This window comes from Pseudoalteromonas sp. 20-92, assembly GCF_030847595.1.
Lineage (GTDB): Bacteria > Pseudomonadota > Gammaproteobacteria > Enterobacterales > Alteromonadaceae > Pseudoalteromonas > Pseudoalteromonas fuliginea.
Genome location: NZ_JANJGQ010000031.1, coordinates 1 through 45471, shown reverse-complemented (window position 1 = coordinate 45471; position 45471 = coordinate 1). Strand labels below are relative to the sequence as shown.

Sequence of the window (45471 nt, the reverse complement as noted above, 5' to 3'; positions counted from 1 at the left end):
GAGGAATCAGACCACACCAGCGTTAAACAACGACTAACATACGCAAAAGAAGGCAAACAACCAAAACAACTACTGCGTTTTGCAGGAATACCACGTCAGATAATGCCAAAAGGACTCCCGTTTGAGCTTAAATCGTACCTTGAACTTGTTGAATTAACAGGACGTTGTATACGAGAAGACAAACGCGGTTATATTGAAAGTACACACTTGCCTTTACTAGAAAGGGTGAATATATCTTTAGAAAACTGGTTAAAGCTTACAACCCAATTTACGCGCGTATTTCATGGCGCAGTAGGCAGGCCAGCCTCACAAGCAAGTTATTGTGAAACTTAAAGCGAAAGCGGCGAGCGAATATCAGTAACTGCGAAAAACTACTGGCATAAAATTTAAACTACTCAGTAAAACTATTCAGTAATAAATCACAACTGCATTATGCAGTTATTTTCATGCGCTTAATTTAGGTTTAAGCGTGATAATGAGTTATTTTATGGATGAAAAGTAAGTAACCGAGTAGTAAAAGATAAATTCTTAACCTAAAAAGTGAATCTAGCCTAGATTGACTTTATTTATTTGGAGTGGCTGTCTAGTTTCGCCGTTTTGTAGGCAGGCCAGCCTCACAAGCAAGTTATTGTGAAAACTTGAAGCGAAAGCGGCGAGCGAATATCAGTAACTGCGAAAAGCTACTTGCATAAAGCTTAAGCTACTCAGTAAAACTATTCAGTAATAAATCACAACTGCACCATGCAGCCATTTTTATGCGTGTGATTTAGGTTTAATAGAGTTAATGACTTATTTAATAGGTGAAATGAAAGTAATCCAGTAGGAAAGGTAAATTTTTAACCTAAAAGATAAATTTTATGACACAGTTTGGCTTGTATAATTAAAGTGGCTGTCTAGTTTCGCCGTTTTTCTCAAATATCGGTAACCCGTTTCAAAACACTAATTAAAACAACACCAAACGCCCACTTTATATTCTGCATAAAACACTGTAATCGATTGAACCAAAATAGGAACTCAGCTATGGTTAAACCATCAATAAAAATAAATTAAAAACGAGTTAATCTAAAGGCTCGTTAGTTGCCTCGGAGGGATTTGTGATTATTCGTGCGTTTGATAAGGCTGATTATCCTTCAGTGCAAAGCATATATAAGCAAGGTATTGATACCGGAAACGCCACCTTCCAGCAGGTAACTAAAAGTTGGGATGAGTGGAATAATTCAATGCTTAGTCACTCTCGGATTGTGGCAGTGGACAATAATAATATTCTAGGCTGGGCTGCACTTTCAGCCATATCAACTCGAGAAGTATATTTTGGCGTAGCAGAAGTTAGTGTGTATGTTGCATTGGATGCTCAAGGAAAAGGAATTGGGCAAAATTACTTTCAAATCTAATTTCAGATTCTGAGAGAAATAACATATGGATGCTTCAAGCTGCTATTTTTCCTGAAAATAAAGGTAGCCTCAAACTTCATAAAAATAATAACTTCCGCCAACTAGGTATTCGTGAAAAACTTGGTCAAATGAATAATGTTTGGCGTGACGTTGTACTAATTGAAAGGCGAAGTAAAGTTGTAGGTGTGTAACTTCGAACATTATGATTTATCTCTGCTAGTAATTGGAATAAAGCGACCAGCGTCGCTGCTTTCACTAACCATAATAAAACACGCTTACTAAGCGCTAATACCTTGTTTTAAAAAGTACTCCACTGCTTTATCAGTATGGGGCTTAAACGCCTTCCAACGCCCAATTGCTTTGCTATTTAATGGTTTGCGTACTTGTACTTTACTGGCGGTAGAGACCGGTGCGGTGTTTAAGTGAAAATCTATACATTTCTCTTGCCACTCTAAGTTACAAAAGCTGACTAACTCTTTAATTTGCTGCTCGGGCTGTGAGACTAATTCTTCGTATTTTACTAATTTTATATTGCTGTGTTGCATGCTGAAGTGCTGCATTAGGTTGTAAAAACGGCTGTAAAATTTAGCGGTATCGAGTAAGTCGAGCGAGTACGCGTAGTAGGGGTTATTAATGGTAAATAGCTGGCGATAGTTACCAATACAGGTGTCCATTGGATTGCGCAGCATACAAATAATTTTAGCGTTTGGCAGTGCTTTGGTTATTAAATCGATGTAAAAAAAGTTAAACGGGAGCTTATCAATAAAGTGCTTATGGCTGCCTGTTATTACGCGTGTTGCGTTTAAATAGGTTGACCCAAGCTGATTAAAATCAAGCTCGTAGGCTTTACTGAGTGTTTGAGTGTCGAGTACATGAGGTGTTTGCGTTTGGCTTAGCTTTTTAACACTTAGGCCAAAGTCTTGTAATTCACCGGCTGATTGCACGTCGCTGTGGCTTGATAAAATACGCTCAACTAGTGTGGTGCCAGAGCGGGGCATGCCCAATACAAAAATAGGTTCGGCCGTTGGGTTACCTTGTGTTGGCGCTTGTTTATGCTGCTCACTTAAGCGTTTAATATGTTCAAATAACTCAGTTGAGCTTTTATGATCAAACGGCTGCACAGCACGTTTTGCTACTTTACCTTGCTCTAACGCGTTAAAAGCCTCTGAAAATTCACCAATATCTTGATACTCTTTAGCTAAAGCATGGCCAATATGTAGTTTTGCATCGGGGTGTGTTACTTGCTCAAATACATTTTTTAAGCGCTCAATATGATTGTTTTGCTTACTTACTTTAGTTAAATCACTTAATGCAAAATGACTTTGATGATGCAGTGGGTTAAGCGCTATGGCGTTTTCAAAAGCGTGTTGGGCTTTATCGAATAATCCTAAAAACTTAGCGCTTACACCGTAGTTATAATAAAACGGGGGTTGAGCTTTGTTAGCCGCTTTAGCCAGTTTTATAGCGCATTCAAAGTAGTTAAGTGCTTGCTTGTGAATACCTGCTTGAGTAAGTGCAACGCCAAGTGTGTCGGCATCAAGCGCTTTAGTTATTTGTTTTAATGAAACCGATAGGGCAGTATTTTTTGCTTTTTGTAATTCGCCAGTAAGTGCGTAACATTTAGCAAGTTGCGCGGTGTATTCAATACTTTGGCCAAGTGTGAGGGCTTTTTCGATGAGCTTTATTGCTTTGTGTATTTGCCCAACAGTTAAATTAACCATTGCCAGCAAAAAATACCCATCAGCAAAGTCTGGTTTGAGTGTAACTAACTCCACTAGGGCTTTGTGTGCTTGCTCTATTTTACCTTGGTTTAGGGAGTGTATTGCGCTTTGATGAAGTTGCTTTAAATTTGGTTGCATGGTTTTTGGTAATTATTTTGTGAAAGAAAATAAAAAGGCTCAAATAAATTTGAGCCTTAAAACATTGTTTAAAAATTACTATAAATTATATTTCAAATTTGTAGTTAAATTTAACACCTACCGTAAGCGGGCGATTAATGTAATGGCCGTAGTTACGTTGTATGTCGGCGCCATTAGCGGATGTTATATCGGCATCTGAACGACGAACGGAGGTAACCGCGTATTTGTTGAATAGGTTATCAACATATAGCGTAGTTGACCATGCATCGGCTGTTAATTTAGCTGATATATTACTTAAGCTGTAACCTGGTAGTGTTTCGCCGTTATCACGAAGTCCTACTCTTGAAAGCACGTCGCTTTGCGCGGTTAAACCGTAGTTAATATCAAGCGTTTTGTCGTTAAACACGTCTGTTTGATAGTTTACACCCATCGAAAATTGGTTTTCAGGCGAACCTGGCAAACGGTCGCCGTCTTCTGCGCCACCGGTACCGTCGGCATTAAACAAAAATGGTGCATCTGATGTTAGCTCTGCTTTTGTATAAGCATAGGTTGCGTAAACCGAAAACGAGTCAGATAAAATAGCGCGGGTTGAAATTTCTACCCCTTTTGCATTAGCGCTACCTGCGTTTGAAATATATGTTAATTGGCCTATATCCGTAGCGCCCGTAATTTGTGCATCATCCCAATCTATATTAAATAACGCGGCATTAAAGTGTAGCTGGCTTCTAAACCATGTACTTTTAAAACCTAGCTCGTAGTTAGTTGTTGTGTCGGCTTCAAATAATAATTCGTCAGGTTGACCACAGCCTTTTTGTTGATCCTCCGAAATAGCTTCCTCACATGACACTAAACCGTTAGAACCGCCAATTCTAAAGCCTTCACTTACCGTTACATAACCCATTACTGAATCAGTAAACTGGTATTTAGCATTAAATTTAAATAAGTTACCGTTATCGCCAGCTTTATCTTTTTCGTATGCAACAGTGATTACATCAGGATCTACGCCACCATATAATGTATTTGCTAGTGGAAAGTCAAAAGCAGCTTGCGATTCTACATCGTATTCGTAAAAACGTGCACCAATGGTAATATCTAATTTTTCGGTAACTTGGTAGCCAACTTCACCAAATAGTGCAGACTCAGTGACGGTGCTTTTTGTAAGCTCTAAGTATTCTAATGAGTCAGGTCTTAGCTGCTCGCCACCAAAGTTATCAATAGCGAATTGGTCAAACCCAGGCGTAAACTCTCGGCTTGACGCTTCGGTTTCTGTTTTGTTGTAAAAGCCACCCACAATCCAGTTAAAGTCGCTATCGCCTTGCGATACTAAACGCAGCTCTTGGGTGAAGGTGTCTTCTTCTTCAATCTCGCGGGTAAAGGCTGAAAACGATGGAAATTCTTCATAGCCGTAATCTAGGCGAATAAGTAAGTCTGTTTGGTCGCGTTGACCGTCGGCATCAAAGCTCGAAATACCCGTTGCCGATACTAGCTCAGCAAAACCTAAATCGGCTTTTAGTTCAAGGCTTAGTAATTGATCTTTTTTCTCGCGCGGCTCTTCAAAGCGATAAGCCGATTCGTATTTACCTATTACGTCGCTTAAACCGTTGTTTGCATTAAGGCTGTTGTAATGAACAATCGAGCGGCCTTCGCTGTCTTGGTTTTGGTAAAAGTAGTTAAGCGTACCTTCAAACGATTCATTTGGTTTAAAGCGAACAGAAATACGACCAGTAGTGGTGGTTTCGCCGTTGGCGTCTTTCACATTTTTAAGGTTGTTATTAACTGCTGAGCTGTCGCTCCAATCTGGATCTGGCAACGATACGCCAGATTCACGTACTACGTAGCCGTAATCGATAAAACCCGGATCTTCATATACGTTTAAGCTGGCGCGTACTGCTAATTTATCTTCGATAATAGGAAGGTTAAATATAAAGCCGCCTTCGCCACCTAAAGAGTCACTTTCTTTTGTTTGAAATAGGTCGCCGTATACTTCAAGCGATGTAAAATCAAGCTCAGGTTGTTTAAGCATGTAGCGAATTGCGCCGCCTAATGTGCCTGCACCATAAAGCGTGCCTTGTGGCCCAATTAATACTTCAACACGCTCAATATCTACTAGGCGCATATCTACCGAAACCGGAATTTCGTTAATGTAAGTAGATACGGTGCCGCCATCTGATGATGGACCAGATGAATTAGTATTTAAACCACGAACAATAATAGGCGAGCCAGAGCGGCCACCTTGATCGGTAATTGTTAAACCAGGTACCCAGCGCGCTACATCCGCAAGCTCATTGATATTTTGATCTTTCATTATATCAGCGTCTAGGGCTGTAATATTTAACGGTGCATTTTGCACAGAGCCGCTGCGCCTTGTTGCTGTAACTTCGATTACTTCGAGTGATTTGTTTTTAGCTGCAACTTCTTCTTGAGCAAGTGCGGCATTAGGCAATAAAAATACGCTAGAAACAGCGCTCGAAATAGCCAAGGTTAACAAGCTTGGTTTAAACATAAAAAGTGATCCCCGGTTCAAATGTTTTACATTAGTAAATTAAGTTAAGCAGTTTATCAGGGAGTGAAGTAGCTTGGAATGTTTAAATTGAATTTTAATTCACTTTTATAGAATAAATATGGTTTATGTGTGGGGTTTTTATTTAGCTAATAGGCAATATAAGCAATAGCTTAGTGCTATTAGGTACAGTTAGGTTAAAAATCACACCCTTGTTTAAAGGTAAATAGTCATTCATATTTTAAAGATGGTGTTATGACGTGCTCGTTAAACAAATTATTACATTAAAATTAATATTTCATAATGTCATTACTTATACTTTTATTAGCACTATTAAAGTGTATTTTGATCCCCATTAAGAATGTTAAGTCGCCATTATTAGTGACAGTTTAAGTTATTGAGTGAGCGTGTTTGATTGCCGCTTCGTATTCTCTTTTTTGTTTTGTCCGCACTTTTTTGTGCGTGTTTTTAAGGATTAACAATGAGCCAACTATTTTCGCCTTTATCACTTGGGAAAGTAACGTTAGATAACCGTATTATTATTGCACCCATGTGCCAGTATTCAGCAAACAATGGCGCTGCTAGCGATTGGCATACTATTCATTTGGGCCAATTGAGTTTAAGTGGTGCAGGATTACTTATTTTAGAGGCAACAGCAGTAAACCCAGAAGGGCGTATTAGCTATGGCGATTTAGGGCTTTGGAATAACGAAACTCAACAAGCACTAGACAAAAGCCTAAAAGCAGTAAGGCAATACAGCCCTATGCCTATTGGTATTCAGCTGGCGCATGCTGGGCGTAAAGCATCAACTGAAAAACCATGGGACGGTGGTGATGCCATTGCACCTGATGAGGTAAATGGCTGGCAAACGCTCGCACCATCGGCAATTGCGTACGACGATAGCAGCCCAGTACCAAAAGCAATGAGCCAATCTGACATAGATTCATTAATTAATGATTTTGTGAGTGCAGCCAAACGCGCTGATGAACTCGGCCTTGATTTAATCGAGCTACATGGTGCGCACGGTTACCTGTTACACCAGTTTTTGTCGCCACTTTCAAACAAGCGCGATGACAACTACGGTGGCAGTCTAGAAAACAGAATGCGCTTATTGCTTGAGGTATTTAAAGCGGTACGCGCGGTATTCCCTAGTGATAAAGCGGTAGGTGTGCGTATTTCGGCAACTGATTGGGTTGAAGGTGGCTGGGATTTAGAGCAATCGATAGTGCTTAGTAAAGCGCTTGATGAACTCGGTTGTGACTTTATTCATGTAAGTACGGCGGGCCTAAGCCCAGAGCAACAAATACCAGTTAAACCTAATTTCCAGGTACCGTTTGCAACAGCCATAAAAGAAGCGGTTAAAATGCCTGTTATAGCGGTGGGTTTAATTACACAGGCGCAACAAGCAGAAGATATTATTAGTGAGCATCAAGCCGATGGTGTAGCGCTGGCGCGTGGCATTTTATATAACCCGCATTGGCCGTGGCATGCAGCTGCAGAGCTTGGCGCTACAGTAACTGCACCTAAACAGTATTTACGTTCAAGCCCACATGGGCAGCCATCACCAATAAAATAAAGTTTAGTTTTTTTGTAAAAACCCAACCCGCGCTTGCTGGTTGGGTTTTATTATTTTTATAAAGTAGAGACACACATGACCCAAACAGGCGTTTCAGCGCAACCATTTAGCAATACACTCGTTACTATTATTGCTTTGTGTTGCGGTCTTATTGTTGCCAATATTTACTACGCTCAACCTATTATTGAGTTACTTGCCCCAGAAGTTGGATTAAGTTCACGCAGTGCTAGCCTTATCGTATCGCTTACACAAATAGGCTATGCTTTGGGGTTATTTTTTTTAGTGCCATTAGCTGACTTAATTGAAAATAAAAAGCTCATGCTGGTCACTCTTACTGTGTCGTTTTTGAGTTTAGTGGGTACGGCACTTGCTGATTCACCCAATGTAATGCTTATTTTGTGTTTGATGATAGGTATAAGCTCGGTTTCTGTTCAGGTGCTTATTCCGCTTGCTGCGCATTTATCGTCTGACGAAAAACGCGGACAAGTTCTTGGCAATATTATGGCGGGTTTGTTGTTAGGTATTTTGCTAGCAAGACCGGTATCGAGCCTAATAGCCGATCACTTTGGTTGGCGCGCTGTATTTTACTTTGCAGCAGGGTGCATGGTGTTTATTGCAGGCGTAATTTATTTTGCTATTCCAAGCAGGCAGCCTACCCATAAAACAACGTATTTTAAGTTATTAAAATCGCTTAAACAGTTAATGATTAGCCAACCAGTGCTGCGCCAACGTTCACTTTTTCAAGCATTAATGTTTGCATCGTTCAGTTTATTTTGGACAAGCGTACCGGTTGTGCTTGCCCGTGAGTATGGTTTATCGCAATCAGAAATAGCATTGTTTGCACTAGTGGGTGCGGCAGGTGCTGTAGCTGCCCCCATTGTTGGCCGTTTGGCTGATAAGGGCTATACGCATCAGGTATCGTTACTTGCCAAAGTAATTGCAGCAGTGTGCTTTTTACCAAGCTTATTTGAGCTACCTTACGGCATTATAGTATTGGCATTAACCGGTGTGTTTATTGATTTTGCTGTGCAGGCCAATATGGTATTGGGTCAACGTGCAGTGTATGCACTAGAGCCACAAAGCCGTGCGCGTTTAAACGCTATTTACATGACGAGTATATTTGTAGGTGGCGCAGTAGGCTCGCTTATTGCCAGCCCATTATATGAAGCGGGCGGGTGGACAGGTATTGCACTGGTGGCTACCTGCATGCCGCTTATTTCGTTGATTGGCTATTTAGTTACAACTAAAAAGCAAAGTAAGGCTGTGAGTTAAAAATCACTGTAAAGAGCACAATAAAGTCACCATGTTGCGTGGTGACTTTATTTAGCTTGTTTAGGTTAGTTTGGTAGTTAATTAAGTAGTTTGTTTTTTTGCGTTTGAAAAAGAGCTACCAACAGATGCAATAATTACAAGTAAAATAGCGAGCCACTGCCATAAAGTAAGCAATTCACCCAGTATAATAAACCCTGCGAGCGAGGCAATTGCAGGCTCTAAACTCATCATTACGCTAAACCCTTGTGAAGGCATGTTACGCAGTGCAACCATTTCAAGTGTGTAAGGCAGTGCGCTTGATAAAATAGCGATACCAATACCCAGTGGGATAATTTCCCATGTAAACGCGGCGCTTTGCAGAATGCCGCCGTAAGGTACTAGCACTATAGCGGCAACGGTCATACCCAATGCGACAGTTGCTCCACCAGAGCTTTGTGTGCCCGTTTTTTTACCAAATAATATATAACCTGCCCAACATGCACCAGCACCAAGCGCAAGCGCTACACCTAACGGATCAAGGCTGTCTTGGCCGCTCATATCAGGAAGCAGAAGCAAAATACCGGCAATAGCACACGCAACCCAAAATAAATCACGTTTACGGCGAGAGGAAAACAAGGCAACAGCAAGCGGGCCTGTAAATTCAAGCGCTACACCTATGCCTAGTGGAATGCGTTCAATGGCGTAATAAAACAAAATGTTCATGCCGCCTAAACTTAAACCATACACAATTATAGGAATACGATTACCCGACGTGGGTAAGTGTTTCCAAGGTTTAAACACTAAGCAAAGTATAAAGGCAGAAAAACCAAGCCTAAGGGCGGTTGTACCTTCAGGGCCAACAATCGGAAAAAGCTGTTTTGCAAACGACGCGCCCGTTTGAATGGTCATCATGGCAAGCAGTACACACACGATAGCCAGTAAATAACTTTTTGAAGATGCTTGCATAATACTCCTTAATTATACCAATCTGCATAAATCTTTCATTTAGAACAACTAGATACAAAAATTTTTGCCTAGTTCTAGCGTGATTTTCTTATCGTCAAATAGATCCTATACAAGCAGATTGGTATTACAACCAGTTGAATGGCAGGCATAGTATCTTTTTTTATATTTATACGTAAGGTTTTATGTTCAAAAGTAAGGAGGGTTATTCTAAATTTAAGTGGTATTTTTATTACTAAATAGCAGAAAAAGCTAGCAATCAGGACGAGTGCTAGCTTTTCATTGTATTAATGAGCGCTTTTTACTAGGCCATCTAAAGAGTAGAGGCCTCGTTTTTCGCTATTTTTACGTTTCACTTCTTCTAAAGCGCGCGACTCAACGGCATCAAATAACGCGTTAATGAGTCGATTAAAATGTTGATGCATTGCTGCACGAGCAGCATTTGCATCATGTTGCTTTAATGCATTATAAATAGCAGTATGTTCGTTCATTACGCATTCGTTGTTATTAGCACATACGCTACTGTAATCAGTTACAATTTGTGCATTAGTTAAGCGTAAATCCCATAAATTAGCGACGGCAAATTCAAGCGCTTTGTTACGCGTTGCACGTGCTATTATTTCATGAAATTCTCTGTCTGCTTGCTCAACATATAAGCCTTCTTGCATGGCTTCAAGCGTCTTGTTTAGTTTTTCAAGTTCTTGTTCTGTAATACTTAACGCTGCTAAAGCTGCAATTTCACCTTCGATGAGTGCACGGGCTTGAGTTAGTTCAAAAGCACTGATTTCTTGGGATTTGATTGGTGCGTCGAGGCTTTCTACTACGTAAACACCGGAACCCGTTTTTACTTCAACACGACCGCGCACTTCTAATGCGATAATAGCTTCTCTAATTGTAGGGCGGCTAACGTCGAACATCTCTGCTAGTTCTCTTTCTGGCGGTAAACGCATGCCAGCAGAAAATTCACCTTGGTTTATTAAAGACTCAACCTTATCAACGATGCGCCAAAATAAGCGACGATTTCCCATATTTTACCTTTATATACCTTAAGGACTGTACGCGCTAGATCTTGTAAAACTTAAAGCGTAGACCAAATGTTAAGACCAAAGGTTACCGTAAAGTTAACCACTATGTCAAAATTGCAAAGTCATATTATAACTAAAATCATAGTACATTATTGGTAATTTTTACATGTATTACCAATTTAATTTAAAATAAATAATTGGTAATCTTGATTGGTAGGTTTTGCTGTGATAGTTTTGCATCGTACTTTTTTGAAACAAATAATTTACATATTCAAAGTGCATGTGCCATTAGCAGCAATTGTAAAAAGTAATTTAAGCCAAATTGATTGCCCATGGAAGGGGGTCGCTCTGGCTTAGGTAATATTGGTAGCTAAGTCATATTATAAAATAAATTACTGTGGGCGTTAATTGTCGTTGGTTAACGCCCACATTTATTTTTAGATCTTTAGGATACCGTGTCGTTTGGGTAAATAACCCCTAATTGTTTACGGGCCTCGTCAAGTACTGTCATCACATTACGTGCTAATTGATGTGTGTTAATGTCCGATTGTAACTTTTTTTGACTAACCATTTGCATAAAATGCTCAACTTCAAATTTCATAAAGTGCTCGTCAAATGCGATAGACACTAACTCACGCTCTCCATTGTTAGCAATAAACTCTATTTTTTTAAGTTGTGATACGGCTTCGATACGAATACGGCCAAGTTCGCCTTGTATTTCGGTTATGTTGTCGCCTTGCGATATTTTGGAGTAACTAATAACAGCTTGTTTATCTGCGTAATTTAGTAATACATCGCCCGCACCATCTACACCTGTATCAAGCAATACGCCACTGGCACTCACGCTTTTTGGTGCGCCCCAAAGTGCAATGAGTAAATAAAGCGGATAGATACCTAAGTCAACCAGTGCACCATTAGCAAACTCAGGTAAAAATGTATTTGGCCGTTCGCCATTTTTGTACTTATCGTAGCGAGATGAATATTGACTATATTGCCCAATGTATTTACGTGGTGTGCCAATTTTTACCATTGCCTGTTGCAGCCGTGCAAAGTTAGGCAAGTGAGTGGTCATCATGGCTTCCATGTAAAGGCGCTGATGCTTTTTTGCTGTAGCTATAATGCTTGCAAGCTCTTTAGAATTGGCTGCTGATGGTTTTTCGCCAAGGACATGCTTTCCCGCTTCTAGGCACATAACGGCATATTGTTTGTGTAAGCTGTTAGGGGCGGCTATGTAGACAGCATCGACATTGTGATCTTGGCAAACTTGCTCGATTGAGGTGAAAATTTTAGCTTGGGCATTTTGTGGGTGTTTGGCTAAAAACGCTTCGCCGCTTGATACTGCACGCGAGCACACTGCGTACAAATTAAAATCGTTTAACGTATTTGCAGCGGCTAACAATGTGTCGCTAATAAAATTGGTGCCAACAATAACAAAGTTCATACCCGCTCCTTAGAAAATATAAGAGCGTTTAGTCTATCACTTTTTTAGCCCTGTATGTACGAGGAGAACACCCAAACCAGCGTTTAACATTAGCACATAATGTTGCTTGCTCCTGATACCCTAAAAGCTCAGATATGGTTGATATTGTATATTGGTTCTGCGCTAAGTAATGAGCAGCTAAAGCGCGGCGAGTGGCATCTTTTAGTTTTACAAAGCTCGTATTATGTTTTGCAAGTTCTCGGTGTAGGGTGCGAGGGTGCATACCCAGCGCAGCAGAAATAGTTTGGTTACTGCATTGATAAATAGGCAACATTGGCCTTATTAACGCACTGACTTGGTTGGGTAATGATTGCGTGTGCTCTGCATTTTTGGCTAAAAAACTCAGCGCAGCTTGTACCTTATTTAGCTCTGATTGCTCAAGCTTAAGTGCCAAGTCGCTTTTCACTATTACAATGCCGGCGCTATTACGGTGTTCTATAACGTCACAGCCAAAATAAGCGTTATAAGCGCGAGCGTTAGCACTTAATCTTTGTGGCAAAAATACATTCATTGGTTTACAGCGGTTATTGCTCAGCTTTTTTATAATAGCGAGTGCTAAACCAATGGTAAGCTCAATCGCTTGGCTAATGTTAGGTAAGGGTTTTAGGCTAATTTCGAATGAGAGAAATAAGCTTTTTTCATCCTCTAAGGGGTGCGACGTTAAACTCAGTGCAGGGCTATGTAAATGCAAGTATTTAACAACCCAATTGAGCGCATCACCTAAGTTAGTGCCGCTTTTGGCTGCTATTGCAACGTGTCCTAAAATATCAAAATTTTGCCTGCTTGCAAGCTGAAGGCCAAAGCTGAGGCAATTAAATTTACAGGCGCAGTATTCTAATACCTCGGCGTAGGCACGATAAGGCAAATATTGGTTTTCCAGGCATTCAAAGTCAATATTAATATTATTACTTCGCATGATCATATACGGATCGCCGCCAAACTCTCTAATTAGGGTATCTATACCTTGTAGTGACGTAGCTCTAATTAGGCTGCTCATAGTTAACCTCAAATAAACGGTGTCTAAAAATATCAAGTTTTGCTGGGTTTTTCTATGCACTATTGCCATTAAAGCCGTTTAAATTTTAATTAAGGTACACCATGAACAACACCGCATTTGACTACATTGTTATTGGAGCTGGCAGTGGCGGTTGCGTTATTGCATCGCGCTTGTCAGAGGATAAAAATGTAAGCGTGTGCTTAATTGAAGCAGGAAAAAGTGATAACAGCGCATTTGTTCAAATGCCAGCGGGAATTGCGGCGAGTGTGCCTTATGGTATTAATAGTTGGCATTACAATACAGTAGTGCAAAAAGCGCTGAATAATCGTTGCGGGTTTGTACCTAGAGGCAAAGTATTGGGTGGGTCAAGCTCGACTAATGCAATGGTTTATATTCGAGGTAATAAATACGATTACGACCAATGGGCGGCTAATGGCAATACTGGTTGGGATTTTGAGAGTTTACTCCCATATTTTATTAAAGCTGAAAATAATAAAACGTTTATAAATAATGATCTTCACGGTACAAAAGGCCCACTGCATATACAAGAGCTAAATAACCCAAGCCATGTCAATCAGTACTTTTTAAATGCTTGTGCTGAGCAGGGCGTTAATTTAAGCGACGATATAAATGGTAAAGAGCAAAGCGGCGCACGTTTATCGCAGGTTACTCAGCATAATGGCGAGCGGTGTAGTGCAGCAAAAGCGTATTTAACCCCGTATTTAAACCGCCCAAATTTAACGGTATTAACCAATAGCCACGTTAATAAAATAAATATAAAAAATAAGACCGCAAAAGGCGTGCAAATAGAGCGCAATAATCAGGTTATTAATTTGCTCGCACATAAAGAAGTAATACTGAGTGCTGGAGCGATTAATTCACCGCAAATATTAATGCTTTCAGGCATTGGGCCAAAAAATCACTTAAAAGCGCATAATATTGACGTTGCTGTGCCGCTTGAGGGAGTCGGTAATAATTTACAAGATCATTTAACCGTGGTGCCATTATTTAAAGCTAAATACAATAAAGGCACGTTTGGGATGAGCCTGTTAGGTATAGGGCATATTTTAAAAGGTTGTGTAGATTGGTTTTGCAAACGACAAGGGCGTTTAACCAGTAATTTTGCAGAGTCGCATGCGTTTATTAAATTACTTGAAGACTCGCCAGCGCCAGATGTGCAATTAGAATTTGTTATTGGGCTGGTGGACGATCATAGTCGTAAATTACACACTGGGCATGGTTACAGTATTCACAGCAGTATTATGCGCCCTAAAAGCCGAGGCACGATTACGTTAGCTGATAACAATCCGCGTAGTGCACCGCTTATCGACCCTAATTACTTAAGCCATCCAGATGATTTAACTGTAATGCTTGCTGGTCTTAAAAAAACACTCGCTATTATGCAAAGCAAAGCCTTTGATAGCATACGCGGAAAAATGGTGTATCCGCTTGATATAAATAACGATGAGCAACTTATTGCATTCATTCGTCAAACAGCAGATACCGAATACCACCCAGTTGGTACATGTAAAATGGGACAAGACTCAATGGCTGTGGTAGATACAAGCTTAAGGGTTCATGGGATGAGTAATTTACGCGTGGTTGATGCGTCTATTATGCCTAGCATTATTACTGGTAATACTAATGCACCCGTTATTGCTATTGCAGAAAAAGCGGCTGATTTAATTAAATCATCACTTAGAGATTAACGAGCTATAAAAATCATTTAGCCATTGTTGCCAATCGCTTTCAAGGTGCAGCATTTGCTTATGTTTTTTAGCATTTATGTGCTTAGTTTCATCTTCATTTGCCATATAGGGGCCAACGCGACAAAGCGGGCAATGGTTTGGTGTTAAGTATGTAGGCTTTGTAAGACGTGAGCTTAATTCGCTAGTATGTTTATCGATACTTTTTGGGCTGAAAACGTAAGTTATACCGCTGGTGTCTTTAACGTGTTTATCGCGGTCAACATTACGAATTTTATAACCTTCAAAGCGGCTAATATCAAAAGGCATTTGCCCACAATACTCAATGTTTAGATGAGTATTTAAACTGCCTTCTATATTCCATTCGCGATAGGGTTTTACATCCTTTGAGGTGATGTAGCACAGCATTGGACCATTTTTATCAAGCGCGTATTCGTTAGCGTATTTAATAAACTGGTGCAGTAAAGCGCGGTTAAGTACATTCATGCTGCTTTGGCGCGTGTTGTTTTCAAACGCTTCACGGCCAACAAACGCAGGTATGAGTGGAAACTGAAAAATAACCACATCAAAGCTGTGCTTGCTTTCACTTAGAGCTTGCCAACACGCAGGGTTTGTTACGTCAAAACCATTGAGTACTTCAACGTTGTGCGCTTTTAAATTGCTAAGTGCATTGTGCTGGTACTTTTGCTCAATAGTGGTCTGGTCATCGAAAGTAGATGCAACTAAAGCTTTTGGCGATAGGTGAGTGTAAATAGCATTCGAAAACGATAAATCGCCATCGCCTACGGTGAGTATTCGCCATTGAGGATTTAAGTACATATTTTATTTAGCGTTTATGTTTGTAGCAGTATTATTTATATCGCTATTTGTTTGTGAGTCTTTTGCTAGTAAACGATGAAACGCAAGTCTGGTTTTTAACCCTTCGATTGCGATTTGTTTAATAATAAGATTAAAAGTAATTAAAACAGCAAAGGCAATATGAATAGGGCCATGAGTAAATCCTGCATCTGTATCGTAAAGTGTTAAACCGAATAGCAAAAATAAGACGACTAAAAATATTTCGAGTAATTGACTAGAATAAAAGCTCAAACGACCTTCGCTTTTATGATCTTTTTTAATGCGAATAGCGCAAAAAAAAGGGATCACTTTGATTTTAAATGCAGCGTTTTTCTCTACGTAGTTTTCGCCTAGTTCATCGAGTTGTTGGCGTAGTTGGTCAATCATAGTGTGTCCTCAAATAGCAGTGCGCGGATATTACCTTATTACCGAACAATATTTAAGTTTACAGCTGCTATTTAGGATAAATACTCATACCAATAGTAAGGATATGACAAACGAAGACGACTGAGGTAAGTACAACACGCATTTTTTGGTAATCCTTGTGGTAGGTTTGCCATTGCGCAGTCGCTTTTTCAAAAAGTAGCACAAGCCAAAAACTTATAGCTAACCAACCCAATGCCCACTCAACAGGTACAAAGGCTAAAAATGGCACAGGAATAACCGGTAGTACGGCTTTTACTGCATCGCTATAGCTTTGCTCACCCGCTCGCCATAGGTTACCTGTCATAAATGCTAATATAGCAATGCTATAAAAAGTGAAAAATTCTAAGTTAATACTGTTACTACCAAACACAAGCGGCCAACCCACGCAGCCTAAAAATGGTATTAAGCCTAAGTAGCCTAATTGAATGTGATTGATAAACTTTTCCATAACAGTATGCCCTGTGTTTATATAATTAAAAGCGCGGGTATTGTAACAGTATTCTGGTCCAAAAATTAGAGCCCGTTTACCTTTACGGAAAAAGACACAATCTAGTTCAATCTTAAAAATCGATTGGTTTAATCTAAACAATCAATTTTATTTAATTTCTCATTACCCTTATTGTATTAATCAAGCCAACGCAGAAGGTCGTTTTAAACGAAGCGTTGATTACTTTTTAAATACATTAAACCTAGTTGAGGAAATACCATGAGCACTTCATTAATAAATACTAAATTACAACCATTCAATGCAACCGCTTACCACAACGGTGACTTTGTAGAATTGTCTGAAAAAGATGTTCTAGGTAAATGGTCAATCTTCTTCTTTTACCCAGCTGATTTTACATTTGTATGTCCTACTGAACTTGGCGATGTGGCAGATCATTACGCACAACTTCAAGAAATGGGCGTAGAGGTTTATTCAGTATCTACTGACACTCATTTTACTCATAAAGCATGGCACGACACGTCAGACACAATTGGTAAAATTACTTACCCAATGATTGGCGACCCAACAGGACGTATTACACGCAGCTTTGGTGTAATGATTGAAGAAGAAGGCTTAGCACTTCGCGGTACATTTGTAATGAACCCAGAAGGCGAAATAAAAGTAATCGAAACTCACGATTTAGGTATTGGCCGTAGCGCTAAAGAACTTGTTCGTAAAGTACAAGCTGCACAATACATTGCAACTCACGACGGTGAAGTTTGCCCTGCATCTTGGCAGCCAGGTGAAGACACACTTGCACCTTCACTAGACCTAGTTGGTAAAATCTAAGTACCTGATTTTCCAATCAAGTAAGGGCAGGTTACTGCCCTTAAATCAACAAACGTACGCTTGTTGATGCCTCCTATATCAATATATCTGTTTAAGCACATGCATTATTTGGCATGGGAGGCTTGCTGTTTAAATTTTCCTAAAAGGGTTAAGCCATGTTAGATAACAACATAAAAAATCAATTAAAAAGCCATTTCGAATCGCTTACTCAACCTGTTGAGCTGCTTATTGCCTTGGATGACAGCAAAAAATCAGCAGAAGTAGAAAGCTTAGCAAACGATTTAGCCTCACTAAGCGATAAATTTACGGTAATAAACAATCCTGATACAAGCGCTCGTCGCCCATCAATGGTTGTACATTCGCCTATTAAAAACACTCATATTACGTTTGCAGGCGTACCTATGGGTCACGAATTCACAAGTTTAGTGTTAGCACTTTTGCATACTGGCGGACACGCAAGTAAAGCTAAAAGCGAAGACATTGAGCAAATACAATCGCTCACTCAAGAGCTAAACTTTGAAGTATACATAAGTCTAAGTTGCCAAACGTGCCCGCAAGTAGTGCAAGCACTTAACACTATGGCAGCGACAAACAGTAATATTAAAGCCACCATGATTGATGGCGCATTATTTCAAGATGAAGTAGAAGAGCGAAATATTTTAGCTGTACCGGCTGTATATTTAAATGGCGAACCATTTAGCCAAGGTGCACTAAGCCTTACTGACATACTCAATAAAGTAGATAGCAAAGGGGCTGCTAAACAAGCCGCAGCGCTAAGCGAAAAAGACGAGTTTGATGTACTTGTCATCGGTGGTGGGCCTGCGGGCGCATCGGCTGCGATTTACTCAGCGCGAAAAGGGTTAAATACAGGCATTGTTGCCGACCGATTTGGCGGACAAGTTGCAGATACATTAGCAATAGAAAACTTTATTTCGATTAAGGCGACTGAAGGGCCAAAATTAGTTGCTCAGCTTGAAGAGCACGTTAAAGAATACGATGTAGATGTAATGCACAATCAGCGTGCTGCGGCACTTGGTTATAACAATGGTTACGAAATTACACTAGAAAATGGCGCAATACTTAAAGCTAAATCGCTCGTACTTGCTACTGGCGCACGCTGGCGAGAAATGAACGTACCAGGTGAGCAAGAATATCGCGGCCACGGTGTGGCATATTGCCCGCATTGCGACGGCCCTTTGTTTAAAGGCAAACCTGTTGCTGTGATTGGCGGTGGTAATTCAGGTATAGAAGCGGCAATCGATTTAGCCAATATTGTGCAAAGCGTTACGGTACTTGAATTTGCAGACACATTACGAGCTGACGAAGTGCTTATTCGTAAAGCTAAAAGTATGGCAAATATTACTATTATCAAAAGTGCACAAACAACCGAAGTACTTGGTGATGGTAAAAAAGTAACTGGCTTAATGTACACAGATAGAGTGACAGGGGAGAGCAAAGAGCTTGAACTTGCTGGTATATTTGTACAAATAGGCTTAATACCAAATACCGAGTGGTTAAAAGACAGCGACCTTGAATTAAGTAAATTTGGTGAAATACTGATTGATGCTAAAGGCGCAACGTCATTACCAGGCATTTACGGCGCGGGGGATGCAACCAACACTCCGTTTAAACAAATTATTATTGCAATGGGCAGCGGTGCAACAGCAAGTTTAGGTGCATTTGATTATTTAATTCGCCACAGCGATGAAACCGAGCAAGATCAAAGCGCTGCTTAGTTAACCAGAAATCTCTCTTGATATAACAGCGTTCACCCTTAGCTGTTTGTTCACCCAAGCCGCCCTTCTCCAAAGGCGGCTTTTTTATACTTAAAAATTAACATGCGATTTAATCGCAGCGACCACCAGAATCAACACCGCCGCAATTGCTATCCGTATGAGACGTGCCACCGCCTACATAACTTGACGAGCCTGTAGTAGATTTAGCCTTTGTAACAAAAGTTGAGAGTAGTAAAATACGGCTCACCACAATGACAATAATTAATGGCGGCTATTGTTGAGTTGAAAAACCTTTGAATAGCACTACAGCTAATATAGCGAACAGTACGGTTCTAAATATATTTTTCATTGTTGAATTCCTTATACAATTATATTTTCTTCTTAATGTTTGAGTTTCAGCCGCTCAGCAGCCGATGCAATCGCAATTTCTAATGAGTGCATTTTAAATGGTTTTGAGATAAACATATCCATACCAGCTTGTTTGCATGCTAGCTTATCTTGCGCTGATGTATTAGCTGTTAAGGCAACAATATAAGTTGAGTCATGCCTGCAAATGTTTTTTGAACGCAGTTGTTTTGTTGCCTCAAAGCCATCGAGTATTGGCATAATACAATCCATAAAAATAAGATCGTAGTGTTTTTGCTGACACTTTAATATGGCGTCTTGCCCATCAACTGCAAAGTCGGGTCTCACACTAAACTTATTTAATGATGCATCAAGTACTAATCTATTTATATCGTTATCATCAACAACTAAAACAGAAAGCTTGCAAGCATAAAGATTAACTTGCGATATGTTACTTGAGTGATGTATTTGTTCTTTGCCCGGTTTAATTGGAATACTCAGTAAAAAATGTGTGCCTTTATTTATCTCACTCTCTACTTTTATTGTACCGCCCATATATTCTACAAGTTCTTTAACTATTGCTAAGCCAAGTCCTGTTCCACCTTTGCTGTTTTTGGCGTCGATTTCTTGAGTGAAAGGCGAAAATAATGACTTTAAAAACCCACTTGTCATGCCTCTGCCTGTGTCATGCACTTCAATATTTAAAGTGAATTGATTACTCGCTTTAGTTATTGATGTTTGCAATTTTACCGACCCTTTCTCGGTGAATTTTAAAGCATTACTTAATAGGTTAGAGACTATTTGACTTAATCTTGTATTGTCTGAATAAGCCCAGCAATGGTCGGGTATATTGTTGCTAACTTTTAAGTCCACATTAGTATTTGTAAACAATGGGGAGTACAAGGAAGTAAGATCAGTAAAAATTGTTTTAAGTAAGAAATCGGTTGGTTCGAGTTTCAATTCACCATGATTGATTTTAGAAAAATCGAGTACTTCATTGATTATGCTCAGAAGAATATCGGCACTGCGTAATGCAACTTTTATTTTTTCAGACCGTTTTTCTTCGTTTTGTTCATCTATTAATGTGGTTAGCATGCCTGTTATACCGTTGAGCGGTGTTCTTAGTTCATGACTTATTTTTGCAAGTAACATGCTTCTATCGTCAAGTAATCGTTCCGCTTCGGCCTTTTTATTTTTAAGTTCTTCTCTGAGGGTAACTGACTCTGTCACATCTTGAAATGTGCCAAAAAGTCTTACGCAAATACCGTCATCAAACTCAGCTTCGCCAAAAGTTGACACCCAAATATGTTGCTTTTTAGCTGTGATTATCTCCAGTTCTAAATGCCACTTTTCACCTGATTGTACGGCGAGTTCGACTGCTTTTGTTATACTATCTCTGCTTTGACCTTCCTTATAAAACTCAAGCGCAGAGTCTATTTTTGGTTGATAATTTTCGTCAACTTGATGGATGTGTTTAGTTTGTTGACTCCAATAAATATTATTATTAGTTAAGTCTACTTCCCACGTGCCTATATTAGCTACACTTTCTAGTTTCAATAAACTATTACTGTTTTTAGTCAGTTCTTCTCTTGTGATGCTGCGAGCAAATTCAGCCCCTAACCATTGTGCAAATAACTCAATGTAGTCGTAGGCGTCGTCTGAAAATACTGGTGATTCAGTTGCAGAAGAGAAGTTAACAGTACCGTATACATTGTTACCTACTTTTATAGGTGCACCAATGTACGATTCTAACTGAAAATTAATATAGCATGGGTGATCTGCAATTATGCTCTGTGATACTTTATGAAATGCAAGTGCGGAACCTGCCTCAAGTGTGTGTACGCAGTAGGTGCCATCCAGATCAAATTGAGTGCCTATTTTTAATTCGTTATTAGGGGTTATGGCATGTAACACTGAATAACAGTTATTTTCAACACGGCTAATAATTGCTAAATCGAGGTTAAAAACCTCGAGTCCGAACTCTAGAAGCTGGTGGGTTTTATCGTCAAAATTAAGGTCTTGATCCGATACTATATCGTGAAAACGTCTAAGAAAATTCAATAGAAAACATCCCTTAATTTTTTAGAATCTAATTAATATCTTGATATGGAACTAGCTAGTAAAGCAGCTTAACTAAAGATAGCGTTATTCAGCTTTTATTTGTAGTACTTGTTCAATATTTCTTACTGAATTTGAGCACAAAAGATTATTTATAAATCTTTTAATTATCAAATCATTATATTAATAAGTTGAATTGGGTGTGTACTCAGGGTTGATATCGCCGCCTACTTCTTCAGGATCAACATCGTTAATAAGCAATGTTTCGCGTACAGCTTCAATGTGATCAAGCACACTTTGGTAGCGCTCGCCATATTCATACTTTGTCACTTCAATCGCTTTAGGCATGTAAGTAAAGGCTATTTTAAGTGCGTGGAGTGCTTCTTCGTTTATTTTTTCGCTCATAATGTTCTCTTATGTGTAGGTTATAGCTAACCTGAGTTCTGGATAATAAATCTATCTCAAGCAGCTATTTTTAGCGCTAACTGCGTTGAGTTTCCTTGCAATAGACCAGCTATTAACGCGTAAATTCGCCTTGTTTTCACCAAAAATTTCTAGCTAGAGAGAAACAGACTTAAATATCGTTATTATTTATAGTGTTTTTAAATCTCTTAACCAGAATTCAGGTTAGTTAGTAAAATAACACCAAATACGATTCGGTAAAGACAAAACTAACAAAAGTGAAATTTTCTAGAAAGCGTATGAATAGTTTAATAGAAAAATAAGTGACTATAAAAGGCGTTAAAAAGGACTGTTACGCCATCTAATGTTTAAGCAACTCGTAGCCTGAGGGAGTAGCTAATATAGGTAAGCCAAGTGAAAACGAAAAAATCAAACTCGGCTTCACTGAAAAAGGGCATTACTGCGTACCTAAATTGCACTGCATAGCATAAAAGCTAATAAGAAAAACCAACCGTTTTTTTGTATAAAAGCGGCTTAATTTGTTTAATAAATTGCATTAAGTAATAGATGCACAATATAATGGCAATTGTTATCATTTACATATGCGGTTTTGTATATGTTTAGGCAAATTTAATGAGCGAAGAATGGATAATAAAAAAACGTTTACAGCCACACGGCGAAGACACTTAATTGCGTGTGTATTAGCACTAATTACTGCGGTAATAATAATTCCGGGTATGACAACCTACTTACCGTTTCAAATGAATGAACAAATATTACTGCCTATTTTACTTTTTCCTGTTATTTGGACTGCGTTGTTTATTTATGCGTATTTGGCGCAAAAGGTATGGCAACCTTTTGTTGTGATGATTGTACTGTGTGTATCACATGGTTTATTGAGTTTTTGGGCGTTAACGCAGGGGCAGGGATGAAGTCGATTACTTTAAAAAAGCTATTTTTATTACATAGCTGGGTAGGAATTATTACTGCGGTACTGCTATTTATTGTTGCATTTAGTGGGGCATTAGCAGTGCTGTCGCGACCTGAGTTAAAAATTTGGGCAAATCCAGAGCTACAATCTAGCCAACACGTTGCCAGCGCGCAAATTAATCGACTAGTAAACGAATACCATAAACAAGTACCTAGTGAATTTGGCGAAAACATTCATGTGTTTTTGCCAAGTGGACATAACTTTCATTTATTAACGTTGGTATTTGAATCTCACCATGGTGATGAAAATTACGACCAAGAGGTGGCCAGAGTATTTCAATTTCATCCCAATACATTGGCGCTGGAAAATACTTACTATGGGCCTAGTAAAGAATTTTACGCTAATAAAAAAACGGATGCGCCAACTTATATAGGCGAGTTTCATGCAGACTTGCATTTAGGGCGACCAATTGGGTTAATACTCACGGGGTTTTTAGGCCTAACGCTTTTAGTAAGTGCGGTTACAGGCTTGTTTATTCATCGTAAATTGATAAAAGAGCTTTTTACGTTTAGACGAAATAAAGGGTTAGATATTGCAGTCAGTGATGCTCACAAAGTTATAGGTATTTGGGGCAGCGTATTTAATATTGTGATTGGTTTTACAGGATCATTTTTAGGGCTCGCGACCATTATTTTACTACCAGCAGCTGCGTTTGTGAGCTTTGGTGGCGATCAAGATAAGTTAATAGAAACGTTTACCGCCATTCCTGAGCCGGTAGTTAGCTATATTAAGCAACCTACAAAAATAGACACTATTTTAGAGAATGCCCATAGCCGTTACCCTGAAGCAGTAATTAGGGATGTCACAATAATGGCGCATAACGATGCGAATGCGCAGGTGTATTTGCGTTTGTTAGGTGGCGAGGCTGTTGCTTCTCAGTTACTGCATTATCGTGGTAATGGTAATTTTGTGCAGTCGATGAGTAGTTTTGGTGATATTTCGGGTGTATCAATACAAGTAATTGAGTTGATGTTTCCGCTGCACTTTGGGAACTTTGCAGGGGTGTTTGTAAAATTACTTTGGGTATTGCTTGGCTTAAGTACCGCGCTTTTACCTATTTCAGGGATGATGATGTGGCTGGCAAAGCGTACACGTGGCAGTAGCCCGTCGCTGAGTATGCAGGCATATGCACGATGGAATCGTTTTATTATTGGCAGTTGTGGAGGTTTGGTATTAGCAAGCTTTGTGTTATTTCCTTTACAAGTTGTACTTAATTATACCGTCATTGGTGTGGCGCAAAATAGCTTTTTTGGACCCGTGTTTTTTTATACGTGGTTGGCATGGTTACTCTTAAGTGTATTGCCTGTAGGTTATAAAAACTATTTTAAGCTGACTCTTTTGCTATGCGGCGCTTCGCTTGCGTTGGTGCTACCGCTCAATATTATATTTGGCGTGAGCAATGTTATTAACCTTAATAGTACGTTTGTTGCGGTAGTAGATATAAGCTTTATGGTGGTGGGTATCGCGTGTATTTTTGCTGCCTTAAAAATAAAAAACACACAAAAATTACAAGCCGAGGTACAACCCGCATGAACGAGCTACTAATTACAATTGCAATGGTGAGTTTGCTACTAATGATGCTCAACATACGAAAAAATACACTAACAATAGTGACTAAAACATTTTTAAGTACGCTGTTATTTGGTTTAGCGCTGATATGTTTTATGAGTATTTACGGTATTTTAGGCGGTGCAATATGCACCGTTGTCGGGGCCATGTTAGCTGGTTTACTAACTGCAGTTATTGCGGGTAAAGCACCGCAATTATTAGGGTAAAAAATGCAGTTATTTAGCTAAAAAGGCCTTAGCAGCATCAATCCCCATGTTGTAACCACTATTAAGTATTTCAAACTTTTTAGTGGTACGCCCAACTTTAAAGTTAGCAGGTGGTGCAATAATATTGATTTTGCAGTCATTTGGTGGATTCATAATAAAATCGATAGACTTATTATAAAAATCAGATCTACCTAACGTAGTTTGAATTAATGCGGGGTAGTCTTTATACATTTTTTTAGTAAGCCAAGGTGCTTTACTTGGTTTTTTACGATAGCCCAAACATTGAGACAAAATAACGGTGATTTCACGTGCGCCCATTTCGTAAGCTTTTATTACCGGAATTGAATCAGCAACCCCGCCGTCGGTCATCGCTACGCCATTAATAATAGGGTAGTCACGATATGCAATGGGTATAGCGCATGATGCTTTTAATTGATGTACCATATCGGTGCTGGTGGCTTTTAAATAGTGTGCTTTGCCCGATTCGATTGCCGTAGATACAATATAAAACTCGTGTGGAGTTTGTTCAAATACTTCCGTATGAAGGCGTATTTCGCGAATTGTTTCTTGCCATAACCAATCTAAATCAAATAAATGACCACCTTTAATAAAGCGCGCTAAATTAATAAATTCAGGACGGCATGAATAGTCAGTAATCACTTTATAATTTCGCATTGGTTGCTTACATAAAAATGCGGCTATATTCGTTGCCCCGGCTGAAACACCAAAATAGCGTTCAAACGGTTGGTATTGTTGTTTTAAAAACTCATCAAGTACACCTGCGGCAAATATACCGCGCATTGCACCGCCTTCAACGACGAGTGTATTTTTATTATTGTTGTTCATGGTCAATCCTTTTATGAAATTTTATGTTATCAACTCAGTCTAAAAATTACTAATGGTGTTGATAAATTAAAGCTTGGTACACATCGCGAAATTCACTGTTTTCTGGTAAGGTTTAATATTACAAGGCTTTGTTAATAATAAAGAATAATTACTTATGTTTGATCCTAGCGTAACCATTTTTGAAAGCACACAGTATCAGCTTGCAGAAAGTCCACTTTGGCATCCTGTGCTGAATACTTTTTTTTGGGTCGACATAAATAAAAAATTACTTTTAAGCAAAAACATACACAGTGAAAGCCAACTAAAAACAGTTAATATGCCCGATACGCTCAGTGCTATTGCTTGGATTGATGAGCAGCACTTGCTGCTCTGCACAAGTACTGGCTTATATAAATATCATATTAATTCAACTACTCGACATCTTATTCTTAATATTGAAAATACACAGCTAAATAGGCGTTCAAACGACGGCCGTGCTGATCCATGGGGTGGCTTTTGGTTAAGTACAATGGATGTAAATGCTAAAAAAGGGGATGGTAAAATATACCGTTATTATAAACGCCAGCTTAAAGCCGTTGTAAGTGGTTTGAGTATCCCAAATGGGTTGTGCTTTGATAAGCCACGTTTACGCGGTTATTACTGCGACTCTTTAACGAGCTGTATTTATGTATTAGATTTGGATGAGCAAACTGGCGAACCTTGCGCTGATCCACGTGTTTTTTATCAATTTAATAATATGGATGTTGACCCCGATGGCTGCGTAACCGACAAATTAGGCAATTTGTGGCTAGCTGTGTGGGGAATGGGGTGTGTTATGTGTTTATCCCCAGACGGTGCGTTAATTAAAACGATAAAGCTTTGTGCAATAAAACCGACATGCGCTGCATTCGGTGGTAAAAATGCTGAGTTGTTACTTGTGACATCGGCGTTTGATGAGGCGGTTAATAATACTGTTAGTGAGCAAGGCGCTGTATTTCAAATCTCAGGCATAAAAAACGGGCAGTTTGAGCCGCCCGTTTTACTGTAATTTATTATACACAGTGCTTGTTTTAAAGTGATGATTAGCTTTTAGGGTTAACCCACATAACACCCACTTCTTTTTTGGTTACTAAGACCTCAGTACCAGCGCTAATTGGTTGCTCACTTTTGAGTTTCCAGCTAATACCTGAGTATTGATGTGTAGTTAAACCTTGTTCTGTTACATCGCTAGCAAGTACAAAAGTAAGTTCAGCAAAATCACTATTTACCTGTTTTTTATCTACGCGATTTTGCATTTGTTTTAATGGTTTCCAAAGTACAACCGCCAAGCCTGCGGTTACAACTGCGTTACTCCAAAGAGCTGTGGCTAATGAGTCAGGTAAAATACCAAAACTCATTAATAAGCCGGTAAGGAATAACGATAATCCAAAAAACAATAAAATAAATGTAGAAAGGCCAAGTACTGCTACTTCTATTATTAAAGCAACAATACCAAGTACCATAAGTGTTTGCGGTAAATTTTGCGTAATAAAATCCATACAAACCTCTTTATTTAGTTATTAACCCTGATGCTTTTTATTTAAGCTATTAATGATTGCCATACCTTGGGCAACCATTGAACTTGCATCTGTCGCGTTGTCTGGCAGTAATACAATTGATGACTCACGAGCAATGGCTTCTTTAGCAGCGATTGCTTTAGTTGCTAAGTCTAACTGAATTGCTTTTTGACCTTGCTCTGTATCTGCGGCTTCACCTATTTTAATAAGTGCATTTGCTTGTGCTTCTGCAACCGTAGTAATAGCTGTTGCTTCACCTTCAGCGCGTAAAATTTGCTCGGCTTTGTCGGCTTCAGCAGCAAGTACTTGTGCTTGTTTTTTACCTTCAGCAACGTTGATATTTGCTTGGCGATCACCTTCTGACTCTAAAATTTGAGCTCGTTTAACACGCTCAGCTTTCATTTGTGCTTCCATCGCTTCCATAATAGAGTTAGGCGGCACAATATCTTTAATTTCGTAGCGAAGTACTTGAATACCCCAAGGCTCAGATGCCTGATTTATAGCTGCAACAATGTTTGTATTAAGTAAATCACGCTCTTCAAATGTTTTATCAAGCTCCATTTTACCTAATTCTGAACGCATGGTTGTTTGCGAAAGTTGTACAACCGCAAATGTATAGTCGTCAACGCCATACGTTGCTTTGTACGGGTCTAGTACTCTAAAGTACAGTACGCCATCAACTATAAGTGAGATGTTATCTTTAGTGATAGCTGACTGCGATGGTACATCTTGAGCTTGTTCTTTTAAGCTACGATCAGCCGATATTCTATCAATAAATGGAATAATAAAGTTAAGGCCAGCTTCTTTAGTTGATTGGTACTTACCAAAACGTTCGATTAACCAAGCGCGATTTTGTGGTACAAATTTAACGCTACTTTTTAAAAGCACGATAACAAAAACAAGTAAAAAAGCCTCAACAGTAAAAACCATATCGAGAATTTGTGTGACTGGATCCATTTAAACATTCCTTATAATAATTAAACGCTGAGCAGTTGTATTGTTTATAATTTCAGCCTGTGCAGATTATCACTACTAAGGCGTTTTAACCACAAAAATAGGCACTAGAGAAGTGGGCTGATATAGCATTTTTTGAAAGTAATGGCATTTTAATTTTATTAATTTTTACTGCACGAACCGAAAAGTTTACTTTCACAAAAATATTCTATTCTCAGTTTTATATTGGATGTAACTCAATAGCTGTATATTAATTTACTTAAATACAGGGCTATTTAACAATGAGAAAACCACCCCATAACGAGACAAAATTATTATATCTATTTACTTAATTTTTTAGTGCGTTTAAGTGCGTAAAGTATTACAATTGATACTGTATATCATTACTCCTTCCAGTTGAGCCTTTTAATGGCTTACTTGCATTTTAAGTATAGGTAATTCAAGCACTTCATGACAGAGATCACTACACACCAAGCTTCACGCCGTAGGCTACTGATTGCCCTGGCTATCACGTGCTCATTTATGGTTATTCAAGTCATCGGGGCTTATTATTCAAATTCACTTGCGGTACTTGCTGATGCGGGTCATTTATTTGTCCATAATAGCTCACTTTTTATTGCTTTAATTGCGTCTAGCTTAGCGATTCATTTTGCTAAAACTTATAATGATGGACATCAACGGGCTGAGTTATTAGGTGGACTTGTAAATGGTGTTTTGTATTTAGCTATTAGCTTAATTATTTTGTATGAAGGCGGTGAACGGTTCATGCATCAAAGTGAGGGGCATGAACTTGCTATTAATAGTTATTTAATGTCGGTAATTGCGGGGATCGGGTTTTTGTTTCATGGTGCCGCTGCTTGGGTTTTATACAAAGGACGTAAAGCAAGTATTAATATCTATGCCGTATTCTTACACTCATTTTTTGATTTAATTTCTACTGTATCGACTTTTGTTGCTGGTGTGCTTATTTATTTTACTGGCTGGGATGTAATTGACATTCTATCGAGCATGTTGATTGCGTCGTTTGTTTTATTTACTGGTATTAAAGTAATTATTAGTTGTATTAAAGGTTTACGTTTAAATAAAGCGCAGTTACCAAAAGCAATTGATATTGAAAACGAAATTACGCATATGGAGCACGTGCATGATGTGCATAATGTCACTGTTACTCGTAAGTACAGAGGGATCGTAGTTGGTGCCCATGTTGTACTTAAACAGCACTGCACTATTGAAAAACACGACGAAGCGTGTCGCTTAAAAGTAGAGCAAGTGCTGTCAGACAAATTCAATGTTAAAAGTAGTGTGTTGCAAATAGAGAGCCATGCTGAGCATACGCATGTTCATTAATTTATGGACATGCTGGGCGTGATTTTATTCGCATGCGAATTAGTAAAATTAAATTAACCCCAAAATTTCTTCAAAACAACTATTTTTGCGTAACTCTTTGGCGCTCATTGGCTTTGCAAAGTAATACCCTTGTAGTACATGGCAACCTATATTTGCTAAAAATATCATTTGCTCTTGTGTTTCAACACCTTCAGCAATGCAATAAAGCTCTAAGTTTTCAGCTAACGAATATATCGTTTTAATAATAGATTCGTCGTCTTTATCAATGCCAATACTATTAACAAAACTTTGATCAATCTTAATTACATCTATAGGGAACTGACTTAAGTACGTTAATGACGAGTAACCCGTGCCGAAGTCATCTAGCAGTAATTTGAAACCAGCTGCTTTTAAGTTTTGTAATTGTTTAGCTGCTTTAAATTTGTCTTCAAGTAAAATACTTTCTGTAATTTCAAGTCTGATCTGCCTTGGTGATATTTGTGATTTTTCTAATATATAGAGTAGCCGCTCAGTTATATTCGCTTTTAAAATATGTTTAGGTGATAAATTTAAAGAAATATAAAACAATGGGTTATTGCTCAGAATTGGAGCAAGCTCAATAAGTGCTCGTTTCATTGCTTGCTCTGTAAGTTTTTCTATTAATCCTGTTTCTTCTGCGATAGGGATAAATAAAGCAGGTGACACTAATTGACCTTTATTATCCCAGCGCATCAGTAGCTCTACGCCATTAATAGTTTTTGTTTTTATATCAACTATAGGTTGGTAATGATTAAAAAACCGATTGTCTTTTACGGCATCTTTTAAATCATTTTCAAGAATAAGCTTTTGTTTTATTTCTTCATTCATTTCTTCACTAAAAAATTTAAATCCATTTCTGCCAGCTTGCTTTGCATGCATCATTGCAACATCAGCATTTCGGATCAGTAGATCTGCATTTATAGCATCGAATGGATAAAGGGCAACACCAATACTGGCAGATATATTGATAGAGAAATCCTCAATAATGACTTTGCTTGCCAATTCGCGGCTAATTTTTTTTACTGTCTCAGTAAGCGACTTTAGTGAATCTACATGCTTTATCAGTACTAAAAATTCATCACCACTTTGGCGGCCAAGTGTTGCTTTGTTACTCAGTATATTTGTTACGCGTTGTGTAATATCACAAAGTAGCTTATCGCCTACGGCATGCCCAAATGAGTCATTAACGGGTTTAAATTTATCAAGGTCGATAAATAGTAGTGCACATTGCTTATTACTTTTGTCTGCATGATTAATCGCTTTTTCTATTTTTTGATGCATTAAACTACGGTTTGGTAAGCGTGTTAGGGGATCAAAGTTTGCTAGATAGCGAAGCTCGTTTTCTGCGTTTTTCTGTTCGGTTAAATCAGAAATAACGACAACGTAGTAGCTTACGTCATTGGTGCCTTTTGCTACTGCTGTAACACTTATATGTATAGGATGTTCATTATTTATTGCTGTGTTGATATAGGCATCTGTACGCCAATTTTGTGTTGGCTTTAACGCCTTTAATATTGCTGAATATTCTTTACACTTGGCTTTACCTATCGCTTTAATGAAAAGTTTAGGGTTTAATTCGGCAATAGACTTTTTGTTTGAAAATGTATTAATAAAGCTATTATTGGCTGAAAAAGGCATAAGTTGATCATCAAGAATCAATAGCCAATCGGTTATTTGACTAAAAACCTGACCAAGAATAGCCGCTTGTTGTTCATTGGCTCGCTGCTCTGTAATGTTTGTATAAATACCTGAAATATACAAAGGCTCAGAGGATTGTGGTTTATACACAATTTGGCCAAGGTCTTGATACCATAACCAATGACCTGTTTTATGGCGTAATCTATATGTAGCTTGCCAATTATTTTGCAAGCTTAGCGTATCGTTTTGCTGAGCATATGAAAGTAATTGCCCCTCAATTCGTCGGCGATCATCTGGATGTATCAAGGCTAAAAAATCATCTAGTTGAATACGTTTAGGTAAGTCTAAATAACCTAGCTCTTTTCCGCGTTGTGTGTTTACAGAGTTATCCTTAAAGTAATAGTTCCATACACCGCTTTTATTATTTTTAAGCGCAAGCTCAGTTTGCTTTTGCGAATCGATCGTCGCTCTGTGAGCTTCTCCAATCACAATTTGGCGACTACGATACTGCCAAAAAAGTAAAGACAAAATGATGATAATACCGAATAAATAGGCCGTATAGGCAATAGGTGATTGCCAAGGGGCATACGCTACATTAAAGTTGAGTGTTTTTGGTATGCTTATATTAATTCCATCTCTGGTGTATGCCGACACAGTAAGAGAGTAATCGCCGGGTTGCAATTTAGTAAAAAAGACTTTATTTACTTTTAAATCATCATAGGTAAGTGAGGTTGGTCCTGATAAAGTGACTTTATAACGTACTTTGTCTTTGTTTTGATAATCAAAGTTAGAAAAGCTAATCATCAGGCCCATATCTTTATGGCTAAGCATCAATGGCTTGTTAGTGTATTCATTTGGATAATAATTTAAGCTTTTTGAAAATAGGTCTATATCAGTAATTTCAAGGCTACTCTTTGAGCTGGTAGTGATAAAATCAGATGGGTCAAATACCTGTAGCCCAGAGTTACTGCCAAATGCGAGCTGATTATCTTGCAGTCTAACGGCTGAAATTGGCTCAAATTCATTTGTACTTAAACCATCTTCTATTGTGTAAGTATTAGTATTAAGCGTATCTAAATTGAGCTGATATAAACCATTATTACTGCTAACCCATAAAAATCCGTTGTGATCATCTGCGAGCAACGAATAGATAGAATCAGTGCTCAGTGTGTTTTTTAAGCCTATATAATGTTTTCTTTGATACGTACTTGGGTTTACACCAATTAGCCCTTCTTGAGTGGTAGCTAGCCACAAAGTATCATGAGCTTCATCAAGGTAAATATTTTCTACTGTATGAAGAACATTATCTTTAGTGCTGTTCGATTGAAAAATAGTGGTGAGCTTTTGCGTTTTCTCATTATAGCGATATAGTCTTTTTGCAGTGCTCAATAGCAGCTCTTTAGGATGCGATTTCAACGGTTGGTGAAATGTATAAGCCTTTAGAGGGTTTACTTTGTCTTTCAATCCATTGATTACTCTGCTTTCTCCTGTTTTTCCACTATAGATATAAAAGTTTTCACTAGACATATAGGTAAAAACATCGGAGCTGAAAGGGGAAAACCCATATAAATTTTCACCATTCACGCCACTTTTTTTCTGGTTTCTTTTTTCGATAATTTTGCCGGTGCTTTTGTCAAATAGATCCAGTCCATTAAACCGCACTAACCAGAGGTACTTATCATCAAGCTGAGAAGGAAAAATGTCGTATACGGAATATTCACCATAAACCGCTTTAGAGTCAGTTGATTGCAAATATGTTTTACTGTCTTTTGTTGTTAAGTTGTAGCGAGTTAGACCATCGTTGGTGCCTAACCAAAGAATGTTATTTTTATCTTGATAAATTTTATTTATGGTATTGTTTTTAGGTAAGGTAATTTGCTTAAATCTACGAGTCTGAGTTGCCCATGTAAGTACGCCTTGTGTTCGAGACGCGAGCCAAAGTACACCAGATCTATCAAGCATTAAATTGTTTATTGTATTTTCGGTGATGTTAAATTTGCTTTTATCAAAGCTTAAAATGAATTCTAATTGGGTTGTGTCTCTGTGATATTGAAACAAGCCACTTTCAGTTGCAATAAACTCACCATATACAGTGTTCGCATAATCCCAAATATTATAATCAGCAATAAGAGTGGTAATCTGGGTAGGATCAATCTGTTTAGTGGTGTTAAATGCAATGCGATACATTCCTTCCACAGTGCCAATTAACAGCCCTAAGTCATCATCAATTGTTAAAAACTTGATGTCATTGTTGTCGACTGTTGTTTTTTTAGGTTGGTGAATTGTCAATGGCGCCAGACTTTGTGTTTTTAAATTATACGTAAAAAGTCCATTATCGGTACCTACATAGAGTATATTGTCGTAAATTTTAAGAGCTCTGATGTAATAATTTTTATTTTTTAGAGCTATTTTTAAATCTAATTTTTTTTGATCATTATTAAAGCTAAATATTTTTTCGTTTATCGCAAAATAAAATGTATTTTCTAATTGTGTGATACTAGATATAGGAGAGAAATCTGTTTGTTTTTTATCTAGTTGACCCGAATAAATTTTTTCTGTTTTTAGGGTCAGCGGGTTAATCATGTATGCGCCAGATACATCGGTAGAAACAATTATTTGACCGTCTTGGGTTTTAAACAGTTTATTAATGTAGTCTTGGTCTAGGTCGAAACCCCCATCAAAGGTTTTTATTTGATAACCATCATATCTGTTTAGTCCTTGTGCCGTGGCAATCCAGATGTAACCAATATCATCTTGAATCGATTGCAGTGCATAACTTTGTGATAAGCCTTCATCAGTTGAGATGCGTTGTAGCTGTTGAGCATAATTTTGCGAAGCTGATACACTTCCTATGCAAAGAAAACAAACAGTGATGGTGAGGAAAAAAAACTTACTCCAATACACTTATAAACTCGCCCCATAATAAGTAGGATAGTATTGTAATATAGCATAAATTTAAATTTTGACTCGTATGAAAGATACATGAGTCAAACATTTTTTGGTGATTGAATTAAGTTAACTTTTAAATACTGGTGTTATAAACCCATGAGGTAAATATGAGTAGGGTATTCAATATTGATGCTTCACAAAGTGTGCTTTTAGTGATTGATTTGCAAAGCAAGTTGGCACCTGCGATAGAGTGTTTTCCTACAATCTTGAGCTGTACTTTACAGCTGGCTCAAACGAGCCTTATATATGGTATACCCGTTTTAATTACAGAGCAGTATAAAAAAGGCTTAGGTGGCACACAAGATGAAATAAAAGCCCTTTTACCAAAAGCAACGTATTTCGATAAAACACATTTTAGTGCCTGTGCCGAACCTGGTTTTCTGGCTAGTATGAAGCAGTTTGCTCGGCCTCAGATAATTGTTGTTGGTACTGAAGCACATGTTTGTGTATTGCAAACTTGTTTAGATCTTTTACAAAGCGGGTTTGACGTAATTGTGATTGCAGACGCCATCGGTTCTAGAAATGAAAAGCATAAGCAAATTGCTATTGAGCAATTACAACAAGCGGGTGCTATAATTTCGTGTGCTGAAACTGTTATTTTTCAATGGGTAAAAAATTCAGCAACGACAACATTTAAAGAAATTTTGTCTATAATAAAATAATGAATAGACCCTGCTTTAAATTAAAAATAAAGCGGATAAATAAATTCACCAAATTTTCCTGATTCCAATGAACTTATTGGCGTTTAACTACGTATGAATCGGGCTTAACTGATAAATCAAAAGTAGTAAGGTTTTTATGTCTAATGTTTCTAGGTTATTTACAATTATATTTAGTCTGCTATTTATTGAATCAATAGTTTTAGGCTTATATTTTGATACGTTGATGCAAGCTTTTGTTGTAGGTTTGCCACTTTGTTTGTTACCTATTTGGTTACTCAACACAAATGTAAATAGTCAAATAACACCACATATTGTTGCAGCAGCAACTATGATGTTTTCTTTTTTGCATATACAACAAACGTTTGGTCTGATTGAAGTGCATTTTGAAATATTTATTTTAATGCCCATGCTAATCGTATTTGTACAATGGCATGTATTTATAACTGCAATTTTATTTGTCGCTGTCCATCACTTTTCTTTTTATTACTTACAAACTCAAAATACAGGTGTGTATGTATTCGACCCTGACAGACTTGCTTTTACAACGGTACTTATCCATGCCGGCTATGCAATAGTTGAAGTAATCGTAGCTGGGTATATCGCAATAACATTACGACGAGAGCGTAGAGCTGGTTTATCGCTAAGCTATGCAACAGAGCAAATAATGCAAGACCCTGCTCACATTAAGCTTTCTTTACGGGCTGACGCTACTGAAAGTGAAGCTGTTTTAGGTTTTAATACGTTGCTCGACTATTTATCTGATGTAATTAAAGAAGTGCAAACACAATCTGACTCTTTACAAGGTAACTCTCAAGAGTTGATTCAAGTACAGGCTCAATTAGCTGACGGGGCACAGCAACGAACACAACAAACTGATGATATTGCCAGCTCGGGTGCCCAAGTTGCGCATGGCTTTAAACTTGTAGAGCAAGAAAGTGAGATTTTAAAACATCAAGTAGATAACATTACCCAAGCAGCAAGTGATGCCTTGCATGAAGTGCTACAAACTGACAGTAAGAGTAGAGAACTACTAACTCTTTTAAATCATACTGAAGAGCAAATTAATCATTTAGTTGCCGCTGGGGATGTTATTTCAAGTCTTCTTAATGAAATATCAGGTATTGCTGAACAGACTAATTTATTAGCATTAAATGCGGCAATTGAGGCTGCGAGAGCGGGTGAGCACGGCCGTGGCTTTGCTGTGGTTGCTGATGAGGTTAGATCACTTGCGAATAACAGTAAAGCGACGACAGACAAAATTAGCCTTACATTAAAAGATTTAGTTAATAACAGTAAAACATCAACTCAGTCTATGAGCCAATGTGTTGATTTTGTTGTTGATTTAACGCATATAAGTACTGCAATGAAAGAGAACATTTCTGCAATGAGCGAGCAAATTGCTGCGGTATCTACAAGTACAAATTCGGTATCACAGGTTGTTGCAGAACAAGCAGTAAACACCTCGCAAATAGCTACGAGCACTGATCATATGCGAAAAAATCAATATGAAGACACTAAAATAGTTCAACAACTGACCTCTAAAGTACAATTAATACATGTCAGTATTGACGTGCTAGAGCAAAGTATTGCCAAATTTAAATAAGGTTAATTATTGGAATGCCATACTTATCATTGTGTGGTTTAGCGTTGTTATAACTGGGCTGGTGTATTTTCAATTAGGGCAGTTAAAAACCTTTGACAGCGCTAAAGTATTTATGCAAAAAAGTTGGTTTAATGACTTTAAACAACAGATCGTGTGGGACAATAAAGATACAGCGTCGTTGCTACTCGTTACTGAGGAAAGTTGTGGTTGTTTTACGCAGGCTAAGCCGCATATAAATTCACTCACTACTTTTGCTAAAAGCAAAGGACTTGGTGTTGTGCAGGTTCAACTAACACAGCAATTGAAGCGAGTTGTACCTGCTACGCCTGCTGCTGTCATTATAGATAAGCACGGGCAATTTGTTTATGCAGGGCCATTGTCTGAAGGATTGGCGTGTTCACAGGGGAGTGGCTTTGTTGAAACAGTCATTACTAATTTGGCTTCAGGGTTTAATTCTGAGTTATTAATTACTGACACAAAGGGCTGTTATTGCACAAATAACGAATCATAAACACGCCTCGTTAATTAATTACGTTATTGCAATTGAGATTTATTTTCATTATCATGCCCACACCGTATTTTTGCCTATTTAATTCTAATGAAATTTTCTCTTTTATCTCTTGCAATCACATCTATTATTTTTAGTTCTGCAAACGTAATCGCTAGTGAAGTAGAACAAACATCACCTAATTCAATAAACAAAGCTGAAAACGCTATTGAGACTATTGAAGTAACGGGTCGCGCTTTTTCATTATATCGACCAACAGAGTCAGCATTTGGCACACGCACCAATACTCCACTAGAAAAAATACCACAATCAATTCAAATATTGCCACAAGCTTTAATAAGTGACCAAGCTGCACGTCAAATTACCGATTTATACAGTAATATCGCAGGTGTAAATGGTTTTAGCTATTCGGGTGTTACTTTTTTAGAGGATTTCGCCAAGACGAAATTTTATATGATGGCGTAAAAGGTGATCCGTTTAATGGCTTTGCTGTTCCGCAGTTATTTAACATTGAGCAAGTTGCTGTGTTAAAAGGTCCCAGTGGGGCAGTTTATGGAAGCGGTAATCCTGGTGGGATTATTAACTATATGACTAAAAAGCCACAATATGACGCTAATACTGCCATTGAATTAGAAATCGGGAATGATGACTTTATAAGTGGCGCATTCGAATCAACGGGTAGCGTGAATGATGAGCAAACGCAAGCTTACAGAATTGGTATTTACAAAGATAGTCAAAACCCGTTTAGATATAACACGGCAGAAGATAATACCATTATAGATTTAGGCTATCGCTTTGATTTTAATGATGAGTCTAATCTTGTGCTGCAATATACTAATATAGATCAAGACTTAGGAGGAGCACGTTTACGTGGTGTGCCTGTTGACGAAAATGGTGATTTTATTGCAAGTAGAGATTGGAATCATAATGAAGCAACTGACTATCAAAAAATGTCTGCGGACGTATACCAAGCAACGTATAAAAACCAATTAAGTGATGTGTTTAGCTTAGATGTTACGACTCGTTATTTTACCAATGAAGAGCAACAAAACTATCATGAGCCACGTGGCTTGTCTGATACCGATAATGATGGTGTTGTTGATTGGAGTGAACGCGAATTTAGAGATCAAAAGCGCGAGAATGAAGGGCTAAGTATTACCGCTAATTTAATTGCTGAAACAACCATAGCCAATATGGAACATATATTTTTAGTGGGCTCTGATTGGTACTCATCAAAATTTGATGCCGTGTACCGCACTGCGACTCAACAAAGTAAAGGCGGCCCTGTACCTGGACTCTCGCTGATTGATCCACAATATGGTTTAACATCGGCGGCTAATTACGACTTAGAAAATATAACACCGCGAATTATAAGCACAGACTCAAAAAGGTTAGGTATTTATATACAAGACCAAGTAGATATCACTGAAAAATGGAATGTAACCGCAGGCTTGCGCTACGATCATTTTGAAGACACGGATAAAGTATCTAACGTTGAGTTCTCTGATAGCGATGTTACTTTTAGGGTAGGTACTAGCTACAATATTAGCGATACTTTTTTTCCTTATGCTTTATATGGCACCGGTTTTTTACCGCAAGATGCAGCAAGCCAGTCGCAAGAAGTTGGTGGACCATTTGAGCCTGAAAACAGCCATATTACAGAGCTAGGTTTACGTACTAAGTTACTTGATGACTCGTTAGCCATTAATATTGCGACGTATCAGATTATTCGTAAAAATATATTACAAACCAGCTTATTGCAAAACGACACGGGAATTGATCAACTTGAATCCCTAGGTGAAGTACAAAGTGATGGTTTTGAGCTTGAGATAGTGGGTGATATAACTGACAAGTGGGTTGTTACCGCAAGTTATGCGTATAACGACACGCGTATTAATGAGCAAAGTGAAGATTTTTCTGCGCAAGCAGAAGGCACTGATAAATTTGCAAATGCCCCACAAAATACAGCTGGCTTATGGACGCGCTACGATTTACCAAGCATCAACTCATCAATAGCTGCAGGGCTTGACTATGTTGACGAACAAGTAAGCCTTGATGGCGCACACGTTAAACCATATACAATTTATAACATGGCCTGGAAAACGCAAGTAGAAAACTGGACATGGCAAATATCAGTTAAAAACGTCTTTGATAAAGAATATGCATCGAGTGGCTTTATTGACCGTACTGGGCATTTTCCTGGTGAGCCAAGACGCGTATATTTATCTGCAAAATATCAGTTTTAATACCAAAGTACCTCTAAGATAAAAGTACGAAAGCTCAATAATATTGAGCTTTCGTTTTAAATTAAATGTAGTTAAGGTTGGAAATAGCTGCTTGAGGTAGGTTTATTCTCCGGAGTTTAGGTTAAATAGTAGCAAAACCATATAACCCTAGTAAAACAAATACACTGGCCGAAATTGCACGCACTGTATTTAATGGCACTTGGCTTAAAAGCGCATTACCTGCAAAAATAACAGGTACATTTGCTATTAACATGCCCAGTGTAGTGCCAAGAGTAACCCACCAAATTGATTGGTATTGCGCGCCTAATAGAATGGTTGCTATTTGTGTTTTATCACCAACTTCGGCAATAAAAAACAATATACACGCGACAAAAAAAGCACCATATTTATCGTGCTTATGGCTAATTTCTTCATCCTTATCAGGAATAAGCAGCCAAAGGCCAACGCCAATAAAACTAGCATTAACAATCCATGGCATGTACTGAGTTGCAAAGTTATTGCTCAGCCAATTTCCAAACCAAGCACTGAGGCCATGGTTAATAATAGTTGCGGCTAATACACCTAAAATAAGTGCTATTTTATTGTGAAAACGGACGGCAAGTACTAACGATAAAAGCTGTGTTTTATCGCCTATTTCAGCTAAGGCTACTGTGACGGTTGATGTGAAAAAAACTTCCATAAATATTACTTACAGGCGGGAATATTAAACCAAGGCAAACAACTATCTCCCGCCATGAGGATAGTGCCTACCTAGGTCTCGCCGATAATGCTGCTACAACATTACAAACTTACCATGCACGTGAGGTGCAATTATGTTGATAAGTTTACTCGTCTATCAATTAATTAAAATATAAGTGCTCTAGTTCACTAACTAGTTATTTATTGTAATTGACAGTACTGAGTGGGCTACTCCCCCAAGAGAAATTGCATTATTCCATAAATTTTTTATTCGGTAAATATTAAGAAGAGTATGGCGTTTGCTTTTATTTTAAAAAATGAATAAAAAGCAGACGCTATAAATAGCATCTGCTTTTACATATTTAAAATCAATTAGTTAAACCATAGTGAGCTTTAAAATTTACTTAAGCCTGAGGTTTAATTAAGTATTTTTCACCGGTTGCTTGTTTAGAGTAAGCTGCAATTGATTTTAAATGCAATACTTCAGCTAATGACACTTCATGTGTGTAGTGACTTGCAAATGTGGTAGTAATTTCATTTGCAACACGTTCGCGCATCGCCATTACTGTATTAGTTCCTAATTTACCTAATGCATTAAATAATAAAAATCCATTTACAGCCCAAGCAAAACCAAAGTTACGGTTTAGCGTAATTGGGCCTCGATCTAATGCACCATAAATATAAACTTGCTTGAATGTGTCAGAGCCATAAATAGTGTGCTCTTTCATATCACGAGCTGCAGCAACTTCCATACAATTAAGAATTTCACTTGTTAATTGACCACCGCCAATGGGGTCAAACGCAATCGTTGCGCCCGTTTCAATAATTGCTGCCGTTAAGTCCGAAAGAAAAGAGTCGCTACTTGAGTTAACAATATATTTTGCACCCATGTTACGTAATAGTGTTTCCTGTTCTGCTTTACGCACAATATTTATTAAATCAATACCATCGGCAATACAAATACGGTTTAACATTTGACCTAGGTTAGAAGCTGCTGCGGCATGTATAATGGCTTTATGACCCTCAGCGCGCATGGTTTCTACCATTGCTAGTGCGGTAAGCGGGTTAACAAAAGATGACGCACCTTCTTTAGCTGTAGTCCCTTCTTTTAATTCTAAACAGCTCTGCACATTGGCACATATAAATTGACGATAAGTTCCTCCACCAATTACAGCTACGGTTTTACCTATTAATGCTTGTGCTGCGGGCGATGAGCCAGCTGCAACAACAGTCCCAGCACCTTCATTTCCAACTGGCGTTGCTTTATCAACTCGCGTTTTAAGTGAGGGCATAAATTGAGCCGGAACATCAGCTGTAATAACAGGGTTTTGCACAGTACCTGATTGCACCGCTGTAGACATATCAGCTGCGCTGAATAAAACGCCTAAGTCTGAAGGGTTTAGTGGAGCAGCTTCAAGACGAACAACAACCTCATCGGGGCCAGGTTGCGGCATTTCGATGTTTTTTAAAGCAAGTGTTAGCTTACCATTTTTACTAATAGTTGAAGTAAGTTGAATATTTGTATCAGTCATTTGGGTCACTCCTGTCAATAATTAAGTTCGTTGAACCAATCGCTTTATCGTATTGGTTATTTTTTGATTACACTTAGCGTAAAATATTACTTTGGATTCACTGCTTGAATTTGAGTTTTAATCTTTTGCATAAACTCAGGTATATTTGCCTGTCGATCCGCTTCTACTTTTTGGGCAATAGCAGATTGACTCATCGAATCGTTCCACTCTTTCATTTTAGGTACTTGTGCAAGTACATCCCAGTCAAGTTGGCTAGAGCCAAAAGCACTGACAATGGTGTTAACGTAATAAACGTAAATATCAGCCATTGTAAATTGCTCACCCGCAATACAAGGAGAAAATTTACATAATCGACTTAAGGCAATAACGCCACGGCTTAATACTTGGCGTACTTCAACTTTTAGTGATTCAGGGGCTTCAGTGCCTGAAAATACATAAGGTATTAATCGTCTACTTGGCAATTCAAAATAAAGTTCAGCTACTTTCATTATTTGGCGAACAACAGCGCGTTCTCCGGCATTTTCTGGGTATAACGCATTTTCAGGATAAGTTTCTTCAATAAAGTCACAAATAACACTCGACTCTGAAATATTAAGTCCTTCAGATGTAGTAATAGCCGGGACTTTACCGACCGGACTGATGGCCAATAAGTCATCGTTACCACTATAAATTAGGTGTTCTTTAAATGAGAGTTCTTTATACAAAAGTACATGTTTTACTAAGTTGTAATAGTTACTCGCGGCGAAGCCGTGCAAAGTAATCATAAATCAGTTCCCATTATTAATGTGAAGGTACTTTTTAATTGCATCAAAAATGCAAATTAAAATCTCAGTCGTTAAGCTAAATACATTATTACTTGTTTTAATTTGGTTATATATAAGAGAAAATGCGAATCACTTTTGCCTTTAAGACAATAATAAAGGCATTCGTAAATTTACTTAATGGAGAGAAGAGTTGGATCAACTTCGGGCAATACGATATTTTAATAAAGTAGTAGAAACAGGAAGTTTTACTAAAGCTGCAAAAGTTTTTAATGTACCGTCATCTTCTTTATCAAGGCGAGTTGCAGATTTAGAAAAAAGTTTAGGTGCAACGCTTTTAAAGCGTTCGACCCGTATTGTAAAGCTGACTGAAGTAGGCCAGATTTATTATAACGACATGCAGCAAATACTAAATCAGTTAGAGCAAAGCAATGAAACTGTTCGTAGTTACCAAACTACCCCAATGGGACGTCTACGCATCAGTTCGATGGTGGGTTTTGGCGAAAAAATCCTACTTCCTTTACTTGATGAGTTCAGCCAGTTGTACCCAGAAATTATATTAGATGTTAGTTTAAGTGATGAGTTATCAACACTTGGACGTGATGATGTTGATATTGCTATTCGTGGCGGTTACGCCCCAAATGAGCGAGTACTTGCAATAAGGCTTATGGACAATGGATTCATTCCCGTCGCTTCACCCCGTTATTTAGAAAAATACGGTGTGCCGATGAACGCGATGGAGTTGCAGCATCATAAGGGTCTTTATTTTAAAGCTCCATTAGGGCCAACGCCTTGGTTGTGTAATATGAATGGTCAATGGCATGATGTTTCAGGGCCTGCTGTCGCTATTTCAAACAATGGACCTTGGCTTGCAAAAAAGGCGTGCAACGGTGAAGGTATTTTAATGTCTACCCGATGGGCGTTAGCTTCATATCTAGAGTCAGGAAAATTGCAAGAGCTTACGTTTGAACATGAACTTACCATAACGCAAAGCGCCGAAATGGCCGTGTACTTGTTATATCAAAAACATCGCTACTTAGTACCAAAGGTAAAAGCGGCTGTGGATTTTTTAGTGCAAAAAATAAAAGTAACAAATGAAAGTTAATAAAGTGAGTAATCTCAGGGCGCTATATTTACTCTTAGGCACTTAAACTGTGTAATTACCCTTTTTAGGAGAAAATCCTATTATTTTAAATCGATTGTTTTTAACCTGCGACCTATTCGTTCACTATTATCTAATGGATGAAATGAAATAACCCTGCAATAAAAGGTAAATTATTAACTTAAAAATTAAATTGCCACCGTTTTGTTTGCGTAATTAGAGTGGCTGTCTAGTTTATTTTGTTAATAATCAAAATCAATATCTTTTACTCTTAATTGCACCGCTTCCATTACTCTTAAATCACTTCCATACATAAGGGCTGCAATTAAATAATAGCGCTTATTTAAATGAGCCATCAACATTTTAACTTCCTCTGGGGTCATCACGACAGGGAGCTTTGCTTGTTTTTTACTACGGGCAAAATTTAAATTTAATGAAAGTTCGTTTTTTATTATATGTTTGTATAAAAATGACAATGAATTGAGTGCAGTGGCTTGCGTACGTGGCGCGACGTTTTGATTTAACACTAAATGTTCTAAGTAGCGCTCGACTTCGTTATCTACCATTGAGGCGGGGTGGCGTTTATTATTAAAATGGATATAAGATGCAATCCATCTCAGGTAGGTATCTACGGTACGTAATGAATATCGACGAACCAACATATATTCAGCTATGTAATTTAAAAATGGGGAACGTGTTTTCATATTACCACCAATAATAACGCTGTTTTTATATACAGTATAGTTGTGCTGCTCCCATATTCAAGAAAATGAGCGGCGAGCGCATTTTGTCTTTTATTAATAGTTTGAGTGCTAATAAAAAATTATATATAGCAATGTGTTAAGTTATTTGTTAAAAAAGAATTATTGAATACATGAGCGTGACATTGGCAGATATATGCGCGATGAGCGCACTATAAAATTGTTAGGCTTCAAGGAAGAATATGCGTCAACCTTTAGAACCTGAAATGCAGGAACTGTCTGAATTTCTCAATGAATTTAATAAAGAAACTGATAGAGGTGCAACTCTAAATGCAGCCGCAGTTTTAGATGATTGGCTTCAAAAAATCCTTGAATCATTTTTCGTAGATAACAAATCAGGAAAAGACTTGATTAGCGGGTTTAATGCTCCATTAGGTACTTTCTCTGCAAAGGCATCCGCAGCTCATGCATTTGGTTTAATCGAAGACCGAGAGTTTCGAGAGATAACCTTAATACGAAAGATCCGAAATGAATTTGGTCATAGCTGGAGAGGCATCAATTTTGACGCTGATAAAGTTTCAAAATTAGCGAATCAGTTGCCTTGGTGTGGACCAACCGAGCTAGAACAAACATCAAATACTAGGCAAAGGTTTAACTTTGCAATTGCAATTTTGTTAACTGATTTAATGTGGCGTTCTCGTTTAGTACACAAAGACAAATTACAAGTAAAAACATGGCCAAATAAATCGAGAGATTGAAGCCTAACAAGCTGTTAAACAAGGACAAAAAACAGTTGGTTTTTGCTCCTTCGTCGCTTATTTTAACCAACTATTTTTTGCCTGTTAACAGGGCGTTAGGCATTCAGGGAGTGTTCAGTGTCAATTTCAGATAAAAATCGAAAAATACTTTGGGGTAAGTCTGGAAACAAATGTGCTATGTGTAAACATACATTAGTTTTTGAAAGTACCCAAAATGACAATGAATCTGTTGTTGGAGAAGAGTGCCACATTATTTCAGGTGCTAACAAAGGTCCGAGAAGTGATTCTGATTTCCCTAGAGAAAAAATTAATGATGTAACAAACCTCATATTGCTCTGTCGTATCCACCATAAAAAAATAGACGACCAAGTTGAAACTTACCCTCCTGAATCATTGAGAACAATAAAAGACGACCATGAGAAATGGGTTGAAGATAAATTAAAAGATCAACCTGCAACACCTAAAGTCCAAATAAAAAGAGTTAAAGAAGAAATTCCTGATAAATTACCTGTGATTAATTCAGGGAAAGAAATGTTTAACTTAGCCGCTGGAGTATGTGCTTTTTATAACGATTACAGCGATGACCTAACGGATGAAGAGGTAGATGCGGTTAGTGGTTTCATTCAAAATGTTAAAGATTGGGCTGAGTTAGCTCGGGAGATGGAGCCAAGCCAAAGAATTAATGCATCAAGAGACCTAGATAAAGAAATAAAGGCATTGCGCCAATTTAATATTTTTGCTTTTGCAGCGATAGAGAAACAAAAAATAGTTGGAGGTATCGGTGGTGAATCATCATTTCCTGTTCTCCATCTTTCAGTAAATAAAGCAAATGATTCAAATGTAGTAACTGGCGAGTAATCAGTAATGCATGCCTAACAAGGGTTTTCAAGTCGGACAAATTACAGTTGGCTTTTTGTTCGTGCCTCACTTATTTTAGCCAACTGCAATTTGCCGCTTAAAACGGCGTTGGTATGACTCCCACTGTCAAGTTAAACGCACTGATCCCTGCCTAACTTTTTTAAGCCATAATTACTTTAGC

General features: G+C 38.2%; 39 protein-coding genes and 1 pseudogene. 21 read left to right on the top strand and 19 right to left on the bottom strand.

What is annotated here, in order from left to right:
• The 3 genes and pseudogenes from NRL14_RS19100 to NRL14_RS19090 form a co-directional block, all read left to right on the top strand.
• Positions 1–383 (top strand): annotated as a pseudogene (locus NRL14_RS19100) (hypothetical protein); the annotation flags it as partial.
• A 711-nt stretch (positions 384–1094) separates the two neighbouring features.
• Positions 1095–1391, top strand: coding sequence for a GNAT family N-acetyltransferase (locus tag NRL14_RS19095; protein WP_306725377.1), 297 nt, complete (start codon positions 1095–1097; stop codon positions 1389–1391).
• A 29-nt stretch (positions 1392–1420) separates the two neighbouring features.
• Positions 1421–1582, top strand: a complete 162-nt coding sequence (locus tag NRL14_RS19090; protein WP_306725376.1) for a GNAT family N-acetyltransferase — start codon at positions 1421–1423, stop codon at positions 1580–1582.
• A gap of 87 nt (positions 1583–1669) precedes the next feature.
• Here the strand turns inward: NRL14_RS19090 and NRL14_RS19085 are convergent, their stop codons facing one another.
• Positions 1670–3250 carry a sulfotransferase gene (locus tag NRL14_RS19085; RefSeq protein ID WP_306725375.1) on the bottom strand — a complete coding sequence of 527 codons (1581 nt, stop codon included), beginning with the start codon at positions 3248–3250 and terminating at the stop codon, positions 1670–1672.
• 85 nt (positions 3251–3335) lie between these two features.
• Positions 3336–5753 carry a TonB-dependent receptor gene (locus tag NRL14_RS19080; RefSeq protein WP_306725374.1) on the bottom strand — a complete coding sequence of 806 codons (2418 nt, stop codon included), beginning with the start codon at positions 5751–5753 and terminating at the stop codon, positions 3336–3338.
• Between the two features lie 478 nt (positions 5754–6231).
• Here NRL14_RS19080 and NRL14_RS19075 point away from each other — a divergent pair, with 478 nt between their 5' ends.
• Together NRL14_RS19075 and NRL14_RS19070 are read left to right on the top strand one after the other, a co-directional pair.
• The gene (locus tag NRL14_RS19075; protein WP_306725373.1) at positions 6232–7326 is read left to right on the top strand and encodes an NADH:flavin oxidoreductase/NADH oxidase; all 1095 of its coding nucleotides are present in this window, start codon (positions 6232–6234) and stop codon (positions 7324–7326) included.
• Positions 7327–7401: 75 nt separating this feature from the next.
• A complete protein-coding gene (locus NRL14_RS19070; RefSeq protein ID WP_306725372.1) occupies positions 7402–8598 on the top strand; it encodes an MFS transporter in 1197 nt (398 codons plus the stop codon).
• A gap of 81 nt (positions 8599–8679) precedes the next feature.
• Here NRL14_RS19070 and NRL14_RS19065 read toward each other — a convergent pair whose 3' ends face one another.
• The 4 genes from NRL14_RS19065 to NRL14_RS19050 all read right to left on the bottom strand — a co-directional run bounded on the left by NRL14_RS19065 (position 8680) and on the right by NRL14_RS19050 (position 13042).
• Positions 8680–9543, bottom strand: coding sequence for a DMT family transporter (locus NRL14_RS19065; RefSeq protein WP_007375633.1), 864 nt, complete (start codon positions 9541–9543; stop codon positions 8680–8682).
• Between the two features lie 284 nt (positions 9544–9827).
• A complete protein-coding gene (locus NRL14_RS19060) occupies positions 9828–10568 on the bottom strand; it encodes a FadR/GntR family transcriptional regulator (RefSeq protein ID WP_033030709.1) in 741 nt (246 codons plus the stop codon).
• Between the two features lie 442 nt (positions 10569–11010).
• Entirely contained in the window at positions 11011–12006 is a 996-nt protein-coding gene (locus tag NRL14_RS19055) for a Gfo/Idh/MocA family protein (RefSeq protein WP_306725371.1), read from the bottom strand.
• Positions 12007–12034: 28 nt separating this feature from the next.
• Positions 12035–13042: an AraC family transcriptional regulator gene (locus NRL14_RS19050; RefSeq protein WP_306725370.1), complete on the bottom strand. Its 1008-nt coding sequence runs from the start codon at positions 13040–13042 to the stop codon at positions 12035–12037.
• Positions 13043–13143: 101 nt separating this feature from the next.
• Here NRL14_RS19050 and NRL14_RS19045 point away from each other — a divergent pair, with 101 nt between their 5' ends.
• On the top strand, positions 13144–14751 hold the full coding sequence (locus tag NRL14_RS19045) for a GMC family oxidoreductase (protein ID WP_306725369.1): 1608 nt from the start codon (positions 13144–13146) through the stop codon (positions 14749–14751).
• Here the strand turns inward: NRL14_RS19045 and NRL14_RS19040 are convergent.
• The 3 genes from NRL14_RS19040 to NRL14_RS19030 all read right to left on the bottom strand — a co-directional run bounded on the left by NRL14_RS19040 (position 14737) and on the right by NRL14_RS19030 (position 16459).
• Positions 14737–15567 carry a class I SAM-dependent methyltransferase gene (locus NRL14_RS19040; protein WP_306725368.1) on the bottom strand — a complete coding sequence of 277 codons (831 nt, stop codon included), beginning with the start codon at positions 15565–15567 and terminating at the stop codon, positions 14737–14739. The two genes, NRL14_RS19045 and NRL14_RS19040, sit on opposite strands and share 15 nt — an antisense overlap.
• Before the next feature lie 3 nt (positions 15568–15570).
• On the bottom strand, positions 15571–15972 hold the full coding sequence (locus tag NRL14_RS19035; RefSeq protein ID WP_008134428.1) for a hypothetical protein: 402 nt from the start codon (positions 15970–15972) through the stop codon (positions 15571–15573).
• Between the two features lie 67 nt (positions 15973–16039).
• Positions 16040–16459, bottom strand: a complete 420-nt coding sequence (locus NRL14_RS19030) for a DUF3429 domain-containing protein (protein ID WP_033030720.1) — start codon at positions 16457–16459, stop codon at positions 16040–16042.
• Between the two features lie 258 nt (positions 16460–16717).
• Between NRL14_RS19030 and ahpC the strand changes: the two genes are divergently transcribed.
• The gene (gene ahpC, locus NRL14_RS19025) at positions 16718–17287 is read left to right on the top strand and encodes an alkyl hydroperoxide reductase subunit C (RefSeq protein WP_306725366.1); all 570 of its coding nucleotides are present in this window, start codon (positions 16718–16720) and stop codon (positions 17285–17287) included.
• 155 nt (positions 17288–17442) lie between these two features.
• Positions 17443–19023 carry an alkyl hydroperoxide reductase subunit F gene (gene ahpF / locus NRL14_RS19020; protein ID WP_306725365.1) on the top strand — a complete coding sequence of 527 codons (1581 nt, stop codon included), beginning with the start codon at positions 17443–17445 and terminating at the stop codon, positions 19021–19023.
• Positions 19024–19404: 381 nt separating this feature from the next.
• Here the strand turns inward: ahpF and NRL14_RS19015 are convergent, their stop codons facing one another.
• Both NRL14_RS19015 and NRL14_RS19010 read right to left on the bottom strand, forming a co-directional pair.
• Complete coding sequence (locus NRL14_RS19015; protein ID WP_306725364.1) at positions 19405–21429, bottom strand: ATP-binding protein; 2025 nt, start codon at positions 21427–21429, stop codon at positions 19405–19407.
• 180 nt (positions 21430–21609) lie between these two features.
• Complete coding sequence (locus NRL14_RS19010) at positions 21610–21831, bottom strand: hypothetical protein (RefSeq protein ID WP_007375621.1); 222 nt, start codon at positions 21829–21831, stop codon at positions 21610–21612.
• A gap of 641 nt (positions 21832–22472) precedes the next feature.
• On the opposite strand from NRL14_RS19010, the gene NRL14_RS19005 reads away from it, so the two are divergent.
• Genes NRL14_RS19005 through NRL14_RS18995 form a run of 3 tightly spaced genes read left to right on the top strand, consistent with a single transcriptional unit; the run spans position 22473 to position 24594 of the window.
• Positions 22473–22760, top strand: a complete 288-nt coding sequence (locus NRL14_RS19005; RefSeq protein ID WP_007375620.1) for a hypothetical protein — start codon at positions 22473–22475, stop codon at positions 22758–22760.
• Positions 22757–24352 (top strand): PepSY domain-containing protein, encoded by a 1596-nt coding sequence (locus NRL14_RS19000; RefSeq protein WP_306725363.1) that lies wholly within the window; start codon positions 22757–22759, stop codon positions 24350–24352. Before NRL14_RS19005 ends, NRL14_RS19000 begins: the two co-directional genes overlap by 4 nt.
• Complete coding sequence (locus NRL14_RS18995) at positions 24349–24594, top strand: hypothetical protein (RefSeq protein WP_008134420.1); 246 nt, start codon at positions 24349–24351, stop codon at positions 24592–24594. The genes NRL14_RS19000 and NRL14_RS18995 overlap by 4 nt, the downstream gene beginning before the upstream one ends.
• Positions 24595–24603: 9 nt before the next feature.
• On the opposite strand, the gene NRL14_RS18990 is transcribed toward NRL14_RS18995, so the two are convergent.
• Entirely contained in the window at positions 24604–25440 is an 837-nt protein-coding gene (locus NRL14_RS18990) for a patatin family protein (RefSeq protein WP_306725362.1), read from the bottom strand.
• A 154-nt stretch (positions 25441–25594) separates the two neighbouring features.
• Between NRL14_RS18990 and NRL14_RS18985 the strand changes: the two genes are divergently transcribed.
• Complete coding sequence (locus tag NRL14_RS18985) at positions 25595–26467, top strand: SMP-30/gluconolactonase/LRE family protein (RefSeq protein ID WP_306725361.1); 873 nt, start codon at positions 25595–25597, stop codon at positions 26465–26467.
• A 34-nt stretch (positions 26468–26501) separates the two neighbouring features.
• Here NRL14_RS18985 and NRL14_RS18980 read toward each other — a convergent pair whose 3' ends face one another.
• Together NRL14_RS18980 and NRL14_RS18975 are read right to left on the bottom strand one after the other, a co-directional pair.
• Positions 26502–26957 carry an NfeD family protein gene (locus tag NRL14_RS18980; RefSeq protein WP_149605061.1) on the bottom strand — a complete coding sequence of 152 codons (456 nt, stop codon included), beginning with the start codon at positions 26955–26957 and terminating at the stop codon, positions 26502–26504.
• Between the two features lie 21 nt (positions 26958–26978).
• Positions 26979–27932, bottom strand: a complete 954-nt coding sequence (locus tag NRL14_RS18975; protein ID WP_007375614.1) for a slipin family protein — start codon at positions 27930–27932, stop codon at positions 26979–26981.
• Positions 27933–28379: 447 nt separating this feature from the next.
• On the opposite strand from NRL14_RS18975, the gene NRL14_RS18970 reads away from it, so the two are divergent.
• On the top strand, positions 28380–29276 hold the full coding sequence (locus NRL14_RS18970; RefSeq protein ID WP_149605060.1) for a cation diffusion facilitator family transporter: 897 nt from the start codon (positions 28380–28382) through the stop codon (positions 29274–29276).
• 48 nt (positions 29277–29324) lie between these two features.
• Here NRL14_RS18970 and NRL14_RS18965 read toward each other — a convergent pair whose 3' ends face one another.
• Positions 29325–33836, bottom strand: a complete 4512-nt coding sequence (locus NRL14_RS18965; RefSeq protein ID WP_306725360.1) for an EAL domain-containing protein — start codon at positions 33834–33836, stop codon at positions 29325–29327.
• Positions 33837–33988: 152 nt separating this feature from the next.
• Between NRL14_RS18965 and NRL14_RS18960 the strand changes: the two genes are divergently transcribed.
• From NRL14_RS18960 to NRL14_RS18940, 5 genes are all read left to right on the top strand, one after another.
• Positions 33989–34543, top strand: a complete 555-nt coding sequence (locus NRL14_RS18960; RefSeq protein ID WP_149605058.1) for an isochorismatase family protein — start codon at positions 33989–33991, stop codon at positions 34541–34543.
• Positions 34544–34679: 136 nt separating this feature from the next.
• Entirely contained in the window at positions 34680–36146 is a 1467-nt protein-coding gene (locus NRL14_RS18955; RefSeq protein ID WP_306725359.1) for a methyl-accepting chemotaxis protein, read from the top strand.
• On the top strand, positions 36130–36657 hold the full coding sequence (locus NRL14_RS18950; protein WP_007375609.1) for a DUF6436 domain-containing protein: 528 nt from the start codon (positions 36130–36132) through the stop codon (positions 36655–36657). The genes NRL14_RS18955 and NRL14_RS18950 overlap by 17 nt, the downstream gene beginning before the upstream one ends.
• A gap of 87 nt (positions 36658–36744) precedes the next feature.
• On the top strand, positions 36745–37119 hold the full coding sequence (locus NRL14_RS18945) for a hypothetical protein (RefSeq protein WP_306725358.1): 375 nt from the start codon (positions 36745–36747) through the stop codon (positions 37117–37119).
• Complete coding sequence (locus NRL14_RS18940) at positions 37101–38900, top strand: TonB-dependent siderophore receptor (protein ID WP_306725378.1); 1800 nt, start codon at positions 37101–37103, stop codon at positions 38898–38900. The genes NRL14_RS18945 and NRL14_RS18940 overlap by 19 nt, the downstream gene beginning before the upstream one ends.
• A gap of 121 nt (positions 38901–39021) precedes the next feature.
• Here the strand turns inward: NRL14_RS18940 and NRL14_RS18935 are convergent, their stop codons facing one another.
• The 3 genes from NRL14_RS18935 to NRL14_RS18925 all read right to left on the bottom strand — a co-directional run bounded on the left by NRL14_RS18935 (position 39022) and on the right by NRL14_RS18925 (position 41874).
• Positions 39022–39579, bottom strand: coding sequence for a TMEM165/GDT1 family protein (locus tag NRL14_RS18935; protein WP_306725357.1), 558 nt, complete (start codon positions 39577–39579; stop codon positions 39022–39024).
• Between the two features lie 403 nt (positions 39580–39982).
• Positions 39983–41110 (bottom strand): zinc-binding dehydrogenase, encoded by a 1128-nt coding sequence (locus NRL14_RS18930; protein ID WP_149605055.1) that lies wholly within the window; start codon positions 41108–41110, stop codon positions 39983–39985.
• An 86-nt stretch (positions 41111–41196) separates the two neighbouring features.
• Positions 41197–41874: a glutathione S-transferase family protein gene (locus NRL14_RS18925; protein ID WP_007375605.1), complete on the bottom strand. Its 678-nt coding sequence runs from the start codon at positions 41872–41874 to the stop codon at positions 41197–41199.
• A 190-nt stretch (positions 41875–42064) separates the two neighbouring features.
• Between NRL14_RS18925 and NRL14_RS18920 the strand changes: the two genes are divergently transcribed.
• Positions 42065–42976, top strand: a complete 912-nt coding sequence (locus tag NRL14_RS18920; RefSeq protein ID WP_306725356.1) for a LysR family transcriptional regulator — start codon at positions 42065–42067, stop codon at positions 42974–42976.
• A 239-nt stretch (positions 42977–43215) separates the two neighbouring features.
• Here NRL14_RS18920 and NRL14_RS18915 read toward each other — a convergent pair whose 3' ends face one another.
• Entirely contained in the window at positions 43216–43677 is a 462-nt protein-coding gene (locus NRL14_RS18915; protein WP_306725355.1) for a phage integrase N-terminal SAM-like domain-containing protein, read from the bottom strand.
• Positions 43678–43916: 239 nt separating this feature from the next.
• Here NRL14_RS18915 and NRL14_RS18910 point away from each other — a divergent pair, with 239 nt between their 5' ends.
• Both NRL14_RS18910 and NRL14_RS18905 read left to right on the top strand, forming a co-directional pair.
• Positions 43917–44432: a transcriptional regulator gene (locus NRL14_RS18910; protein ID WP_306725354.1), complete on the top strand. Its 516-nt coding sequence runs from the start codon at positions 43917–43919 to the stop codon at positions 44430–44432.
• 117 nt (positions 44433–44549) lie between these two features.
• Positions 44550–45290, top strand: coding sequence for an HNH endonuclease signature motif containing protein (locus NRL14_RS18905; RefSeq protein ID WP_306725353.1), 741 nt, complete (start codon positions 44550–44552; stop codon positions 45288–45290).
• Positions 45291–45471 lie beyond the last annotated feature (181 nt).

What these genes read in the sequence shown, in the direction of transcription:
- NRL14_RS19090 (WP_306725376.1), top strand. Translation starts at nt 1,421, where the DNA reads ATGCTTCAAGCTGCTATTTTTCCTGAAAATAAAGGTAGCCTCAAACTT.
- NRL14_RS19085 (WP_306725375.1), bottom strand. Translation starts at nt 3,250, where the DNA reads ATGCAACCAAATTTAAAGCAACTTCATCAAAGCGCAATACACTCCCTA.
- NRL14_RS19080 (WP_306725374.1), bottom strand. Translation starts at nt 5,753, where the DNA reads ATGTTTAAACCAAGCTTGTTAACCTTGGCTATTTCGAGCGCTGTTTCT.
- NRL14_RS19075 (WP_306725373.1), top strand. Translation starts at nt 6,232, where the DNA reads ATGAGCCAACTATTTTCGCCTTTATCACTTGGGAAAGTAACGTTAGAT.
- NRL14_RS19070 (WP_306725372.1), top strand. Translation starts at nt 7,402, where the DNA reads ATGACCCAAACAGGCGTTTCAGCGCAACCATTTAGCAATACACTCGTT.
- NRL14_RS19065 (WP_007375633.1), bottom strand. Translation starts at nt 9,543, where the DNA reads ATGCAAGCATCTTCAAAAAGTTATTTACTGGCTATCGTGTGTGTACTG.
- NRL14_RS19060 (WP_033030709.1), bottom strand. Translation starts at nt 10,568, where the DNA reads ATGGGAAATCGTCGCTTATTTTGGCGCATCGTTGATAAGGTTGAGTCT.
- NRL14_RS19055 (WP_306725371.1), bottom strand. Translation starts at nt 12,006, where the DNA reads ATGAACTTTGTTATTGTTGGCACCAATTTTATTAGCGACACATTGTTA.
- NRL14_RS19050 (WP_306725370.1), bottom strand. Translation starts at nt 13,042, where the DNA reads ATGAGCAGCCTAATTAGAGCTACGTCACTACAAGGTATAGATACCCTA.
- NRL14_RS19045 (WP_306725369.1), top strand. Translation starts at nt 13,144, where the DNA reads ATGAACAACACCGCATTTGACTACATTGTTATTGGAGCTGGCAGTGGC.
- NRL14_RS19040 (WP_306725368.1), bottom strand. Translation starts at nt 15,567, where the DNA reads ATGTACTTAAATCCTCAATGGCGAATACTCACCGTAGGCGATGGCGAT.
- NRL14_RS19035 (WP_008134428.1), bottom strand. Translation starts at nt 15,972, where the DNA reads ATGATTGACCAACTACGCCAACAACTCGATGAACTAGGCGAAAACTAC.
- NRL14_RS19030 (WP_033030720.1), bottom strand. Translation starts at nt 16,459, where the DNA reads ATGGAAAAGTTTATCAATCACATTCAATTAGGCTACTTAGGCTTAATA.
- ahpC (WP_306725366.1), top strand. Translation starts at nt 16,718, where the DNA reads ATGAGCACTTCATTAATAAATACTAAATTACAACCATTCAATGCAACC.
- ahpF (WP_306725365.1), top strand. Translation starts at nt 17,443, where the DNA reads ATGTTAGATAACAACATAAAAAATCAATTAAAAAGCCATTTCGAATCG.
- NRL14_RS19010 (WP_007375621.1), bottom strand. Translation starts at nt 21,831, where the DNA reads ATGAGCGAAAAAATAAACGAAGAAGCACTCCACGCACTTAAAATAGCC.
- NRL14_RS19005 (WP_007375620.1), top strand. Translation starts at nt 22,473, where the DNA reads ATGGATAATAAAAAAACGTTTACAGCCACACGGCGAAGACACTTAATT.
- NRL14_RS19000 (WP_306725363.1), top strand. Translation starts at nt 22,757, where the DNA reads ATGAAGTCGATTACTTTAAAAAAGCTATTTTTATTACATAGCTGGGTA.
- NRL14_RS18995 (WP_008134420.1), top strand. Translation starts at nt 24,349, where the DNA reads ATGAACGAGCTACTAATTACAATTGCAATGGTGAGTTTGCTACTAATG.
- NRL14_RS18990 (WP_306725362.1), bottom strand. Translation starts at nt 25,440, where the DNA reads ATGAACAACAATAATAAAAATACACTCGTCGTTGAAGGCGGTGCAATG.
- NRL14_RS18985 (WP_306725361.1), top strand. Translation starts at nt 25,595, where the DNA reads ATGTTTGATCCTAGCGTAACCATTTTTGAAAGCACACAGTATCAGCTT.
- NRL14_RS18980 (WP_149605061.1), bottom strand. Translation starts at nt 26,957, where the DNA reads ATGGATTTTATTACGCAAAATTTACCGCAAACACTTATGGTACTTGGT.
- NRL14_RS18975 (WP_007375614.1), bottom strand. Translation starts at nt 27,932, where the DNA reads ATGGATCCAGTCACACAAATTCTCGATATGGTTTTTACTGTTGAGGCT.
- NRL14_RS18970 (WP_149605060.1), top strand. Translation starts at nt 28,380, where the DNA reads ATGACAGAGATCACTACACACCAAGCTTCACGCCGTAGGCTACTGATT.
- NRL14_RS18960 (WP_149605058.1), top strand. Translation starts at nt 33,989, where the DNA reads ATGAGTAGGGTATTCAATATTGATGCTTCACAAAGTGTGCTTTTAGTG.
- NRL14_RS18955 (WP_306725359.1), top strand. Translation starts at nt 34,680, where the DNA reads ATGTCTAATGTTTCTAGGTTATTTACAATTATATTTAGTCTGCTATTT.
- NRL14_RS18945 (WP_306725358.1), top strand. Translation starts at nt 36,745, where the DNA reads ATGAAATTTTCTCTTTTATCTCTTGCAATCACATCTATTATTTTTAGT.
- NRL14_RS18935 (WP_306725357.1), bottom strand. Translation starts at nt 39,579, where the DNA reads ATGGAAGTTTTTTTCACATCAACCGTCACAGTAGCCTTAGCTGAAATA.
- NRL14_RS18930 (WP_149605055.1), bottom strand. Translation starts at nt 41,110, where the DNA reads ATGACTGATACAAATATTCAACTTACTTCAACTATTAGTAAAAATGGT.
- NRL14_RS18925 (WP_007375605.1), bottom strand. Translation starts at nt 41,874, where the DNA reads ATGATTACTTTGCACGGCTTCGCCGCGAGTAACTATTACAACTTAGTA.
- NRL14_RS18915 (WP_306725355.1), bottom strand. Translation starts at nt 43,677, where the DNA reads ATGAAAACACGTTCCCCATTTTTAAATTACATAGCTGAATATATGTTG.
- NRL14_RS18910 (WP_306725354.1), top strand. Translation starts at nt 43,917, where the DNA reads ATGCGTCAACCTTTAGAACCTGAAATGCAGGAACTGTCTGAATTTCTC.